The sequence below is a fragment of the Micromonospora sp. DT15 genome (assembly GCF_049841475.1).
In the GTDB taxonomy this organism is placed as follows: domain Bacteria; phylum Actinomycetota; class Actinomycetes; order Mycobacteriales; family Micromonosporaceae; genus Micromonospora.
Genome location: NZ_JBNCKJ010000001.1, coordinates 1 through 54,869 on the forward strand (window position 1 = coordinate 1; position 54,869 = coordinate 54,869).

Below are 54,869 nucleotides of genomic sequence, written 5' to 3' on the forward strand. Positions count from 1 at the left end.
TGCCGCTGCCGCTGCCGCTGCCGCTGCCGCTGCCGCTGCCGCTGCCGCTGCCGCTGCCGCTGCCGCTGCCGCTGCCGATGACGGTGATCAGAATCCACGTCGTCCACGGTAGGGCCGAGGAGGCGAAATTCGGCGTCAGGAGTGTTAGCAGAGCAGACTGCAGGCGCGTGACTCTGGACAGTCGTAACGCGGCCACTTCGACAGGTCTCGATCTTGACCAAAACGGTGGGTCGCTTGTACCTCTGAGTTGGGAGTTCTGTCGTCTCGTCTCTCGCGCGTCTGGGTGACATCGACTATCGTCCAGATATGACGACGCCTCGTGGACTGGAACTCGCGCCTGAAACCTTATGGCGTTTGGGTTATCGCAACTTCACGCGCCAGCAGGTGAAAGATGCGTTGCATGAAATATATGAGGCGCTGGAATTGGCGGTCGGTACTCGCCTCGCGAACCAGATGAACAAAAGGCAGCTCGATGAGTTTGAGCGCTTATCTATCTCCGACCAACGCGCTCTTGCCTGGCTGGAAAAAACCATTCCGAATTACAAGCAGGTAGTGCAGGACGAGTATGATCTTTTGTTAAGGCGGCTCGAAGGTGCGATTACGCTAGCTCGACGCCAGCATCGGGACCGGGGAGTGTCGGGAGAAGATCGATCGTGAGCAGTCGAGCGGATATGGTCTGGGCGGGCATTCTCACTACCCCATCCTCGCTCCGGCCGCAGGTGGCGCAGATAGAGCAACTAATCGGACGGGCAGGAACCTTCGAGCTAGACGAGATGAATACGCACTTCAGCGACGGCGCTGGGTCATTGATCGCGATAACTGGCGGTCGCGGATCGGGTAAGACTACGCTGCTTGCGGCGGCATGCGCTCACCTTAGGAATAGTAATCGAGCGGTGGTGCTGCCGCCGTTGCAGCCGCAGATCTTCGAGGCGACCGATTCACTCTTGCTTGGTTTGCTCATCCAGGTTGAAGACTGGATCTCAAGCCGACTCACCGGAGCGGGCAATGAGAACGGACTCGGTCACGATGTTATGGCAGCTATTGCTGATGCGACTCGAGGCATCAGCGTATCGACTGGCGGCGCCCTTGAAGCGCTGCACGCAAGCCGCGAAAGTACTGGGCAGTACGGCGTGGACGCCGCATCCATCGTCCGTCATCGTGTGAGAGCCGCTAGCCAGCTGGAGCGCGTGTTCGTAGAGATCGCTCGCGGTCTCGGGCTGCCCCCGAATACGCCGGTGATCGTACCGATCGACGATGCCGATCTAAGTCCCGTTCATGTTCGCGGAATACTGGATGCGATTCGGGCCCTGGCGCAGGTGAAGCAGGCAGTACCCATGATCTGCATCGACCGCCGACAGCTGCAACTCGGTGTGGCGGCGGACATAGTGGGCAGCTATAAGGGGCATCTGAATTACACTGATGCTTCGCAACTAAGCTCACAGGTAATCGCTAAAATGTTGCGTCCAGAACGGACCATCTCACCACCATGGCTATCAGTCCCCGAGAGGATCGCGTTTACCCCAATCGGGGAGACTGTTAGCCTGGGGCAGCTATTGGGTGAGCGCTCCGATTCGGCATCACTGTCGTCGTTGATATGGGGTTTGGCCGACCGGCACGCTGATAATGAGCTACGGGATGCCAACGCGTGGCTCCCTGAAACTCCACGCGAGCTTGAATATGTATGGGAGACTTTCTCCGCCATGCAGCGGGTGCCGTCGGGCGAAGTCCTTCCGATCCACCACGCGCGAAGACTGATCCAGCATCTCTTTGATTATGGGCGAGAATACGATGTTGCGGTGGAAACCGCTGTCAGTCGAGCGAGTAAGGCGAGTAACAAGGGCCTGGTCCTAAAGTGGCCCGCTGCAAATCTTGGTGTGGCTGCGTCAGGTCGGTTCGCAACCGCGGTAAGCACTGGTCGCCTTCGCCTGCGAGTACGAAAATTGGCTCGAATCACTGCTATCGTTGCGGCGGAATCTTCGGACGCAGGTTCAGGGACGAACGAAGCCCGCTCGCTATCACCAGGCACCGTCGCGGGTATCCAAGCCCTTGAGGAATTGGCAATCTGCGGGAGGTTGGGAAACGCTGCCAAAGTGATGCCATTTTACATCGGTCTACGTGAGTTCGAATTCCTGCAGTCGGTCCCGATCAACGGTGAGAACACTGACGATCAGTTCTTCTTCATGCCCGACTCTTCGGGAGTGCAGGCAATAAATCGTGCGGGTACCGCTTGGAACGACTTGGTCTCGTACGCTAGGCGCAGCAGTCGCGAGCGACAACGAAGTGGTGCAACCGAGATGGTGCGGAAGCTTATCCACTTGGTCACGACCTACTGGTTGAACGGAGCGGAGACCGCGCTAGCCGCCAGGCGAATCCCGGCACTCCAGAGATCCATGCAATCGGCAAGCCTCGAGTACCTTAAGCGCGTCCAGAACGATGATGTTTCGCATCACGAAATGTATTCTTTGAGCCGGGCCTACTGTCATTGGTTCGAGCAGCGTTTGCCATATCTCTTCCATCAAAACTTGCTTGAGCGTGAAACGACATCTGTCATCGAACAGTGGTTAGACGCAATTTCTGCGGGCCCCCGTGCAGTGGAGGCGACTACCGAACTGCGCGCTGCTCTGGAGGGTCGATTTAGCAAAAAATTCGACGAAGAGCGCCGTCGAAAATTGGGAGAGAACAGCTGGATATATGGCTACGAGGGGCTAGCCAGCAGCATTGGTACGGAATTGCATGCAGACATCCTCGTGTTCCGTGAGCCGTACAACGAACGGCGCAGGTCCAGGCCGGCCGGTTCCAAGGTTCTCGTAGGTGCGGTCGGTCTTTCTGAAGCTAAGGGGACATACGAGTATTCCACTCATAACACGGTCGAGGGGGATGACGACATGAAGGTGCTTCTGGAAGTACTAGAGCAATACCGGTCGCGGTAGCGCGGTGTTACTCATACCCTTGGCTTCGGCCTTGCTCACAGACGTGTCGCTCTTGGGCGTGAGCTCAGCCGAACTGAACCGGCAGGCGTTCGAGCTTGATCATCCCCATCGGACGGCTTCACTCGTGCGTGATCGTATACAATTGGCGCAATTGGGCCAAGAGATCTCTGGACAGTACGATGACGACCTTATCAGTGCATGCGCCGCCTGCGGATATGACGTCGGCATTCTCGTGTCGCAGCTGGCTGTTATACCGGCCGCGACTTGGGGGAGTTCTCGAAATTGGATACCGTGGGATGTTCTTCTCGGACCCGATAGTATTGCTTCCGCCCGTGAGGATCGCTCGGCTGGTGACGGTCTGATTGCGGACCCCCACCTCCATTCTGGTGCAGCGCTCAGCCTGCGGCGGTTCTGCTCATTGCTTGTGAGCGGCTCTGGCAGTCTGAAGCCAACTGATGAGGGAATCTATTCCGCCGACGCTCGCGGAAGACGGTTTGAGGTTGGCACGCTTGTTCACGCTATTCGCCATCAACTGCAATTCTTGGCTGTGCGGCCCAGTGCTCGCTATCGTCAAACATTCTTTAAAGAATTGAATGATGGCTCTTTTTGGAAGCTTGCCCGTACCGCAGCACTGAGTGATGAGCCTGACGAGTTCGTCCGACGGCTGTACATCAACGACGGTCCAGTCGACCCGGAGATTGCATTCGCGTGGCTTGCCCGCGAAATCCCCCTCTGCAATCCCGCTGTGATCCCGATCATTTCCGCCTTGTGCTTAGTAAACCACGAGCTTCGCAGCATGCCGAACGATAACTTATCCAGATTTGTCGATAGGTTCGACCAGATGGGGTTCCTTCGCGACAGCACGCTGGCGAACGGCCGAGCTGAGATCGTGGCCCGTGCCTGCGAGGTCGTGATGCCGAGCAATGCAGTGGTCGCTGCGGAGTTCCGAAAGACAGTGGCGGTTGACCGAAATGGCGGTTCGCCCGAGAATAAGCTGCGCCTATCCCTCCTGGACCACCTTGACGGATTCGTTCGGTACTCGACCACCACCGGCCGATCGCCGCGGCTTTCAATGCCTGTAACCTTTCTCCGTCAGCGAGCAAATGACGGCGTTCCCAACAGCGATGAACTCCTGTCCCATTATAGGCTTCGGGCGATCTGGGCCGTATACGCCGGCATCGTGAACTTCTCTGATACCTACCCGTCGATGGCGTCGTACATTACTGCGATAGATGTGGTCGGCAACGAGATTTCGACGAGTAACTGGCCATTTGTCACGCTATATAATGATGCGCTCGCGCGTCCATCGTTGCAGCATATGGCGCTGACCGCTCACGCGGGGGAGTTCTTTCGTTGGAGGATGGAGGGCCTTCGTTCAATCGGGCAACTACTCCTCCCGAATGCGGTCGTTTCTCGGATCGGCCACGCGTTAGCATTGGACGACGAGTTGCCAGTACCCGTCTTCCGAGGTTCGTTGACAGCGCGGGATCTAGTCGAAGATCTTTGTTGGCTGTTTCACGCGGGTGTTCATGTAAGTACAGTTGAAGCGCAGCTCAGCCACGTGCTCAAGCTTACGAACCTCGAATCCTATGGCGTGGCCACGTCACACATATTGGACGCATGGCTGGCGCGGCGGTCCCTAACTGGACTCGCTGCACAGGCGCTGGTCGGTTCGGACGTTCGATCATCGAATGACTGGCCGGAAGAGGGGCTTCCTTTGTCGGCGTTCTCAACGCGGCCGGATCGGCGCGCCCTCCTTTCGTTGATCTACAAAGGTCCCGGACCATTGGGGCGATTGGATGCCCAGATAGACAGTGTCTCCAACAAGGTCGTTCGCGGTTACCTCGACTGGTCCGACGAAATTGGCAATGAGGTTTCACAACTCCTCGCAGAACGCCTGCGGCAGCGCTCGATCGTCGTGGAGAGTTGCCCGACTTCGAACGTCACCCTTTCAGAAATTGCCAGTTTCGACCAGCATCCCATCAGTAGATTCGTCGCCCGAGATCTCGCGGTTTCTATCAGCTCGGACGACCCTATGATATTTGGTACCGATGTACTGGAGGAGGCGAACCTGGTTGGGATCCATTTCGGAGATGCCGTGCGACGGTCTGTCTCGGAGACGTCCTTACGTTCGTGCTGCCCGCAGTCTCGTCCCCTGGATACCGAGCACCGTGGCCAGATCCGAACATGGTTACGTGGGATGGATCCTGTGCGCTTCTCTGGGTAAGTTCGTAGCGGTGAAAATCCGGCGCCGGCCCAGCGCCCACACAGTGAGCGAGAAGCAGCAGAGCGCCGTTCCCGCGATGGTGACCGCTGCCCAGCCGCCCGCGGTCCAGAGCGCGGTCACGGCGGCGGAGCTGATGGCGGCGCCGACGAAGTTGGTGGTGGCCAGCGCGGGTGTTGAGCCGGCTCCGGGCCTCGTGGGAGAGGGCGAACAGGCGCGCCCGGTTGAGCAGGGCCTGCGTCTGTAGAGCGACGTCGAGCATGACGATCACGATGACCACGAGGACGACGGACCGTACGGCGATGGTCGCGACGACGAATGCTGTGAGGGCCAGTACCCAGGCCGCGCCGGTGGCTGGGACCGACCAACCGCGATCGTAGCCGTCCACCGCGTAGGCCGGAGAGGACGCCAGCGAGGCCGGCCAACCCGAACAACCCGATCACCGCCACCGGGTTGCGGAACGGCGGGCCGCTGAGGAGGAAGGGCAACGCCGTCCAGAACAGCGAGAACGAAGCGAATCCGGTGGCGGCCAGGACCAGCGTCCATCGGACCGCCCGCTTGCGTGCGACCGCCCCGCCGGCCGAGGTCAGCAGCATGATCGGGACGAATCGGCGGCGGTCCAGGACGTCACCGAGCGGTACGAGCAGGAGCACGCCGACGGCGTAGCCGAGTTGGGTCGCGGTGATCAGCCAGCCGGCCGTCGCTGTCGTGACGCGTAGATCGCCTGCGATGAAGCCGAGCAGTGGCTGGGCCCAGTACAGGTTGCCGACGGCCACTCCCGCCGCCAACGCGAAGAGGAACGTCAGCCGGCGGCGCATTCCTGACGGCGGTGCCATGCGGGGTGGTGCCACCCCTGCCACGCTACGGCGCGGGGCCAAGCGCGCGCCTCGACGAGACGAGGGCCCTGAGCGCGCAGGATCGGCTCCGTGGTGATCAGGGATCCGTACGCGTCGAGGGCGATGACTCCGGCGGTGACCGGCCTGACGGCCGGCCGGCTGACGAACGCCGACCGGCCGACTTCAGTCACGCCACAATGTCCCAGGTCGTTCGGCACTTCTCGTCGGCGCCGTTCGCGCCTTTGCGTTCGCATGCTTCGACATAGACTCTCGTGCCCGCCAGCAGTCTGACGTAGTACGGCTCGGAGCAGGTGCCGCTGCCGTTCGCCGCGTGGAGCGTGACCTTGGCGTACACGGGCTCCCACCAGATCCGGCCGATGGTACGGCGACCGTCCGCTGCGCCCTCGTCGCAGGCTCGGAACGCCGAATCAATCCCGGAGTTGGTGTAGATGGCGAAGCCGTTGCCGGCCGAGTACGGGTCGGCCGAATACACGAGGATGGGGTACCCCGCCGAGGCGGTGTTCGGGATGGCCACGAGCCCGGTGGCCGTGAGCACCAACGCCATCAGCGTGGCACCGAACCAGCGTGAACTCTTGTGGACCATCGGCAACCTCCTACCGTCGAGAAACGACCGGTGTGGTCGTCACGATCGATGGTGGGCGCGATCCGTCTGTGAATGACAGACGCGCGGACAGTTCCGAACAGGTCCGAACACTCCGAACGCCTCCGGTGCGCCGCTTCTCAGGTCGAAAGTGTCATGCAACCTCAGGTCACCGGCTTGGTGGCGATCAGGAGCCGCCTGCCGAACGCGGCGCGTACATGATCAGGGCGACGCCAATCAGGCAGATGCCGGCGCCGATGATGTCCCACCGGTCGGGCCGGAACTTGTCGACGATCACGCCCCAGGCGAGGGATCCGGCGACGAACACGCCGCCGTAGGCGGCGAGGATGCGTCCGAAGTTCGGGTCGGGTTGGAAGGTGGCGACGAATCCGTACGCGCCGAGGGCGATGACGCCGGCGGCGATCCACCACAGGCCGCGGTGCTCGCGCCAGCCCTGCCAGACCAGCCACGCCCCGCCGATCTCGAACAGGGCGGCGACGACGAACAACAGGATCGAGCGGACGACGGTCATCCGTGGACCGTACCGATGGTGGTGAAGGGGATGGGGCAGCACGGCTGCCCGGCGCACTCGACGAGGTCGTCGCAGCCGGCTTTCACCGCGGCGCGCAGCGTGTCGGCGATGACCTGCAAATCGGCGATCTTCGCCTCGACCTCGGTGAGCTTTGCCTGGGCACGGGCCCGCAGGCCGGCGTCGGCGTGGCGACCGTGACGGTGCTCGCCCGCGTCGAGAAGCTCGGCGACCTCGTCGAGGGTGAACCCGAGCCGCTGCGCCGCTTTGATCACCTTCAGCAGGGTGACCGTTTCGGTCGGATAGAGGCGGTGCCCGCCCAGGCTTCGGTCTGGTTCGGCGAGCAGCCCGCGGCGTTCGTAATAGCGCAGCGTCTGCGGGTTCACCCCGGCCGCAGCGGCGACCTGGCCGCTGCGCAATCCGCTCACGCCGTCATCCCGGCGGCGGCGCGCTGCGCGAGCGCGTCGAGGACATCGGCCTGCGCGGCCGGCACCCGTACGTCGAGGCGCAGCGTGTGAGTGTCGGCGGCGAGGGTGAACGAGAAGAACGAGCAGCAGGAGCTTTCCCGGCCGATGAGGTCCCGGGCGGTCGCCTCGGCGGCCGGGTCGAGACGCCACAGCAGTTCGGTGGGGGACAGCCGCTCCTGCGCCAGCAGGAAGGTGGCGAACAGGTTGTCGAATTCGGCCAGCCGCAGCGGCAGTTGCCCGCTCGGCAGGGTGCACGACTCGGGCACCCACGCCGGGGAGTCAGTGGTCATACCAACGACGGTAAGCGTGTACCTGGGTACCGGATGCAAGCCCGACGGTCACGACAGACGGCGTTGCCGGCGCCCGAAGACGCCGGCAACCCCCTGGCTCAGTTGGCGTGGGTCAGGCGTGTGGTGATGCGCAGGCCCAGAAGGGTGTCGTTCATCCACGGCACCCGCTCCCGGTGCAGGCCGGCGGTCATCTGGTCCGCCCACACCTCATACCGCTGCAGGAGCGTGTTGGCGCGGGACCGCGCGCTGGTGATCAGGCAGTCGCCCAGTGGGTCACCGGGCAGGTTCGACGAGTCGACAGCGGGCTCGCAGGGCACCTTGAGGCTGACCTGGTCGCGCAGCGGGCGGCTGGGGTCGAGCGAACACGGCGACGATCCACAGGTCGCGTAGTTCCCGCTCGCCTTGGCATAGGCATTGCCGATCTTGGCGTCCGTCGGCATGTTCACCGGGATCTGGTACTGCCCGAACAGGTTCGCGGACAGCACGTCGTCCGAGTCGAGGGCGTTGGGCAGACCCAACCGGGTGTACGCCTGGAGCAGCCGCGCCGCCGTGTTCACCTTCTTCAGGGCGGTGGGCACCGGCCCGCTGACCTGGGTGCTCTGCTCCTGTACCCGGTCGTACATGGACTTTTGCCGGGCCTGGAGGAAACCGCGCAGGGTCGGCGTCAGCGTGGTGTCCAGTGCCGCGTTGGTGGTGACCGTCGCGGCGCTCGCGAAGGCGTACCGGCCGGACGGCCACTTCTGGGTCAGGCCCTGCTCGGGCGTGGTCTCGCTGCTACAGCTGAAGAACTCGCAGTAGACCTGGTAGACCTGCTCGTCCGGCCAGGTGTAGTCGGCGGTGCGCGAGTTCTGCCAAACCGCCGACGAGTTCAGCCGGAACCGGCTGTGGATCTGCAACCGCAGCTTGCCGTAGGAGCGGACCACTCCGCTCCCGCTGCCGGTCGTCCGGGTGTGGACCCAACTCGGCGTGTAGCAGTAGCCGACCTCGGGCAACTCCCGTACGCCGGCCGGCGGCTCGTCGTGGCGCGGCGAGTACGTGTACTGGAGTGCCCGCACCATGGTCGACATCAGGTCGTAGCGGACGTTGCTGGGCCGGTCGATCTGCCTGCTGCCCTCACACGCGGGCACCGTCGCCTCGTCGGCCTTGGCCGGAGCCGGGGCGAGCGGCTTGTCGGTGTCCCAGAACAGGTCATAGTTCTTGGGAATCTTCACCTGTATGCCGTTGGGGTCCGGCTCGTAGCGGACCTGGACCTCGCTGGTCCGGAAGGCGGCCAGCGCTGTCGACAGCTCACCGGTGGCGGTGACGTAATCGTTGACCAGCCCGGTGATCAGGCTGTTGGCGTTGCCGTTGGCCGGTCGACCGAAGCTGGCCGCGAGGTCGGCGATGCGGGTGCCCTCGGCCTCGATCTGTGCGGCGCGGCCGGCGTTGACCTGGGCGGCGTACGTCGGGTTCTGGAGCATCAACATGGCGTACGCCTGCGCGCCGAGATTCCACACCGCCGGGTTGCCGACCGGTGTCGACGGCTCGGCCATCGACGGGTCACGCCCGTTGGCGACCCGGGCCAGGTAGTTGATCGACCGGGCTTCGCCGAAGCTGTTCAGGACGGTGGTCGGGTCGACCGCCGGGTTGTCGGCGTCGGTCTTCGGCACGACGAAGGCGGCGCCGCCGGCCAGCTGCGTCGCGGTCAGGTGGAACTCGTTTTCCGGGTCGACGAACTCGTTGTACGACGGGATCGGTTGACCGAAGTTCTCCCGGTAACCGATGTACTTGTTGATGTCGGCGCGGGCGTCGTGCAGGGTGGCGTCGCCGATCGCGGCCAGCACGGTGGCGGCGATGTCCTCCAGGCGCAGGCCGAGCTGAGCGACCTGCTGCTGCACCAGGGTGATCTGCGCGGTGTTGCCGGCGATCGCCGCGTTCAGTTTGTCGAACTGGGCCATCATGTTCGCGTACACCGTGTTGATCTGGGCCTCGATCCGCGCGAAGCTGGCGCGCATCTCGTCGCCGAGGGCTCGTACCTCGTCGCGCAACGCTTTGACCTGGGCAAGGATCTGCGCGTCCAGCGATGGTCCGCTGCTCCCGAAGAGCCCGACGACGGACATCACCGCACCGAAGATGTTGCCGGTCATCGCCAACGTCGCGGTGCTGAAGATCGAGCCCGCGAGGCCGCGGCCGGTGATCGCCGCCGCGTACTTGGAGATCGCGCTGATGGTGGTGAGGACCGCCTCCCCGATCACCTTGGATTTCTTGCCGGCGTCGGGGTCGGCGAACCCGATGATGGTGGAGACCATGCCCAATCCGGCCTTGACGTCGGAGATCGTCTGCTGCCGAGCCTTGTCCCGGTCCTCGGCGGCCTTCTTGGCCGCCGCTGTGCACGCGGCGCTCGGCGGCCCTTCCGGCGGACACTTGCTGTTGTTCTCGCCGATCTCGAGACGGATCTCCAGGCTCAGGCCGAGCAGCTCCGCGTGCAGGGAAGCCAGCTGTTGCTTGGCGGCCGCGATGTACGCCACCGAGTCGTCCCGCAGTGCCAGGATCGCGTCGAGGTCCACGTGCGAGAGCCCGGGATCCTGCCGGAGTTCCTCGTAGGTGCTGGTGATGTCCACCCCGATCGGCGCACCGAGGACGGCGTTCCAGGCGGTGGCGGCCGGAGGGCTGGCTGCCCCTGCCTGTCGGGTCGCGGACCACACAGCGGCGAGAGCGTCGTCACGGCCGCGCAGCCACTGGGCGGTCCGCAGCGCGCCGGAGGCGAGTTCCTCGCGGGTGTCCCACGGCTCGACCGTTTTGCCGATCACGGCCCCGACCAGGCCGGTGATCTCGGGCGAGGTCCGGGTGTCGCCGCCGGGCGCGTCGAGCAGGATGTCGACGGACTTGAGCAGCAGGTCCTGTTCGGGCAGCAGGAGATCGAACGTGGTCAGCGCATCGTCGAGCAGCTGCTGGCGTGCGGTGAGCTGGGTCTGTGCATGTTCGGCGGTGGCGTTCGGGTGCAGCCGGTGCCACTGAACGAACTCGGCCGACAGCACGGCGGTCTTGATCCGAGTGGCGCCCTGGAGATGGATCTCGGCGACCTGGCCGAAGGCCCGGTCGGTGAGCGCTGCCTGAGGGATGGGGACGGGGACGGGATCGGCCGACGCGGGCTCACCGAAGAGCACGCCTGCCGCGGTGACCGTGATCATCGCCAGCACGGCAGTCCCGCGCCTGGTGTGCGTGGAACGTGTGAGTGTCATGCCGCGAACGTATTGAGCTGCCTGAAAGGGCGCTGAAACCGCGCTGACTCGCGTCACGTTCCGCGTTGCCAGATCGTCCAGGGGGCGAGCAGACACAACGGAGGAAAGAATGTTCGCTGCCTACGTCACGGTCACCATCATCGCGTCGATCTTCACCGGCTTCGCCGCCGTCACCTACCTGATCGGTCACGACTATCCGAAGGCCCAGGCGGACATGAAGCGCGTGCCACGGTCATGGGTGCCGCGGTTGGGCATGGCGCTGGCGGCAGGCTCGTTGGGGTTGCTGGCGGGCTTCGCCGTACCGCTGCTGGGCACCCTCGCCGCCGCTGGGCTGGTGCTGTATTTCATCGGCGCGTTCATCGCGCATCTGCGCGTCGGCTCCCGTCAGCTGGTGGGCTGGGCCGTCTTCTTCGTCACCGAGGTGGCCGCGCTGACAGTGAACGTCCTCTATCACTGGTGAATCGGTTGGTACGCCTCCCACGACGTCCCGGGTTGGCTCGACGAACTCGTCCCGCCGGAGCGGCTATTGCCCAGCAATCGAGAGACATCTATAGTTGCGCGGATCACAACAATCATGGCCGTGGTGACGCGGCCGGGTCGTCGAAGCGCTTCGACGATTCGTCGTTCAGGCCCGTCAGCCGGGTGTCGAGCCTGGTCACGCCGGCCTCGGCGCCCGCTGGGCGTCTGTCGTACGACATGAGGAGAACCGCATGCGGAACTGGCGCCTTCGGCGCGGAATCACCGCGCTCGCGCTCGCCCTGCTAGCCCTACCGGCCGTTCCCGGCACCGCGCTCGCCGAACCCACCTACCCGTTCCGAGATCCCAGCCTGCCCGTGAACGTCAGGGTCGACGACCTGCTCGGCCGGCTCACGCAGGACGAGAAGATCTCCTGGCTGCACCAGTACCAGCCGGCCATTCCCCGGCTGGGCATCGGCCTGTTCAAGACCGGCACCGAGGCGCTGCACGGGGTGGCCTGGTCCACCGACATCGACAACAACGGCGCGGTGGTCAAGGCTCGCGGCACGGCCTTCCCACAGCCGGTGGGCATGGCGAGCACCTGGAACACCGACCTGATCCAGCAGGTCGGTTCGGCCGTCGGGGACGAGGCGCGCGGCTACCACGCGCAGAATCCGCGGGTCTGGGGGCTCAACCTCTGGGCGCCGGTGGTCAACCTGCTGCGCGACCCCCGGTGGGGCCGCAACGAGGAGGGCTACTCCGAGGACCCGCTGCTCACCGCGAAGATCTCCACCGCGTACGGGTCGGGAATGACCGGCGGTGACCCGAACCACCTGAAGAGCGCACCGACCCTCAAGCACTACCTGGCCTACAACAACGAGGTCCGACGCGACGTGACCTCCTCGAACGTGCCGCCTCGGGTGCTCAACGAGTACGACCGCGCCGCCTTCAAGCCGGCCATCACGGCCGGTGCGGCGACCGGGGTGATGGCGTCGTACAACCTGGTCAACGGTCGTCCGGCGACGGTGGACCCGGACCCGATGACGCTGTTCCGGGACTGGACCGACAGGCCGCTGATGAACGTCACCGACGCCTGGGCGCCCAACAACCTCGTCAACACCCAGAAGTACTACGCCACCCAGGCCGAGGGCAACGCGGCGATCATCAAGGCCGGCCTGAGCAGCTTCATCACCGACGACACGAACGCGCAGCCGACCATCACCGCGATCAAGCAGGCCCTCGCCACCGGTCTGCTGACCGAGGCCGACATCGACGCCCGGATCCGCGAGATCCTCAACATCCGATTCCGGCTGGGCGAGTTCGACCCGGGCGGCGGCCGGTACGGCGGCATCACCCCGGACGTCATCAACAGCCCCGAACACCAGCGGTTGGCTCGGCAGGCCGCCGGCGAGGCGATGGTGCTGCTGAAGAACGAGCGGCAGGCGCTACCGCTGGACCCGGCCCGGACCCGCAAGGTGGCGGTGCTCGGCCCGTTGGCCGACACCCTCTACTCGGACTGGTACGGCGGCGACCTCCCCTACCAGGTGACGGCGCTCGACGGCATCCGCGAACGGCTGGGCGGCTCGGCCAGTGTGCGCGGGCTCGACGGGGCGGACCGGATCGCGCTGAAGGACGTGTCGACCGGCCGGTACGTCTCGGCCACCGGCACCACCGACGCCGACAGGGTCCTTGGGACCGGTGCCGTCCCGGCGCTCGTCGCCCAGTTCGACGTGGTCGACTGGGGACAGGACGTGGTGACGCTGCGCAACGCCGCCAGCGGCCGCTACCTCGGCTACAACTGGGGGCCGTTCATCACCCGCGACGAACAGCCGAACGGTTGGTACGTCCAGCAGCAGTTCAAGCTTGAGCCGCAGGCCGACGGAACCGTGGTGCTGCGCTATGCCGGCTACGAGACCAAGGAGAGCTGGTTCGGCGCTGACACGTACGTGACGGTCGGCGACGACGGCGCCCTCAAGCTCGGCGCATCGACAGCGGACGCCGCGACCCACTTCAGTCGCGAGGTGATCAGCAGCGGAATCGACCGGGCCGTGGCGGCAGCCAAGGCGGCCGACACCGCAGTGCTGGTGGTCGGCAGCAACCCGTTCATCAACGGTCGCGAGGCGCACGACCGGACCTCGACGGCGCTGAGCGCCGGCCAGGAGGCACTGGTCAAGGCGGTGGTCAGCGCCAACCCGCGGACCGTGCTCGTGCTCCAGACCAGCTACCCGGTCACCATCCGATGGGAGCAGGAGCACGTACCGGCCATCGTCTGGACCACTCACGCGGGCGCGGAGACCGGTCACGCCATCGCCGACGTCCTCTTCGGCGACCGTAACCCGTCCGGCCGGCTCACCCAGACCTGGTACCGCTCGGACTCGCAACTACCGCCGGACCTGCTGGAGTACGACATCATCTCGTCCGGGCAGACCTACCTCTACAACCGCGCGAAACCGCTCTACCCGTTCGGCCACGGGCTGTCGTACACCCGCTTCCGGTACGGCCAGCTGCGGGCCGGTGCCCAGTCGGTGGCGGCCGACGGCACCATCACGGCCAGTGTCGACGTGACGAACGTCGGCAGCCGGACCGGGACCGAGGTCGTCCAGCTCTACACCCACCAGCGCACCTCGCGGGACACCACCCCGATCCGCCAGCTCAAGGCGTTCCAGCAGGTGAAACTCGCGCCTGGGCAGACCCGTACGGTGACCCTGCGCCTGCCCGCCGCGGATCTGGCGCACTGGGACGTCACCCGCAGCAGGTGGGTGGTCGAGTCGTCAGTCCACGACCTGATGGTCGGGGCGTCCGTCGAGGACATCCGCGCCCGCGCCGCGGTCCGGGTCCGCGGCGAGACCATCCCGGCCCGCGACCTGTCCCGGCCCACCCGGGCGGAGAACTTCGACAGGTACGCGGGGGTCCGGCTCGTCGACGAGACGAAACCCAGTGGTACGGCGGTCGGTGCCACCGCCGCCGGTCAGTGGATATCCTTCGACGGTTCCGCGCTGCGTGCCGGCGAGCGCACCTTCACCGCGAAGGTCGCCAAGGCCGGTGCGGGTGCCGGCACGATCCAGATCCGGATGGGGTCGCCCACCGGCCGGCTGCTCGGCACGGCCACAGTGCCCAGCACCGGCGACGACTACCGGTACGTCAGCGCCAGCACCGAGTTGGCCCGGGTCGTCGGCACTTACGACGTGTACCTGGTGTTCGACTCCCCGCTGCGGCTGGCGGAGTTCTCCATCAGCTGACCGGAGATCGGGGCCGGGTCGATCGTCGACCCGGCCCCGACCCGGCTCGGGCCGCGTGCCGGCTCGGTGCTGAGCGGCGACGTCGTCGCAGCACTGTGGATTCGTCGGACGACGTGATCACGGGTGTCCGGGCGACATGGCTGATCTGCCCGGTCCGTGGGTATTTATGCATAGACGCTCCCCGATTGACTGTTGCATTGGTCAGACGTGTGACCTACGCTCCCAGTAAGAATTTCGGGGCGGTTAACAAAGAGTGCGGTCGGGGCGACGGAAATCCCCGCCGGCCCTTCGTGGCGTCGCTGTTCCGTACTCGTCGCTCGATACGCACTTTGGGCACCACATCGACGACCAGTGAGAGGAACAGACGTGAAGTCAGCCTTATCCACCGCTCGAATGTCAGTGTTGGCGGTGGCGGCGCTTGTCGCCGCCACACTGCCGGCTGTGCTGACAAACCAACTCCCGGCCTCGGCCGCGGTCCAGGCGACCTACTATGTCGCCCCGGACGGTAACGACGCCAATCCGGGAACGTTGCAGTCACCGTTCAAGACGGTCCAACGTGCACGGGACGTCGTTCGAACGATAAGCGGGAACCTGACCGGCGACGTCAACGTCCTCCTCCGGGGCGGCACCTATCCGGTGACCAGCACCATCGAATTCGGGTCGAGTGACTCCGGCACCAACGGATACCGGATCAGCTACGGTGCCTACGCCAACGAGAAGCCGGTCCTTGACGGTGGCGTCCAGGTGACCGGGTGGACCCAGCACAGCGGCAACATCTGGAAGGCGCCGCTGGACCGCGCCAACAAGCTGCGGGCGCTCTACGTCAACGACAAGCGCGCCGTCATGGCGACGAAGACGATCAGCTCGGGCGGGTGCTTCGGGACGTACAACATCACGGCCAACCAGGCCGCGTGGGCCTGGGAGTCGGGGTCGCAGTGTGACGGCGCCAGGTACAACCAGAGCGACTTCCCCGCCATCGCGCGCAACCAGGACGACATCGAGATCGAGACGGGCACGACCTGGACCACTGCCATCGTCGGCGTCCGACAGGTGACCACCGACGGCGGGAGCCGGGTCGCCCTGTTCCAGCAGCCGGGTGCGGCCATCGCGCAGGGCGCGTTCAACGGCAACGCCCAGGTCGGCGGCACCCACAAACTCATGAACGCGTACGAGTTCCTGGACGCGCCGGGTGAGTTCTACTTCGACAAGGGCACCAAGACGGTCTACTACTACAAGGCCAGTGCCGAGAACATGTCGACAGCCACGGTCTACGCGCCGAACAACGTCACCACAGTGCTGCGCGTGGCCGGCACCTCGACGTCGAGCCATGCCCGCAACATCACATTCTCCGGTCTGACGGTGCGGCACTCGGACTGGAACCTGTTCAACGTGGCCGGCTCGTCCTTCAAGCAGGCGCAGCAGGGCAACCTCGGAGCGCAGGTGTACGCGAAGGGCAACTTCCACGTCTACCACTACCGCAACGTGGATGTCACCCCCGGCATCATCCAGATCCAGAACGCCGACGGCCTCCTGTTGCAACGCAACCGGATCGAGCACACCGGCGCGGACGGCATCAGCATGGTCAACGACGTGCAGGGCACGCAGTTGATCGGGAACGCCACCAACGACATCGCGGGGTCGGCCATCAATGTCGGTCATCCGCAGCACGTCTACATCGGCGACGGCACGTCGACCAACCGGGAGAAGTACTCCGCGTCGGTCGAGGGGCTGCCGAAGAACATCGACATCAAGAACAACTACCTGTACGACAGCGCCGTCCTGTTCAACGGGCACAGCCCCATCTCGGCGTACTTCGCCGACACCCTCACCATCCAGCGCAACCGGATCGAGAAGGCCCCGTGGTCGGGCATCACGCTCGGCTGGGGCTGGTGGAACTTCGACGGGTCGTCGGGTTCGATCCAGCCCAACCGACCCACCACGACGGCGAGAAACAACACCATCAGCTACAACCACATCATCGACACGGTGCAGCGCCTGAGTGACACCGCGCCGATCTACACGCTCGGCAGCCAGCCCGGGACCACCATCACCAACAACTATCTCCAGGGCGTGCCCTCGGGCCACAAGTACGGACTGCACCCGGACGAGGGATCGGCCTTCATTACCTTCCGGGACAACGTGCTGAGCATCGACAAGAACGTCACCTGGATGATTAATTCAGACGACTTCGGGCGCAAGCACGACCTGAGCATCACCCAGATCTACGGCCCGATCAACAAGGTCTCCAACAAGAACCTGCCGAACAGCACGGTCGCCGACATCCTCGTCTCCTCCGACTACGTGTGGCCGGCTGCGGCGTACAGCATCGCGGCGAACTCCGGCCTTGAGGACGCGTACCGGGACATCATCCCTGCGAGCAACTTCTCCGCGCCGAACTACGTGCTGCCGGCCAGCACGTTCGTCGCCAGTGCCACAGCGTCGATCCCGATCCGGAGCACCGGCGACGCCACCAAGTCGGTCTGGTTGGCGCCGTACGGCACGACCACCTTCACCGCCGGGGCGACGATGACCAGGGCGGCCGGCAACGCGACGTCCATCGCCGTGCCCACCACCCAGGGTGAATACCGGCTCTACGTCGTCGACGCACAGGGCAACCGGTCGGCCGAGTCGACTTCGATCGTCCGGCAGCAGCAGGGCGGCGGCAGCGGTACGGGGCAGGGGCAGCTCGTGGGTGGCCAGTCCGGCCGCTGTGTCGAGGTGCCGAACTCGTCGACCACGAACGGCACCCAGGTGCAGCTCTACGACTGCGGGAGCGGCACGAACCAGCGGTGGACCGCCACCAGCAGCAAGCAACTGACCGTCTACGGCAACAAGTGCCTGGACGCGTCCGGGAACGGCACTGCCAACGGCACCCAGGTCATCATCTGGGACTGCCACGGCGGCACGAACCAGCAGTGGAACGTCAACAGCAACGGCACCATCACGAACGCCCAGTCGGGGCTCTGCCTCGACGCGAACGGCGCGGCCACCGCCAACGGCACAAAGATGATCCTGTGGTCCTGCAACGGTGGTGCGAACCAGCAGTGGACGCTGCGTAGCTGACCTACCCAGAACCCCGGGGCCAGGCCGACACGGGCCTGGCCCCGGCTATTTCTGGTAACCGTAGTTGTCGCAGGTCCGGCGTCCCTGGACACAGTTCTTGGTGCGCTTGTTCATGGTGTCGACGTCCCACATCACGAAGGCGTCGCCGTGCATGGACGAGGCGCTCTTGCCTTCCTTGTCGGAGGACAGGTAGTGGCCCGCCGGGGTGCCCTTCGCCGGGTACTTGATGTCGAAGGTGATCGCCGGGATCCGGACCGGGTGGCTGGTCGGGCAGCCGTTGCCGCCGCCGTACGCCACGTGGTCCTTGTGGTTGGGGCTGTCCAGGTGCTCGCCGTCCCAGCAGTCGGGGAACTGCATCATGAAGTGCAGCGTCGCGTCGCCCCCGCAGATGGGCCAGTTGCCGTTGGTGCTGCGGGCGATGCCGTCGAGGTCACCGGGGCCGTAGAAGGCGCAGTAGAACTGGCCGGTCGCGCCCCGCGGGGTCGGCTTCTTCTTCTTGGCGTCGCCGGAGATCATGCGCAGGCCGTTGGGCATCGGCATCTGGCCTGTCGAGTTCTTGGCCAGCGAGCGGTAGTAGACCCGGAACCCGGTGGTCTCGACCGGCTTTCCCGTCGCGTTGTCGTAGAGCGTGGGCACCCAGTAGGCGGAGTGGTCCTGGACGGGCTTGCAGGAGGTGGCAGTGAACTTCGTCAGGTCGCCGGCGACGGTGCTCGCGTCGACAGCCTTGTTGCCGACGAACGAGTGCATGTGCGACGCGCCCGGTAGGCCGGGGGCGACGATCGGGTCGTCCGGTAGCCGGTGGCTGTACTGGCAGTCGGCCCGGAACTCCGGGAGGTTGCCCACCCCGGACGGAACGGGGTCGATCTTCAACGCCCGGTACGCGTCGGCCTGCGCTTTCCAGGTCGCCCGGTCGACCGGAATCCAGCCGGTTGCCGGGGCCTTCGGCGCGGCAGCGGTCGACGGTGTCGCGCCGGCCGACGGGGTCGTGGCGGTCGACGGCGTCGCAGCGGTCGATGCCGCCACCCCGGGCGACGCCGGCTGCCCGGCCGGTGGCGAGGGGTAGTCGAGGGCGTTGGCCGCGTTAGACGGCTCGGGCGTCACGTCGCCACTGGCCAGGTACACGCCTCCGGCGGCGATGACGAGCGCGACTGCGGCTCCCGCGGCCGCGCCCAGCCTGTTGCGGGTCAACCAGCTCGGCGGGCGGTGACGGGGCGGCGGTTGGCCCGCGTCCGGTTCAAGCAACGAGGCGTACGACACGGGTCACTCCCAACGAGCAGACGACGGCGCTGACCCGGACGGCCACGGCCGCCGTATGGTAGGCGCTTCCCGATCACGACCGACAGCTTCCTAAAGCTTCCTTAAAGAAGGTTGTGGATATCCATGCCGGCCATGCTCGTCAGCAGGGGAAATGTCGGCGAGCGAGGTGCTACCGGACAGTTGGCGGGTACTGGTGGGGGATGACATCGACCTGGAAACCCCACGAGAAACATGGTGGCCTGTCGGACAAGGACAAGCGCGAGTTGCCGGAGAGCGTTTTCGCGTTCCCCGACAAACGCAAGGAGCCGATGACCGACGCGGGCCACGTCCGCAACGCCATCGCCCGGTTCGACCAGGTGCAGGGCGTTACCGACAAGGAGCGTGACCTGGCATTTCAGAACATTCTCGCCGCCGCCGCCCACTACGATGTCGAGGTCGCGGAGACGAACTGGCGTCAACTCGGCAAACTTCCGCACACGCCGAATCCGGCCCACTGACCGGTTCTGGCCGCGTACCTGCCGGATAGGGTCTCTTACGGTGGGTAAGCGGCGCGGATGTCCGCGCAGCAGCAGCCAGCAACCGGCGGCGACCCGTCCCCGCGTGAGGGGTCCTGGGCCGGCCGCAGGTGGGACGGCCTGCGCGAGCGGGTGCGCCACGGGCTGCGCACCCGCGCCTGGCGACTCCGCCTCTACGGGTTGCTTTCCGTGCAGGCTGGCATCGCGGCAGCGCTGGCCTGGTTCGTGGTGTTCCAGTTCCTGGGCAATCCCACCCCGGTCCTCGCGCCCACCACGGCGGTCGGCATCGTGGCCGCCTCGATGGGCTCACGCCTGCGCCGCACCATCGAACTGCTGGTCGGGGTGGTCCTCGGGCTCGCCGTCGGTGACACGCTCATGCCGTTCTTCGGCATCGGGGCCTGGCAGACCGGTGTGGTCGTCGTGCTGGCGATCATCGTCGCGGTGCTGCTCAAGGGCGGCGGTTCGCTGCTCACCCAGGCCGGCGGCACCGCGGTGCTCATCGCCACCCTGGAACCCCCGGTACGGGACCTGTCCGTGCCGCGTTTCGTCGACGCCGCTGTCGGCGGGGTGATCGGCCTGGCGGTCGGTCTGCTGGTGGTGCCCATCCACCCGCAGCGGACGGTGCAGCGGCTGGCCGAACCTGTCCTCGACCCGGCCGTCGCCGCCCTGCACGACCTGGCCGCAGCGCTCCGCCGTCGCGATCTCGGCGCGGCCCAGCGGGGTCTGGGCGCGCTGCGGACGCTCAGCCCTCGACTGACCGCGCTGGACGAAGGGCTCGACGCTGCACAGGAGGTGGTCCGACTGGCACCACTGCGCTGGCGTGAACGCCCATCCCTGGCGTTCTACACCGAAGCCGTCCGCCACATGGAGCGCAGCCTGCACAGCTGCCGGTCCATCGCGAGGCGGCTCACCAAAGCCCTTCGAGACGACGAGCCGATATCTGAAGAGTTTCCCGCGGCGATCGACCTGCTGGCAACGAGCGTGCAGACCCTCAGATGCTCGATCCGCGCACGGGAGGAACCACGGGAGGCCCGCCAACAGATCCTGGCGGCCGTCGAGCTGATCGGGAAGGCGCAGGGGGCAGCCGCCACGGATCCGACCCGCCCGCACACCCACCGGTTGGGCTACTCCGGCATGATCGCCGCCGGTGAGTTCCGTACGGCGGCACAGGACCTGCTCATCGCCAGCGGGTTGGATGCCGACCGTTCGGCGAAGCTGGTGCGGCGGACGGCGGATCCGGACGGGTGGGGCTGAGCCGAGCCGTTACGTCGCCTTGAGCGAGGCGAGGATGTCGAGGTAGTGCGGGTTCTTCATGACGCCCAGCACGTTGCCGAACGGGTCGACGACCGCCGCCGTGACGAACCCCTCGTCCCCGTGCGGGGTGATCGGCTGGTACTCCGTGGCACCCATCGCCAACAGCCGCTCGACTGTCGCCTCAAGGTCGTCGACGCACCAGTGCATGACCGCGCCGCCGGGCCCGGTCGCCGCGCCGGCCGGCGCGTACCTACTGTCGATGATGCCCAGCTCGGCCTGGTAGTCCCCGATGCGGAACTCGGTGTAGGCCGGGCGGCCGTCGGGGCCGGGGCGCATGAAGTACGCCTCGATCCCGAGGAAGTCCGCGTACCAGGCCGTGGCCGCTGCCACGTCGTCCGCCCAGATGTTCAGTGTGGCGAATCCTCGCAGGCTCATCGGGTGTCCTCTCGTCTCGTCGATGTGGTTGGTGATGACGCTATCGACGATTGCGGAAGCTCTGCTTCCTCAATGACCGGTGGGTCTCGACCGTGTCGGGCGGCGGGCCGCATCTTTCGGCGGTCCCCGGGTAGTCGCTGCCATTGCCAGCACGGATGGCGGGGGACAACGTGCAGAGCTACCCGGCAGTCGAGAACCACGGTCTGATCGGTGACCTACAGACCGCTGCGTTGATCAGCACGGACGGCACCGTCGACTGGTTCTGCGCGCCGCGCTTTGACTCGCCGAGCGTCTTCGGCGCGCTGCTCGACCGCCGCAACGGTGGCCACTTCCAGCTCTCGCCCGACGGCGTCGACTACTCCAGCAAGCAGCTCTACCTGCCCGGTACGCCGATCCTGATCACCCGCTTCCACAGCGCTGACGGTGTCGGGGAGCTCTTGGACTTCATGCCCGTCACCGGTGCGGAGGCCACCGACCGGCATCGGTTGATCCGCCTGGTCCGGATGGTCCGGGGGAGCATGCGGTTCCGCTTCCACTGCCGCCCGCGGTTCAACTACGGGCGTGATCCGTACGAGTTGGAGGTGCACCCAGAGGGCGACGTCTTCCGGAGCCCGACGCTGACTCTCACCCTCACTCCCTTCAAGGGCTCGTTACGGCAGTTCGAGGCGAGGGACATCCGCCGCGACGCGGAGGGCGTGTCCGCGTCGTTCAGCCTGCACGCGGGCGACATCGGCGGGGTGGTCCTGGAGACGGCCTGCCCGGACGCGCCCAGCGCACTCACCACCGACGAGGCGTGCGAACTGCTCGCCGAGACCCGCGACCACTGGCGGCGGTGGGTGGGCCGCTCCCGCTACAAGGGCCGGTGGAGGGAGGTGGTCGAGCGGTCGGCGATGACCATCAAGCTGATGACGTACGCACCGACCGGCGCACTTGTCGCCGCGCCCACCGCGGGGCTGCCCGAGCAGATCGGCGGGCAGCGGAACTGGGACTACCGCTACACCTGGATCCGGGACGCGTCCTTCTCGGTGCACGCGCTGCTGCGCCTGGGCTTCACCGACGAGGCCCAGAAGTATCTGCTCTGGCTCGACGCGCGCATCCGTGAGGCACGGGACGACCACATGCCCCTGCAAATCATGTACCGCATCGACGGCTCACCTGACATTCCCGAGGAGGTGCTGGGTCACCTGGAGGGCTACCGCGGATCGGCACCGGTGCGGATCGGCAACGGCGCGGCGGACCAACTGCAACTCGACATCTACGGCGAGGCGCTCATCTCGTTGGAACTCGCGGACCGCAATGGGCTCATCCCGCCGTACGAGGGGTGGCGCAAGACGGCAGGGTTGATGGACTGGCTCTGCGACCACTGGGACCAGCCCGAGGACGGGATCTGGGAGACCCGGTCCGGCCGGCAGGACTTCACCTACGGCCGGGTGCTCTCCTGGGTCGCGTTGGACCGGGCCATCCGGATCGCGCGACGCCGGGGCCGCCCCGGCGACATCGCCCGCTGGTCCGCCGAACGCGACGCCATCTACCAGCAGGTGATGACCCGCGGGTTCAACCAGGAACGTGGTGCGTTCGTGCAGCACTACGGTTCCGACATCCTGGACGCCTCGCTGCTGGCGATGCCCGGGCTGAACGTCATCTCGCCGACCGACCCGATGTGGGAGTCCACGCTGCGGGCCATGGACACCGACCTCGTCTCCGACAGCCTGGTCTACCGCTACGACCCGAGGGCCTCGCCGGACGGTCTCGCCGGCACCGAGGGCACCTTCAACATGTGCACCTTCTGGTACGTGCAGGCGCTCGCCCTGGCGGGCCGGCTCGACGACGCCCGGTTGACCTTCGAGAAGATGCTGACCTACAGCAACCCGCTCGGCCTCTACTCCGAGGAGATCGCGCCGACCGGCGAGCAGATCGGCAACTTCCCGCAGGCGTTCAGCCACCTCTCGCTGATCAGTACGGCGGCCCACCTCGACGACCTGCTCGAGCAGGGCTGACGGTCCGGTCAGAACAGCGTCAACGGCTCGACCGGGATCGGCTCGGGCAACGCCTCAAGCCCGGGAACCCGTGCCCGTACCTCGTCGTGGAACCGGCGGGCGAGCGTCGGCGCTTCGGCGTTGTCCGGGGTGTGGATGAACATCGTCGGCGAGCGCCCCTCGCGTAGCCAGGTCACTGTCATGTCGATCCAGCGCTGCCACCCCTCGACCGTGCGCGTCGGGTCGTCGCGGCCGAGGTAGCGGACGATCGGCCGGTCGGTCAGCGCGAGGGACCGGAGCGGCACGCGGGGCTTCTTGGTCCAGGCGTCCCGCTCCGCGTCACTGGTAGGCGGGCTCGCGAAAAAGGCAGTCGTGTCGAAGGGGATCCACTCGGCGTGGGCGGCGGCGAGGGTCGCCCCGAGCAGTCGGGCCGCCCGCTCCTCGGTGAAGAACGCCTGATGGCGCACCTCCACCGCGTACCTGTGGGACTGCGGAAGCTGTTGCAGGAAACGGCCCAGGGCCGGGACGTCGGCGGGCGCGAACGAGCCGGGCAGTTGGATCCAGAGTGCGTGGGCGCGCGGGCCGAGCGGTTCGATGGCGTCCAGAAAGGCGCTCAGTGGTTCGTCGACGTTGGTGAGCCGGCGTTCGTGCGTGATGACCTTGGGAAGTTTGAGGACGAACCGGAAGTCGGGGCCCGTCTGGGCGGCCCACGAGGCCACGGTTTCCCGGGCCGGGGTCGCGTAGAACGTGGTGTTGCCCTCCACGGCGTCACACCAACTGGCGTAGTGCGCCAGGCGCTCGGTGGGCGGCAGCCGGTGCCCCGGCCACGACCGGTGACTCCACATCGCGCACCCCACGTGCAGACGCATGACCGCCCTCCCGACTTGACCGGAGCCCACCGTATCCGGGCCGGCGGAACCGGCGGGGTCCACGGTCCGCCAGGTAGGGTCCGTCGCCATGCGTGTGCTGTTCGCCAGTCTTGCGTCCGTCGGTCACACCTACCCGCTGATCCCGCTGGCGATCGCCGCCCGGGACGCCGGGCACGAGGTCCACTTCGCCGCCGGTACGGAGGTGCACGCGCCACTCGCCGCGAACGGCCTGCGGCCGTTCCGTCCCGGCGACGCCTTCTACGAGGTGTACGCCGAGGATCTCGCACCGGAGCTGGCGCGGCTGCGGCCCGACCTCGTGGTGCACGAGTGGGGGTTGCCGGGGGCGGCCGTGGCGGCTCACCGGGCCGGGATCCCGGGCCTGTGGCACGGGTTCGGCCGGCTGTTTCCCGAGGGCATCGGCCTGGAACTCCCGACCAGCAACGCCGAGGTCGTCGGTCGGCCGCACCTGGACATCTGGCCACCTTCGCTGCAGGACAAGGGCTTCCTCGCCACCGAACGCCGGATCGAGCTGCGACCTGTCGCGTTCTCGACGCCGGCCCCACTGCCCGCTCGCTTGGGCCGGCCGTTGATCTATCTGACCCTCGGCACCGCTTTCGGTACGCCGGAGCTGCTCCGCACGGCCATCGCCGGTCTGGCGACGCTTGGCGCGCAGGTGGTGGTCGCGGCGGGCCGGGTGTCAGTGGAACAGCTGGGCGACATCCCCGACCAGGTCAGCGTGCATCAGTGGGTGTCGCAGGCGGAGTTGCTGCCGCTCGTTGACGTGGTGGTGCACCACGGGGGTAGTGGCACCACCCTCGGCGCGCTCGCGGCCGGCGTACCCCAGTTGTTGCTGCCGCAGGGCGCGGACCAGTTCGCCAACGCGGAGGCCCTCACCGCGGCCGGGGTCGGTCTTCGGCTTCTCCCCGGGGAGGTGGACGCGGGTGCCATCGCCGAGCAGGTCCACCGGCTGCTGCCGCAGCACGGCAACGCCGAGCAGCGCGACGCGGCTCGCGCGGTCGCCGACGAGATCGCCGGCATGCCCTCGCCGGCGGCGGTCGCCCGGATCCTGCCGGAGTACTCGGCCTGACTGGAGGCGAGATCGTCAACTCGGGGTTGACGAGGCGCATGCGTCAACCTATGGTTGACGCATGACAGATCCTCTTCAGATTGGTAGCACCGTCAAGCTCGACGACCTGATCCAGGCGATCAAGACGGCGCACACCGACGCGCTCGACCAGCTCACCGACGCGGTCATCGCCGCCGACCACCTCGGCGAGGTCGCCGACCACCTGATCGGGCACTTCGTCGACCAGGCCCGGCGCTCGGGCGCCTCCTGGACCGACATCGGCCGCAGCATGGGTGTCACCAAGCAGGCCGCCCAGAAGCGCTTCGTGCCGAAGGCGACCGACGCGGCCGCGCTCGACCCCAACGCCGGCTTCGGCCGGTTCACCCCGCGCGCCCGCAACGTGGTGATGGCCTCGCAGGAGGAGGCCCGCGCCAGCGGCAACGCCGAGATCGGCCCCGAGCACCTGGTGCTGGGCCTGCTGGCCGAGCCGGAAGGGCTGGCCGCCAGGGTGATGGCTGGTCGCGGCGCCACCCCCGAGGCGGTACGGGAGGCGGTCGCCGCCGTCCTGCCATCGCGCGCCGAGCAGGTGCCGGACCTCATTCCGTACGACGCGCGCGGCAAGAAGGCGCTGGAGCTGACCTTCCGGGAGGCGCTGCGCCTCGGGCACAACTACATCGGCACCGAGCACATCCTGCTCGCCCTGCTGGAGCAGGAGGACGGCGCCGGCGTGCTCACCAACCTGGGCCTGGACAAGGCGACGGTCGAAGGCGACCTGGCTGCCGCCCTCGCCGCCGCCGTCGGAAAGAAGTGAGAACCCGGGGTCAGGACGCCTCAGGGAAGCCGTAACGCAGGGCGTGCTCCGGATCGGTCGGGTCGATCTGGCGTACGCCCGCGTCGGCGAGTCGCTTGTTGACCTCGTCGAGCTGCTCGCGCACCAGGCGTGCCTCCTCCTCGGTGACCCGGCCCCGGTGTGGCTTGCCGGCGTGCTCCAGCGTGCCGTAGTCGATCTTCTCGGTGGTCTTGCGGGCCTTGGGTGGGCGGACCCGCTCGGCCGTCTTCAACAGTTGCGCCATCGGCACGTCGGTGGCCATCGCGTCGAACTCGCTGGCGGTCAACACCACCCGGCGGGGCTCACCGTGGCCGTGCCGATCGTGGATCTCCACCACCGCCACGTCCAACGCGGCGTCGTCGATGTTCTCCACCTCGCCCGGGGTGGCGTCCAACTGCACGGGCCCGGCGACCAGGTCCGGGTGCTCCAGTACGACGACGCGGACCACCTCGTCGTCCTGCTGCAGAACCGTGCCGGTGAAGTCGGAGACGTGGATCGTCTTCTTGCCCATGCGCGGAGCTTCTCCTGTCGTAGGCCGGGATGGCGGACCACAAGAAATTACCCGACAGGTGTGCGAAAGCCGCCGCTGGACCTCCTCCGGTGTGTCGGCCCCGGAGCGAACGTCAGAGGCCACCCGCTCGCTGGTGCGTCAGTGGTTGTTCAGGCGGTGCCGACTGGAGCTGCCGACGGACAGCTTGTTCAGGCCGGCCCACGACAGGGCGCTGCCGCCGACCGTCCGAGGGTTCCGGTAGCGCGGCTGGGGCGGATTGCCCCCGACGGCCTCCGCCGCCCGCCAGAGTCGCTCGGGGTCCTGCTGGTAGTGGTCGCTCGGCTGAATCGGCATGCGTTCACCGTCCCAAACAAAGGTGTCCAGATATGGAAATACATATGACGGTCAATCCCAGTGCTCGGTTCCCGGACCCTTTTCCGCTCGGCCCTGACGTATCCTGCGCCCGGCCCTGCCGTCCGGCGTACGGTGATCGACGACGGGTCGGGTGACGCGGGGAGGTGCGCATGCTCGACCGGCGACTTCACCTGCACCTGGCCACCTGGCTCGGCCAGTGGCCGGCCGGGCCGGGGTTGCACGTGGTCGCCTCGCAGCGGCGTGCCGAACCGGCCTGGGACGGCCGGCTGCGCCCCGCGCTCGCCGTGGACACCGGGCAGAGCGCCGTGCTCTCCGTGGCGCCGGACCGGGTGGCGGCGATCCGCGCGTTGGTTCGCCGTACGCCGGCTCGGTTGCTCGCCGCGTTGCCGGAGGCCGTCGGCCGGCCCGAATTCTGCGTACACGACGGTCCGTTCCGGTGGAGCCGGACACCCGCTCCGCTGCCCGACGTGGGGGAGTGGACCGATCCGACCGCCACCGGGCTGCCGCCGTGGCTGCGACTCTTCGACCGGCCGGTGCTGGTGGTCCGTGACCCGGACGGCGCCTATCTGGCCGGTGCGGCAATCAAACGGCACGACGCGTACGGGCACGAGTTGGCAGTCGGCACGGCGCCGGCCGCCCAGGGGCGCGGCCTCGCCCGTCGGCTGGTGGCCCAGGCTGCGCGGCGGGTGCTAGACGAGGGAGCGATCCCTACCTACCTGCACGAGCGGGACAATCACGCCTCGGCCCGGGTCGCCGAAGCGGCTGGCTTCCCGGACCGGGGCTGGCGCGCGTACGGGGTCTATCCGCGCTGACCGGCCCGAAGCCGCAGCTGTCCGCGATCTTGCACTTTCTGTCGCGACACACCCGGGCATTCCACGCATCTCGCCCACCGAAACTTCAAGATCGGCGGGGTGGGGGTGGGGGCGGGGGCGGGGTGATGGGCGCGGACCGTGGATCCCGGGCCGGATCCACGGTCCGCAACCTCCCCCCAGGCCCCGGTTCCGGGTGTAGCGGCGGGCCGCTACGTGTCGATCACGCTACGTATCGAACAGGCTCGGGGCAAGGTTGAAGCTGTCGGTTCGGAGTGTCGAAAAGCGGACTTGACCTGCTGCTTCGCCAGCCGAAGGAGGTCGGCCGGATCAGTGACGGAGCGTACGAATCAGGTCGAGCACCTGTCGGGTCACCGGCCGAAGGACCCGGAGTCGGGACAGCGCCACGAGCCGATCGACGAGTGGCACGGCCCCGTCGATCAGTTGGCGGGTCTTGGTCTGCCCCGGCGATCGGTCGTGCACCCAGTAGAGGATCACGCCCATGTACGCGAGCCAGAGCAGTTCGGGCAGCTGTGGACGCAGCTCGGCGTCGACCTTGGCCGTCGAGCCGGTCAACACCTCGCCGAAGAGGTCGATGGCTGCCTGTCGGGGGCCGGAGGACTCAGCGGAGAAGGGGCTCAGCGGCGAGGTGGGTTCCGCCGCCGTCTTGAAGAAGGTCGCCGCGAATCCGTGTGAGGGCGTCAACACGTCGATCCCCGCGTGCAGCACTCCGGCGAGCCGGGGACCGAACGCCTCCTCCCGATCGAGCACGGGCTGCGCGGCGGCCCGGTGCTCGACCTGGGACTGGGCGTAGAACTCCTGAATCAGGTGGTCCTTGGAGCCGAAGTAGTAGTAGGCGTTGCCGACCGCCACGCCGGCCTCCTGCGCGATCGCCCGCATGGTGGTCTGGGCGTATCCGCGTTCGCGGAACAGCCGCATCGCGGTGTCCCGGATCAGTTGCCGGGTCTGCTCGCCCCGGGCGGTGGCTGGGTCACCCGCAGTGGTCGTCTGCGCAGGCTGTTCGGTCATCGAGGTCACCGTATCCCGCCGGTTCGTCGGTCGGCTCGGCCCACGGGTCGCGGGTCCGCTCGCGGATCGCCGAGGCGGCGGCCACCGTCTGGCGGGCGAGGGGCAGCAGGTGCGGTCGGGCCAGCCGCTCGGCCGTGGACCGGTGGTCGGTCAGCGCCCAGAGGCAGGCGAACCAGGCGCCGTCGCCCGCGTACACCTCGCCGGTGTCGGCGATTACGGTGAGGTCGCGCAGCGTCGCGTCGTGGTTCAGGCCGGGGAAGCGCCGCCGGGCCTCGGTGGACCCGGCCGGCACGAACTCCAGGGGTACGAGCTGGGCGCGGGACGACAACCAGCGGCGGGCGGCGCGGCAGATCGGGCAGGCGGCGTCGAACAGGACGGTGAACCCCCGGATCTCACCGCCGGAGTGAGCGGTGGGATCCGGGAGCCGACCGCCGCCACCGGTCGGGGGCGCGGTCATCGGGTTTGTGGGCTGTTCGTCGGGCCGACGCCCGGTTGCGGGCCAGCCGGCGGGGGTCCTGCCGGGTGTGCACCGGTCGGCTGCGGTCCGCCCGGGTACGCGCCGACCAACTGCGATCCGGGAGGCGCGGACGGCATGGGGAGTCGGCCGATCGGGGCGAGCGGGGGGTGGGTGGCGAGCTGGCGGAGCCGGTTCCGGCGGTAGCGGCCGAGCGCGAAGACGTTGAAGAAGTGCAGCGCGCCGAGCACCAGCAGCACCAAGCCGATCTTGAGAGACAGTTCCTCCATGGCCTGGCTGGTCGAATCGACCGGGTCGGGGTGCTTCATCGCCACCGTGACGTAGCCGAGGTTGAGCAGGTAGAAGCCGACCACCAGGAGGCTGTTGACGGCCCGGGCGAGTCGTTCCTCGGCGAACACCTCCTCCAGGAAGACCTGCCCGTTGCGGGACAGTGCTCGAGCCACCCAGATGGTCAGGCCGACGCTGACCGCGAGGTAGATCACGTACATCCAGACCTTGATGTCCATGTGGACGCCCTTCTTGAACGTGTTCAACTACCGACGTCATCAGACTAGGGCCGATGTTGAACATGTTCAAGAAGTGGCGACCAGTGACTGTGGACACTTCGGTGCGGTACTGGAGCGCGCCATCCGGCCGAGCGGTTCGGCCCGGCCGGAGAACGCCGTGGCTCAGCCGGCCAGGCCGAGCACCTCGGCCGCCGCGCGACCGTTGGCGTGGCTCGCGCCGTAGGTGGTGACGAAGGCGCGGACGCCAACGGGCCGCCACTGTGCCGGCCAGCCCATCTCCACCACTGTCACGGGGTGCTGGGCCGCCAGGTCGGCGATCAGGTCCGGGCCGCCGGGCAGCCGGTGCAGGTGTCGTCCGACCAGGACGATGGGACGGTCGCCCGCCAGTCCGCGCAGCGTGGCCGGGTCGGTCTCGGCGGCGATCACCCGGATCTCCGACACCCCGTCCAGGTGCGGACCGAGGCCCCACGGAACCCGCCCCTCGGCGATCGTCGACTCGGTGTGCAACTGCACCACCAGGGGCTGGTCCAGGCCGGTGAGCAGGCCGTCCACCCGGACCGCTCGGCGCGCTGCGGCGTACCCCAGCTCGGTGTCGCCGGTGGCCGGTGACCCGCTGGCGGCCCGGGTCCAGGCGGCGAGATCGGCGGCGCGGCCGGCCGCCTCCTCGACCCGCGGCCTCGCCAGCCGGCCGTCGGCGAGCGCGTCGACGATCTCGGCGGCCACCCGCTCGACCAGGTCGGCGTCGACCTTCGCGCCGATGCAGAGCAGGTCGGCGCCCGCGCTCAGGGCCCGGACCGCAGCCGGCCCGACCCCACCGGCGGCCACCGCGGCACCCTTCATCTCCAGCGCGTCGGTGATGACGGTGCCGGTGAAGCCGTACTCGGTGCGCAACAGGTCGACCAGGACGGCTCGGCTGAAGGTGGCCGGGTCGGCGCCGGTGAGCGCCGGAACCCGGATGTGGGCGGTCATCACGGCGCGCGCCCCGGCGGCGACGATGGCCGCGAACGGCGGCAGGTCCCGCTGGCGGAGCAAGCTCAGCGGAGCATCCACTGTGGGCAGTTCGTGGTGGGAGTCGGTGACAGTGGCACCGTGCCCGGGGAAGTGCTTGGCGCAGGCGGCCACGCCGGCGGCCTGCAACCCGGCCACGGCGGCGGCCGAGTGGGCGGCCACCCGCACCGGATCCGCGCCGAAGGACCGGGTGCCGATCACCGGGTTGTCGTCGGCGGTGTTGACGTCGACAGTGGGGGCGAGGTTGACGGTGATGCCGAGCGCTGCCAGTTCGGCGCCGATCGACTGGTAGACCCGTCGGGTGAGGGCCACGTCGCCGATCGCACCCAGGGCGGCGTTGCCGGGGTACGGGCTGCCGGTGGCGTGCGCCAGCCGGGTCACGTCGCCACCCTCCTCGTCGATCGCGATCAGCGCGTCGGGTCGACCGGTGCGCAGTGCGGCGGTGCTCGCCGCCACCTGCGCGGGGTCGTGCACGTTGGTGCCGAACAGGGTGTGCCCGGCCAGCCCGTCGGCCAGCAGGTCGACCGCCCAGTCCGGCGGAACCGGTCCCGGGTACGCGGCCAGCAGCGTGCCCAGCGCCAGCCGGCGCAGTCCTGGATCCAACCCCACGTGTTTCCCCCTTCGGTGCCCCCGCGGGTACGAAACGTCGTACCGGTGGTGGTCGTGGCCCTGCCGACTCGGCCGAGCGTCCCACCGTCGGGTGACCGTTACGCTACGGCTACCCGTTCGCAGGTCGGTTTACAGTTAGCAAAGTTTACTAAAACTAGAGGACGTGTCATGAGTGCGACCCGGCTGCCCGGCACCCCCCGTCTGTTGCGGGCGCTCAACGACCGTGCCGCGCTGGAACTGCTCCTCGAACGCGGCCCGCTGACCCGGGCTCGACTCGGCGAGCTGACCGGTCTGTCGAAGGTCACCGCGTCGCAACTTGTCGAGCGGCTGGAGGAGCGCGGCCTCGTCGCGCGGGTCGGCGAGCAGGCCGGCGGGCGGGGGCCGAACGCCCAGCTCTACGCCGTCCGCCCGAGCAGCGCGCACGTCGTCGGCGTGGACGTCGGGCCGGACCGGGTGGTGGCCGCGTGCGCCGACATCACCGGCGCGGTCATCGGCCGGGTGGAGCAGTCGACCCGGGACACCGACGACCCGGTGGGCGTGGTGCACAACGCCGTCGTGCAGGCGGCGAGCAGCGCCCAGGCGCAGCTGAGCAGCGTACGACGGATCGTGCTCGGCACGCCGGGCCTGGTCGACCCCGGCACCGGCGACATCACCTTCGCCTTCAACCTGCCGCGCTGGCACAGCGGTCTGCTCGCCGCGTTGCGGGACGACCTGCACACACCTGTGGTCTTCGAGAATGACGTCAACCTGGCCGCCGTGGCCGAGGCGCAGTCCGGCGCGGCGCGGGGGCTGTCGGACTTCGTGCTGGTCTGGGTGGGCGCCGGCGTCGGCCTGGCGATCATGCTGGGCGGGCGGTTGCACCACGGCAGCAGCGGTGCCGCTGGCGAGATCGGCTACCTTCCGGTGCCCGGCGCGCCCATCCCGCGCGACGTCTCGCGTCGCGCCAAGCCGGCCTTCCAGCAGCTGATCGGTGCGGACTCGGTGCGCGCGGTGGCCCGCGAGCACGGCTACCCGGACGCCGACGCCGCCGAGGCGGTCCGCGCGGCCGTCGCGGCCGGCGCTGACGGCGGCCCGATGCTCGACGAACTGGCCCGTCGGCTCGCGCTCGGCGTGGCCAGCACCTGCGTGGTGCTGGACCCGCCGCTGGTCGTGCTCGCCGGCGAGGTGGGCCAGGCCGGTGGCGCGGCGCTCGCCGACCGGGTGCAGCAGGAGGTCGCCGCGATCACCCTGGTCCAGCCGCGAGTGGTGCCGACCGGGTTGACCGAGGAGCCGATCCTGCACGGCGCGCTGCGCACCGCCCTGAACGCCGTACGCGACGAGGTGTTCGGCTCCACCGTCGGCTGAGCCCGCTGCGGCGGTCATGTGAAGGAATATTTCACCGCACGCCCGCAGCTTGCAAGCTCCTGCCAGGCGTCGGCTCGGCCGTTCCGTCGGGCCGCCCGGACCGGGGCGACCCGACGGCCTCGACTCAGATCAGGTCGCGGCGACGGAACACGGCGAACGCCGCCGCGGTCAGACCGCCGGTGATCGCCAGCAGCACCAACAGCGCCGGCAGCCAGGTCACCGTGTAGAAACCGTCGCAGTAGGGGAGTTGGCCGCTGCCCCGGCAGACCTGTTCGTCATAGAACCGCGCCTCGCCGTTGAGCCACGCCCCGATGTGACTGGACAGCATGAACAGGTCCGACTTCCGCGCGTCGATGATCTCCAGGACCACTCGGCCACCCAACTCCCAGACCACCGCGTACGCGGCGAGCGCGCCGAGCGCCGCGGACGTGTGCCGACCCAGCGTGGCGATCGCGAAGCCCAGCGCGGAGGCCAGCAGCACCAGCACCAGGCCACGGCCGTGCACCGCGCCGAGTGAGCGCCAGAAGTCGCCGTCCAGCCGGCCCGGCAAGCCGAAAGCCTGCCCGATCACCCAGAACGTGGCGAGATAGACCACCGACGCCAGCAGGGCCAGGACCAGCACCGCGCCGAGCAGGGTGCCCAGCTTGGTCGCGAGCACCGTCAACCGGCGCGGTCGCCAGAGCAGCAGGTTCACCACCCCGCCCGAGGTCAGGTCCGCGCCGATGTAGGAGGCGCCGACCAGGAACCCGAACAGCACCAGGAACGCGATGAGGAAGTACAGCAGCGGTTGGGCCTGCTCGGCGAAGCTGAAAACACCCGGCAGGAAGTCGGCGGTGATCGGCAGCCGGTCCTGCCGGATCGGGTCGATCTCGGAGCAGTCGCTGGGGAAGTACCTGTCCGAGTCGGAGGTCGAGGTGCCGTCCTGGCGGGCCAGGCACTCCTGGTGGGTGGCTTCCAGGGCACGCCGCGCCTCGGCGGCCTGCGTCCGCGCCGAGTTCAACTCACTGACGCTCGGTTTGTGGGAGCCGGCAAGGGTGGTCGCCGCCGTGACGGCGAACGCCAACGCCAACAGGACGACCATGAGCTGCACGAAGCGACGCGCGGACAGTCGCTCCAACTCGGCACGCACCAGGTTCACGCGTCCACTCCCCGATCGAGGTCGATCACAGCTTCGTCCTGCGGCAGCGCCGGGTCGCCGACCTGCCGGGGCACCGACGGATGCTCGTACGCGCCGGTCAGCTCCAGGAAGACGCTCTCCAGATCCGGCCGCAGCGGCGTCAGCTCGCCCACCCACAGACCCTGCTCACCGAGCACCCGGCTGATCGCCGTCGGGTCGCTCACCCCGCTCACCACCAACGCTCCGCCGTCCACCACCGCCGTCAGCTCGGCCGCGTGCAGCAGCTCGACGGCCCGCTCCGGTTCGGCCACCCGGACCAGGAACTCGTGCCGGTCGTGGCCCGCCAGCACCTCGTCCACCCGACCGGTTGCGACCCGCCGCCCCCGGGAGATGATCGTGACGTGGTCGCAGATCAGCTGGATCTCGCCCAGGATGTGACTGGACACCAGCACTGTCACCCCGTTGGCCGCCAGCGACCGCATCAGGTCCCGCATCTCCCGGATGCCCGCCGGGTCCAGCCCGTTCGCCGGCTCGTCCAGGATGAGCAGACGCGGGTCCTTCAACAGCGCGGACGCCACCGCCAGACGCTGCTTCATGCCCAGCGAGTAGCCCTTCACCCGCTCGTCGCCCCGGTCGTGCAGGCCCACCAGATCCAGCACCTCGTCCACCCGCGAGACCGGCACACCACCGGCGCGGGCCAACAGCCGCAGCGTGCGGTAGCCGGTGAAGTTGCCGAAGAACTGCGGGCTCTCCACGATGGCGCCGACCTGACCCGCCACCCGGGGCAGCAACTCCGGCGACGGTTCGCCGAGCACCATCATCCGGCCGCTGTCGGCGCGTACCAGCCCGAGCAGGGCCCGCAGGGTGGTGGTCTTGCCCGAGCCGTTGGGGCCCAGGAAGCCGTGGACCTGGCCCGCCTCGACCAGCAGGTCGAACCCGTCCACCGCCACCCGTCGGCCGCTGCGCAGGCTGCGGAAGCTCTTGCGTAGACCCTCGATCTCGATGACCGCGCTCATCTGCGCAGCTCCGTACGTCGGCTGGGCATGGGCCGTCCTTCGGGCTTGGTGATCAATGACACGGCGCTTCACCCTATGGCTGAGGTGCCGCCCATGGGGGGCACCCCGGCGCTGCGTGGTTGGATGGTGCGGTGAACCCGGATCTGGTGGTCAGCCTCGACGGCGTCGGCGTGCGCCGCTCCGGCACCGCCCTCCTCGAGGACCTGACCTGGCGTGTCGAGTTGGACGAGCGGTGGGTCGTGCTCGGCTCCAACGGCGCCGGCAAGACCACACTGCTCAACCTCGCCGCCGGCCGGCTGCACCCCACCACTGGTGTCGCGCACGTGCTCGGCGAGCGGATCGGCCGCACCGACGTCAACGAGCTGCGTACCCGGATCGGGCTCACCACCGCCGCGATCGCCGAGCGGCTGCCCGCCGACGAGCGGGTCAGCGACGTGGTGGTGACCGCCGCCTGGTCGGTGGTCGGCCGTTGGCGGGAGAACTACGACCGTGGCGACGAGGCGCGGGCGCGGGCACTACTGAGTCAACTCGGCGTCGGTGGTCTCGCCGAACGCCGCTACGGCACCCTCTCCGAGGGTGAGCGCAAGCGGGTGCAGATCGCCCGTGCCCTGATGACCGACCCGGAGCTGCTGCTGCTCGACGAGCCCGCCGCCGGGCTCGACCTGGGCGGTCGGGAAGACCTGGTCGCCCGACTGGCCGAGCTGGCGTACGACCCGGACGCCCCGGCGATGGTGCTGGTCACCCACCACGTCGAGGAGATCCCTCCCGGTTTCACCCACGCGATACTCCTGCGCGAGGGCGGGGTGGTCGCCCAGGGCCTGCTCGCCGAGACGCTGACCGGTGACAACCTCTCCAAGACCTTCGGGCTGCCACTCGTCGTCGAGCGGTCGGGCGACCGCTTCACCGCCCGCGCCGCCTGATCGCCGGACAGGCGGAGACGGCCGTGCCGCAGACCCGGGTCGCCGTGGTGGGCAGCGCCAACATGGACCTGGTAGCGATGGCACCCGCGCTGCCTCGACAGGGCGAGACCATGCTCGGCACCGACTTCGTGATGGTGCCCGGCGGCAAGGGTGCCAACCAGGCCGTGGCCGCGGTCCGTGCCGGTGCCTCCTGTGCCTTCCTCGGCGCGATCGGCTCGGACGCCTTCGGCGTCACCCTCAAGGCCCGCATCACAGCGGCCGGTGTGGACACCAGTCAGCTTCGCGTGGTCTACGGCACCTCGGGAGTGGCGCTGGTCATGGTCAACGCTCAGGGGGACAACGCCATCGTGGTCACTCCCGGCGCGAACGACGCCCTGGTCGGCCTCAGCGAGGAGGAGCTGACCACCGTCCGTACGGCGGACGTCCTGGTCGCGCAACTGGAGATCCCGGTGCAGACCGTGACTGCCGCCGCGGTGGCCGCCCGCGAGGCCGGCACCAGGGTCATCCTGAACGCCGCCCCGGCGCGGGACCTCCCACCCGAGCTGCTCGCCGCCGTGGACCTGCTGGTCGTCAACGAGGGCGAGGCGCAGGCGCTCGCCGGCCGGGGTCGGGAGGAGCCGCGCGCGCTGCTCGACCTGACTCCCCGGGCCGTGCTCACTCTCGGCGGGGAGGGCGCCTGGTACGTCGACCGGGACGGCACCGAGGTGCACGTGCCGGCGGTACGGGTCGACGTGGTCGACTCCACCGCCGCCGGTGACGCGTTCACCGCCGCGCTGGCCGTCGGCTGGGGCGAAGGGCGCGACCTGGTCGACGCGGTGCGCTGGGCGTCGGCGGCCGGCGCTGCCTGCGTCCGCAAGCTCGGCGCCTCGGTGGCGCTGCCGCAACGCGCCGAGATCGACGAGCTGTACGCGCCGGCCTGACCCCGTTGTTCGCGCACCGAGCCGGCCCGACGGTCGCGGCGTGTCACGCCCGCTCGCCGACGCCGGTGCGAAAGGCCCGACGGTACGCCGACGGTGAGGTCAGCATGACCCGGCCGAAGTGGTGGCGGTAGGTCACCGGGGTGTCGAAGCCCACCGCGCGGGCGACCTGCTCGACAGCGACGTCGGTCTCCTCCAGCAGTGCCAGGCTGGCGCGGACCCGCTGCTCGACCAGCCAACGGATCGGGCTGGTGCCGGTGGCTCGGGCGAAATGCCGCAGGTACGTGCGGGACGACATGTGCGACCGGTCGGCGAGCTGGGCGACGCTCAGCGGCTCGGTGAGGTGGGCGAGTGCCCAGTCGAGGCTGACCGCGATCCGGTCGTCGGCCGGGTCGGCGGGCACCGGCGCCTCGACGAACTGGGCCTGCCCGCCGTCGCGGTGCGGCGGGATCACCAGTCGTCGGGCGACCGCGTTGGCGATCGCCGCGCCGTGATCACGCCGGATCACGTGTACGCAGAGGTCCAGCCCGGCCGCGCTGCCGGCACTGGTGAGCAGGTCGCCGTCATCGAGGTAGAGCACGTCCGGGTCCACCTCGACCAGTGGGTAGCGCCGCGCCAGCAGCTCCGCGTACCGCCAGTGGGTAGTGGCCCGGCGGCCGTCCAGGAGGCCCGCCCCCGCCAGCGCGAACGCGCCCGAGCAGATCGACATGATCCGGGCCCCGCGCCGGTGCGCCTCACCCAGCGCGGTCACCAGCTCGGGCGACGGGTCAGCGGTCACGTCCGGTACGCCGGGCACGATCACCGTCCGCGCCGCCGCCAGCTCGGCCAGACCGTACGGGGTGTGCAGGCTCGCTCCGCCGACCACCGGCACCGGCCCCGGCCGCTCGGCGCAGACCACGAGGTCGTACCAGTCGACGTCGAATTCGGGCCGGGCCAGTCCGAACACCTCGGTCACGATCCCGGTCTCGAATACCGACATCCCCGGGTACGCGAGCACGGCGACCCGGTGCGCGGCCGCCGGTCGTCGAGGCGCGGGGAGCGGTCGCGGACCGGTCGTGGTGGCCGTCGGGATCGGCATGGCGGGATGTTAGCGCAGGATGTCGTTCGCGCCACTCGTTCCGTGGTCAGGCCCCGGCGAGGATCGGTGCATGACTTTCACCTTCGCCGTTCCGCAGGCCGATCCGGCCACCGCCGCCGCCTGGTTCCGCAATCGGCTCAGCGTCGAGACCGACGTCAGTGATGTGCACGCCGACCTGTCGGCACGTACCCCGGGGCTGGTGGTCGTCGACTCCCGAGGCGCGGCCGCCTGGGCGCAGGGGCACCTCCCCGGCGCGGTGCACCTGCCCACCGCTGAGATCGCGACCCGGGCGGCGGATCTGATCCCCCCGGGGTCGGCGGTCGTGACCTACTGCTGGGGTCCCGGCTGCAACGGCGCGACCCGGGCGGCGCTGGAGTTCGCCCAGCTGGGCCATCCCGTGAAGGAGATGCTCGGCGGGTTCGAATACTGGGTCAGGGAGGGGCTGCCGGTGGTGACGGAGGCCGGGCTGACCCGACGACCGGTCGATGACCTCACCGCGCCCGCCACGGCGATCACCTGCGACTGCTGATCCACGGCACGGGCGGGCCGACGTTCACCCCACCGGCTCGTCGGCGAGCTTCTCGCCGCGGCGGCGCAGCATGCCCAGCCCGGGGATGCCGGCCACGGCGAGCTTGAGGTCACGGGTGACGTCGAGCAGGTCGTGCAGGTCGGGGCCGACCCGGTCCAGCGTGGCCAGGATCGGCAGGATGTCCGCCGTCAGATGCTCCCGGAGCTTCGGCAGCTCGTCGATCAAATGGATCGCAGCGGTGATCTCCTCATGGCTCAGCTCCCCGACGAACCGCTCGGCCATCGGTGCGGCCCGGCGCAGCGCCGGCTCGTACGCCGACAGCAACTCGGCCGCGGTGGCCGCGGCCTCGGTCGCGGTGCCCACGGTGACTGAGGCGCGCTTCGCGACCCGGTCGGCCTCGGCGACCACGGTGCCTGCCACCCGGGAGACCCGGTCGGCCTCGGCGACCACCGCGGCGGCGGCCGTTGCCACCTCGGTGGCCGTGTCGATGGCGGTGGTCGCTGCGGCGCTGATGACGGCCACCTCGCGAACCGCGCCCTCGGCGTCGGTGAGCACCTGGTCGGTCCGATCCAGGGTCGTTTCGATCCGGTCGACCACGCCGTTGATCCGGGCCAGCAGATGCTCCACCCCGGCGAGCACGGCGAACGCGCGGGCGGGCACGGCGGCCATCGACGCGGCCGAGCCGAGCGCCTGGTCGAGGGCGTAGCGGGTCAGACCGACCACCGCAGTCGGGGTGGGGAGGGGAATCGCCATGGGGTCAAGTGTGCGTCGGCCGTGCCACAACCGCCCGTCGGAGCAGGTCAGCGTGACTGTCGACCGGCGGTGTCGGCGCGGGCCACCCGCAGCGCCCACCAGATCAGCGGCACCTGCAACGGCACCCGGCCGTACGCGATGGCCCGCTGTGCCGGGCGTCGGCGCCGCCAGTCCACGGCCATCTTGACGTTCGCCGGTAGGACGGCAACGAAGAGGGCGGCGGCTGCCCGGCCGCCGGCCCGCCGGGTGGCCGGGTTCGCGACAGCCGCAGCCACCACCAGTTCGGCGACCCCGCTGGCGTACGTCCAGAAACGGGGCGGGCCGGGCAGCGCACGCGGCACGATCGGGTCGTAGACGCCGGGGCGTACCAGATGGGTGACGCCGGCCGTCGCGAGCAGGCCGGCCAGGGCGACGGCCTCGCGGCGGCGGGTGGTCATCGGTGGTCCCCCTGTTGTTCGACGGCGCGTTGCACGGCCCGGTAGATCTGCCCGAACCGTAGCGCGTCCGGGGTGCGCACCAGCAGGTCCTCCCGGCCGTGGTGCTGCACCCACAACTCGTGCACGTGGCTGCCGCGCTCGTAGGAGCGGTCCAGCCAGCCGAGGGGAATCTCCAGGAACGGTGCCAGCGCGAGCGCCCCCGCCGCGCAGGCGGCCAGGATGATCAGCGCCAGCTGCCAGTTGCCTCGATCCTGAGCCGACCAGGCCAACGACAGCACGCAGACCACGGCGACCAGCGGCGGCAGCGAGAGCAGCAGGACCAGGACACCGCGCCCCAGCACACGGCCGCGTACGGCGAGGGTTTTCTGCCCCCGTGCGTGCCAGACGAACGTCACGTCGGACAGGGCGATCACGTGACCACCAGCCCGGATCGACTCGGAGGTCACCTGCACCGCGTCGTCCCGGTAATAGAGGGTCATCACTAAGCCTAACCACCGCGGTGCAAACCTCGCCCGGTTCGGCCCCGGCATCCGGCCTTCCCCGACGCGTCCTCGGCAGGGGTCTGCCGCCCATGACACACCGCGACGGCGGCGAGGGTGCACGCCGTCCGCCGGGTAGAGGTGATGGTGCGATGGTCCTTTGGAGCTGAATCGTTTGCGACATCACGGGTCGGCGCTTCGCCTTCGCCCGCAGCCGCAGCCGCAGCCGCAGCCGCAGCCGCAGTCGCAGCCGTCGCCGTGGCCGGGTCGCATCGCGGCAGGCCCTGTGCGTCGCGGGCCCCGGTCTGATTCGTTTGCGACATCAGCTCCAAAGGGGCTGCACGAAGGCTGGGCCGGGCGCGCTGGTGCCCGTTGGGCCTGCCGTGCCCGTGCCCGTTGGGCCCGCTACGCCCGTTGCGCCCACTGGCCCGGCTGACGAGCGCGGTCTGTCAGAGGTTCCACCGCTGGCGGCCTACCGCTCCTGTCGGGACGTCAGACGGAACAGGCCGGCTAGCGGCGCCTGACGGGGTGGGCCGGCTGGCTGTGCTCCACCGCGCGTTGCACCGCCCGGTAGATCTGCCCGAAGCGCAGCGCGTCACCGGTGTGCAGCAGACGCACCGGCTGGCCCCGCCAACGGGCCCAGATCTCCAGTTGGCGGCTGCCCCGGGCGTACGAGCGGTCCAGGTGTTCGAAGAGGAAGTCGGCGACCGGCCCGACGGCCAGGCCGACCAGCACCGACGCGCCGACGATCGCGATCGTCACGGTGGGGGAGCGGTGCAGCCAGACGGCCACGCCGATGCCGAGCACCGCCGCGACCAGCGGGCCGGCGAGCGCAGCGCCGAGCGCGCCCCGTCCCACCAGCACACGCCAGGAACGGGTACCCCGGCGGTGCCAGATCATGGTGATGTCGGCCAGCTTGTAGCTGCGACCGTCCACGCGAAGGGTGGTGGAGGTGACCTGCACCGACCTGTCGTCGTAATACGTGATCATGGCTGGACTCCCGCCCACGGGGCTGACACCACACTACTTACCCAAACGAGCCGGGTCGTAAGGTTGGCACGCGACTTCGACGAGGAAGTGAGGGCAGCGTGGGCGAGTTCGTTCGGCTGGAGACCACTGACGGCATCGGCACGATCCGGCTGGAGCGGCCGCCGATGAACGCGCTCAACACCCAGGTGCAGGAGGAGTTGCGCGCCGCTGCGACGTCGGCCACCGCCGATCCCGAGGTCCGCGCGGTCATCGTGTACGGCGGGGAGAAGGTCTTCGCCGCCGGCGCCGACATCAAGCAGATGGCTGACATGTCCTACGTGGACATGGCCGACCGGGCGGCGAACCTGTCCAGCGCGCTCGGCGCGATCGCCCGGATCCCCAAGCCGGTGGTCGCCGCGATCACCGGGTACGCCCTCGGTGGCGGCTGTGAGCTGGCGTTGGCCTGTGACTGGCGGATCGTCGCCGAGGACGCCAAGCTCGGCCAGCCGGAGATCAAGCTCGGCATCATCCCGGGTGCCGGCGGCACCCAGCGGCTGGCCCGCCTGGTCGGCCCGGCCCGCGCCAAGGATCTGATCATGACGGGCCGGATGGTCGACGCCGAGGAGGCCCTGCGGATCGGCCTGGCCGACCGAGTGGTCCCGGCCGCCGAGGTCTACGAGGCCGCTGTCGCCTACGTGAAGCCGTACCTGACGGGCCCGGTGCAGGCGCTGCGCGCGGCGAAGCTGGCGGTCGACGGCGGCCTGGACATGGACCTGAACTCGGGCCTGGCCTGGGAGAGTCAGCTCTTCGCGGCGCTGTTCGCCACCGACGACCGGCGCGAGGGCATGGCGGCCTTCGTCGAAAAGCGCAAGCCGGGCTTCACCGGCCGCTGACTATTAGCCGAGAACAGTTCACATTGTTCCTACCGGCCAGTAGCGTGGGGCGTCGGTCACAAGGAACGAAGGGGAGCGGCGGATGACGGAGCGGATCGAGGGTCACGGCGGCGAGTTGGCGCTCGCGGCACTACGCGCGCACGGCGTACGGGAGATGTTCACGCTGTCCGGCGGGCACGTCTTCCCGCTCTACGACGCCGCGTACAAGACCGACTTCCCGATCTACGACGTCCGGCACGAGCAGTCCGCGGTCTTCGCCGCCGAGGCCGTGGCCAAGCTCCAGCGCCGCCCCGGCCTCGCCGTGCTCACCGCGGGGCCCGGTGTCACCAACGGCATCTCCGGCATGACCAGCGCGTTCTTCAACGCCTCGCCGGTGCTGGTGCTCGGCGGGCGCGCGCCCGCGTTCCGCTGGGGCTCGGGCAGCCTCCAGGAGATGGACCACCTGCCGTTGGTCGCCCCGGTCACCAAGCACGCCGAGACGGTGTTCAGCACCGACGACATCCCGCGCGCGGTGGGTGCGGCGCTGAACGCCGCGCTCACCCCGCACCGGGGCCCGGCCTTCCTCGACTTCCCGCTGGAGACGGTCTTCTCGGTCGCGGAGGCCGAGCTGCCCACCGTGGCGGGTGTCGACCCGATCGCCCCGGACCCGGAGGAGGTCGGCCGCGCGGCGTTGCTCATCGCCGGGGCGCAGCGGCCGGTCATCATCGCCGGCTCCGACGTGTACGCGGGCGACGCGGTCGCCGCGCTGCGCGAGGCGGCCGAGGCGTTGCAGGTGCCGGTCTTCACCAACGGCATGGGTCGCGGCTCGCTCCCGCCGGAGCACCCGCTGGCGTTCGCCAAGGCCCGACGGGCCGCGCTCTCCGGCGCCGACGTGGTCGTGGTGGTGGGCACTCCGCTGGACTTCCGGCTCAGCTTCGGTGACTTCGGTGACGCCAAGGTGGTGCACATCGTCGACGCCCCCAGCCAGCGGGCGACGCACGTGCAGCCGGCCGCCGCACCCGCCGGTGACCTGCGCCTGATCCTCTCCGCGCTGGCCGATCACTCCGGTGACCGGGCCGACCACTCCGACTGGATCGCCGACCTGCGGGTGGCCGAGGACGCGGCGAAGGCTCGGGACGCCGCGGAGATGGCCGCCGAGACCGACCCGATCCGCCCGGCCCGGATCTACGGCGAGCTGCGTCGGGCGCTCGCCCCGGACGCGATCACCATCGGCGACGGCGGCGACTTCGTGTCGTACGCCGGGCGGTACCTGGAGCCGGCCCAGCCCGGCACGTGGCTGGACCCGGGCCCGTACGGCTGCCTGGGCACCGGCATGGGTTACGCGATGGGGGCCCGGGTCAGCCACCCGGACCGGCAGATCTGCGTGCTGATGGGCGACGGCGCGGCGGGCTTCTCGCTGATGGACGTCGAGTCGCTGGTCCGCCAGAAGCTGCCGGTGGTGATCGTCGTCGGCAACAACGGCATCTGGGGGCTGGAGAAGCACCCGATGCGTGCCATGTACGGCTACGACGTCGCCGCCGACCTCCAGCCGGAGCTGCGGTACGACACGGTGGTCAGCGCGCTCGGCGGTGCGGGGGAGACGGTCGCCAAGGCGGCCGACCTGGGCCCGGCGCTCCAGCGGGCGTTCGACTCCGGAGTGCCGTACCTGGTGAACGTGCTCACCGACCCGACCGACGCGTACCCCCGGTCGTCGAACCTGGCCTGAGTCGCACCCGCCGCCGCCGTCGCTCCCGCGCCGGCGGCGGCGGTGCGCTCACACCTCCGGTCGGTCGCCCTCGCGCGGCGGCTCACCGTCGCGGCGGCGCAGGTCGTCCTCGCGTCGCCGCAGGTCTTCCTCCCAGCGTTGGAACAGCTCCTGGTCCTGCTGCTGGGCGCGTTCCTCGACGGAGCGCAGGAACTCCGGGTCGTCGTCGGGGGCCACCTGCCGAGGACGCTGCCGCTCGCCGCCGCCCGGCCAACCCTTGCCGGCGCCGGGGCTGGGCTCCCGGCCGACGATGAACCAGGCGATCGAGCCGACCAGCGGGAAGAACAAGATGATCAGCACCCAGGCGATCCGGGGAAGGGCGCGGATCTTGCCCTCCTCGGCGGAGAGACAGCTGATCAGCGCGCAGACGGCGAGGACAATCTGCACCAGGAAGAGGAGTACGCCAAGCCGGGCCATGCACCCATGATGACTCACCGGCGCGCGTCACCCCAGTCCGCGCAGGACCAGCAGCACCCCCAGTAACGCCAGCACCACGGTGCCCACGGTGACCAGGGGCAGTGTCCGGCCGCCGGTGCGGGCCGGACCGGTGCCGGTGCCCCGGGGCCAGCAGAGCACCAGCAGGGTGCCCCACACCAGAACGGTGCCGCCGGCGATCAGCGCACCGGTCGGGCCGCCCGTCGCCGCCAGCCGGACGGCGAGCACGCTCACCACGGTCACCGTGAGCAGGGTGCGCCGCCAGGCCAGCCGGGTCCGCTCCGGTTGCAGCCCGGGATCGCGTCCGGCGCTCACCGCCCGCCGACCGCGCGGAGCAGGACGGCGACCACCAGCAGTAAGGCGCCGACGCCGACGGCGAGCGCCAGGATGGCGGGAAACCGGGACGCGGGCAGCTCCTGACCGAGCCGGATGGCCCGCTCGGTACGCGCCCAGTGGTCCACCGCGCGGATCGCGACCGCCGCGCCGAGCAGCAGCAACGACACCGCGATCACCTCCCGCAGGTGGCTCATCGGCAGGGGTGGCAGGAACTGCGCGGTGGCCAGCCCGCCTCCGACGAGTGCCAACCCGGTGCGTAGCCAGGCGAGGAAGGTCCGTTCGTTGGCCAGGGAGAACCGGTAGTCCGGTGTCTCACCGACAGCGCGTGCCTCCGCCGGGTCGAACCACCGCCTGATCGCCTCCCACACAGTGGGAGAATATCCGTTTCCCTTCCCGCTTAGCCTGGTCCGGTGACTGATCTCGACGTACAGACGCTGCGCGACGCCTACGACAACCAACTCCGCCCGGAGATCCCCGACCCGGTTCCGGCCGGGGTTTCCGTCGAGCGGGACGGGCCGTTGGTCCGCATCATCGGGCTCGACGCCGGCGGGTTCCTCACCTACCGCACCCTGGGCGGGTTGACAGGTGACGCGCTGGACGAGCTGATCGCCCGGCAGGTGCAGCTGTTCCGTGAGCGCGGCCAGTCTGTCGAGTGGAAGCTCAACGAGCACGACGAGCCGGCCGATCTGGCGGACCGGCTGCGCGCTGCCGGCTTCGTGCCGGAGGACCGCGAGACCGTCGTGGTCGGGCCGGTCGCCCCGCTGGCCGCCGCGCTGCCTGTCGTTCCCGAGGGGGTACGCCTGCGTGAGGTGACCGCCCGGGAGGACCTGGAGCGGATCGCCGCCATGGAGGAGGAGGTCTGGCAGGAGGATCGCTCGCACCTCGTGACGGGACTGGCCAAGGAGATCGACGCCGACCCGAATTCGATCACCGTGGTGGTGGCCGAGGCGGGTGGGACGGTGGTGAGCGCGGGCTGGGTGCGGTTCCCGGCGAACACCGGCTTCGCCACGATGTGGGGTGGCTCGACCCTGCCGCAGTGGCGGCGCAAGGGCATCTACCGGGCGTTGGTCAACTACCGGGCGCGGCTCGCCGAGCAGCGGGGTCGGACGCTCATGCAGGTCGACTGTTCCGAGGACAGCCGGCCCATCCTCCAACGGCTCGGCCTCGTCGCGGTCACGACCACCACCCCGTACGTCTACACTCCGTGATCATGGAACAGCGGTTGACGGACGAGGAGCGCCTGACCCTCAAGACCGGTGCCTTCGGTGCCGTCTTCCTGGTTTCCAACGCCGATCCCGGTGTGCTGGGGGTGATCCGGGAGAGCATCGCCGCTTCCGGCGCGCTGGCCGACGCCAGTGGCACTGTCAAGGAGGCGCTGACCACCGGCCCGCTGCCGCGACTTCCCCGGGACTCGCAGCTGGAGATCGAGTCGGTGGTGCTGCCGGCGCTGGGTGAGGCGGTGCGGATCCTGCGCGAGAAGTCCCCAGGCGACGTGGACGCGTACCGCGATCTGGTGTTGGCCGCGGCGGACCAGGTGGCCCGCGCGCACGACGGGGTGGTGCCTGCCGAGGCGGCGGCCATCGATCAGATCCGGGTCGCGTTGGCCGAGCCGGCCTGACCGGCCGCGCATCGGTGAGCTGTGTCACTCTGAGTGCTGCGGGAGTGCAACCTACTGGCAGGTAACATTGCGCCGTGGGCAACTGCACAACCGCCCGCGGTTGACCTGGCGTCGACCGACGCGCGACGCTGCGCCCCATACCGGGCGAGCGAATCGCAACACCACACAGGAGGGTCGTCGAAGCGCGATGAACATCGTCGTACTCGTCAAGCAGGTGCCTGATTCGGGCGCGGACCGCAACCTGCGCAATGACGACAACACCGTCGACCGCGGTTCGGCGAACAACGTGATCAACGAGATGGACGAGTACGCCATCGAGGAGGCGCTGAAGATCAAGGAGGCGCACGGCGGCGAGGTCACCATCCTGACCATGGGTCCGGACCGGGCTACCGAGTCGATCCGCAAGGCGCTCTCCATGGGCCCGGACAAGGCCGTGCACGTGCTGGACGACGCCCTGCACGGCTCGTGCGCCGTCGCCACCTCGAAGGTGCTCGCCGCCGCGCTCGGTCAGCTCAACGCCGACCTGGTCATCTGCGGTGCCGAGTCCACCGACGGCCGGGTCCAGGTCATGCCGCACATGATCGCCGAGCGGCTGGGCGTCGCGGCGCTCACCGGTGCCCGCAAGCTCACCGTCGACGGCACGACGCTGACCGTCGAGCGGCAGACCGAGGAGGGCTACGAGGTGGTCACCGCCGCCACCCCGGCCGTCGTCTCCGTCTGGGACACCATCAACGAGCCGCGCTACCCCTCCTTCAAGGGCATCATGGCCGCCAAGAAGAAGCCGGTGCAGACGCTCTCGCTGGCCGACCTCGGAGTCGCGGCCGACGAGGTGGGCTTCGACGGTGCCACCAGCGCCGTCGTCGAACACACCAAGCGCCCCCCGCGCTCCGGCGGCGCCAAGATCACTGACGAGGGCGAGGGCGGCGTCAAGCTGGTCGAGTTCCTCGCCACCGAAAAGTTCGTGTGAGAGGGGGGTCTGACATGTCCGAGGTTCTCGTCGTCGTCGAAGCCACAAAGGAATTCGGCGTCAAGAAGGTCACCCTGGAAATGCTCACCCTCGCGCGTGAGCTGGGCACCCCGAGCGCTGTGGTGCTCGGCGGCGCCGGCGCCGCCGAGGCGCTGAGCGGCAAGCTGGGCGAGTACGGCGCGGAGAAGATCTACGCTGCCGAGGGTGACGAGATCGACGGCTACCTGGTGGCCCCCAAGGCGACGGTGCTGGCCGAGTTGGTCAAGCGCGTGCAGCCGGCCGCCGTGCTGCTGGCGTCGGCCCAGGAGGGCAAGGAGATCGCCGCCCGGCTCGCCGTCAAGCTCGACAACGGCATCCTGACCGACGTGGTCGGCCTGGACGCCGACGGCACCGCGACCCAGATCGCCTTCGCCGGCTCCACCATCGTCAAGTCCAAGGTCACCAAGGGCCTGCCGTTGGTCACCGTCCGGCCCAACTCGGTCACCCCCGCCCCAGCGGCGGCCACCCCGGCGATCGAGCAGCTCAGTGTGTCGGTCACCGACACCGACAAGCTGGCCACCGTCGTCGAGCGGGTCGCCGAGCAGAAGGGCTCCCGCCCCGAGCTGACCGAGGCCGGCGTGGTCGTCTCCGGCGGTCGGGGCGTCGGCAACGCCGACAACTTCAAGCTGGTCGAGGAGCTCGCCGACCTGCTCGGCGGCGCCGTCGGCGCGTCCCGCGCGGCCGTCGACTCCGGCTTCTACCCGCACCAGTTCCAGGTGGGCCAGACCGGTAAGACGGTCTCCCCGCAGCTCTACGTCGCCCTCGGCATCTCCGGTGCGATCCAGCACCGGGCCGGCATGCAGACCTCGAAGACCATCGTCGCGGTCAACAAGGACGGCGAGGCGCCGATCTTCGAGCTGGCCGACTTCGGGGTGGTGGGCGACCTGTTCAAGATCGTCCCGCAGGCTGCCGAGGAGATCCGCAAGCGCAAGTAAGCCAGCGATACGTCGGTGGCCGCCCGTTCGCACGGGCGGCCACTGCCGTATGGGAGCTGATCGGCGAGCCGGGGAGCTGAGCCGGCCCGCCGATCAGCCCGTCAGGGAGCCCCTCAGCAGACTGTCGCCGGAGTGGCGGGTGTTGTTGTCGTACTGCTCGGCGGAGACGTCGACCACCGAGTAGCTCTTGAGGTCGACATTCGGAGGCAGGGGCAGCAGGGCGTCCGCGCCGCCACCCAGGGTGCCGACCGAGAACATCTCCATGGTCGTCGGATTGATGAGCCAGACCTCGTAGTACCCCGGGACGGTCGGGAGATTCGCCACATGCAGATGTAGTTGGCCGTCCTGGAAAACCCGGGCGTCGCCCTTGGCCGTCGGCGGGGTCGCGCCGTACGCGGCCAGCGGAGCGCTCGCCACCACCACCGGCGTCGGGGTGGGCGTCTGATCGTCCGGTCGGAGCACCGAGACGGTGCCCACGACGGCGACCGCCGCGGCGGCGGCCGCGGTCACCGCTGTGGCCACCCAACCGGACCAGCCGCGACCCCGGCGGGATCGCCGCGCCGGGTCCAGTCGGGCCACCGTCGACCCGGCGGCCGCGCCGGAGGTCCGCTCGGTCGTCGTGGTGTCGGCCTGCCCGGCCGTCGTGGTGTCGGCCTGCCCGGGCACCCGGTGTCGGCGGGTCTCGGTCAGCAACGGCCCGGCCTCCGCCGCCCTGACCTGGGCCTCGATGCTCTGCCAGACGTGCTCCGGTGGGTCGGGCAGGTCGGCCAGGCCCTGCGTCTCGGTGCCGAGCCCCGCCACCTGCTGAAGGCTCGCGACCTCCGCGCGGCAGAGCGCGCAGGTGGCGAGGTGGGCGCTCTCCCCGTTGTCCGCCTCGCTCTCACCGAGTGCCAGAAATACCAGCCGGTCGTGGTCCAGGTGCTGCACCGTCCACCTCCCATCTGCGCTTCAAGCTCGCCATGCCGCGTCGGATGTGACTCTTCACGGTGCCCAACGGCACGCCGGTCACCGCGGCTATCTGCTGGTGTGTCAGGTCGTCGTAGAAGGCCAGCTCCAGCATCCGTCGCTGGTCGTCCGGGAGGCGAGCCAACTCGTCCGCGATCACCAACCGGTCCACCACGCGGTCCGGATCCGGCTCGGTCTGCGCCGGCTCGGGCAGTTGTCGGACCGTCTCCACCACCCGGGTCTCCCGGGCCGAGGCGCGCATCCGGTCGATCACCTTCCGCCGGCCGATGCCGAGCAACCAACCGATCAGCGACCCCTTGGACGGGTCGAACGTGTCGCGGCCCAACCAGGCGGCGACGAACGTCGCCTGGGTGACGTCCTCGGCGTCGCTGCGGTTCGCCAGCATGGACGTGGCCAGATGGAGCACGGCACGACCGTAGCGGTCGTACGCCTCGCGCAGCGCCACGTCGTCGCCGTCACGGAACCTGCGGTCGAGGTCGTCCACCGGAGGGTCCGGTTCCTGTCGTAGCGCCGTCATCGGGCGGCTCGCCTTCGATGGGGCATACCCGACTGTAGCTGCCACAGTCTCCGCCCCACTTCCCCGGTCGATGTCATCTCACCTGCTCTTCGTCTCCCGAGCCCGTTGCGGATGCGGTCGGGGCCAGAAAAGAAAAGTGCCTCCGGGGCGCATCCGCCCGTCCGGCAGCCGGCGTAACCCGTTCTGCAAGCCAGGCCTGACGAATCAGCAGTTATCACCAGGAGGCAGACATGCAGCTCTCGTACTTCCGTCGGGTCGCCGCGGGCGGCGCGGTAGCCGCGCTGACCTTCGCCGGCGTCGGTGGGCTCACCGCCGGCCCGGCGTACGCCGCCACGTCGAAGGTCTCCGTCGTGCACGGCATTCCGGACACCCCGGTCGACGTCTACGTCAACGGCAAGAAGACGCTGGACAACTTCAAGCCCGGTGACGTCGCCGGCCCGCTGAACCTGGAGGAGGGCGACTACGACATCGCGCTCACCAAGCCGGGCGAGCCGATCGGCAGCGCGATCCTCAAGGTCGACAACGCCGCGGTGCCGGGCGGTGCGAACATCAGCATCGCGGCCCACCTCGACGCCGCCGGCCAGCCGAAGATCACCCCGTTCGTGAACGACGTCTCGAAGGTCGACGCCGGCAAGGCGCGGCTGATCGTCCGGCACACCGCCGCCGCTCCGGCGGTCGACGTCCGCGCCGGTGGCAAGCCGGTCTTCGAGGACCTCACCAACCCGAACGAGGCCAAGGGCGACGTCGACGCGGGCGAGGTGAAGGCGGACGTGGTGCTGGCCGGCACCGACACCGTGGCCATCGGCCCGGCGGACCTCAACCTCAAGGAGGGCACCGCCACGATCGTCTACGCGATCGGCTCCGCCGAGGGTAAGACCCTCGACGTGGTGGCCCAGACCATCACCGGCCTGCACTCCGCCCCGGGTGGCGTGCCCAGCGGTGACGGCGGTCAGGCCGGCACGGGCGTGGACACCTGGTGGTACGTGCTCACCGGCGCCGGCGTACTCCTGCTCCTTGGTGGTGGGGTGCGGATGGCGACCGCGCGGACCGGCCGCAAGTGACGGTGCGCAATCGCGGCGCGCTGGCGGCCCTGGCCGCCGGCGTTGCCGCGCTCACCGTCGCCACGCTCGTGGCGTGCGGCTCCCAGCCGGCCGAGGACGTGGGCGGCGACGAGGCGGCCAACCTCGCGACCGCCACCCCGACCCCGTCGGCCAGCGCGGCCGATGGCCAGTCTGTCCCGGTGACCGTCGGCGAACTGCCGGCCGGGGCGGAGATCGTCCCGCCGGTGCGGCTGGTGATCCCGGCGATCGACGTCACCGCCACGATCAACGCGGTCGGCATCAACAAGCGGACAAACGATTTCGAGGTGCCGCCGAGCGTCGACAAGATCGGCTGGTACCGGTACGGGCCCGGCCTGGAGGCGAACGCCGGCTCGATCGTCATCGCTGGTCACGTGGACAGCGCCCAGCAGGGCAAGGGCGCGTTCTTCCGGCTGCGGGAGCTCGATCAGGGCGACACCCTGACCGCGACCGGCAGTGATGGCGAGGCCCGCAAGTACCGGGTCGTGGCCCGGGAGGAGTACGACAAGACCAAGATCCCGCTGGACCGGTACTTCGCCCGCGACGGCAAGCCGCGGCTGACCCTGATCACCTGTGGTGGGCCGTTCGACGCCAAGGCGCGCAAGTACCGCGACAACATCGTCGTCACCGCGGTGCCCGCCTGACCGGGCCCGCACGCGTCGGGCCGGGGTGGAGTTCCGCCCCGGCCCGTGCGCGCAGTCCCCTCCGGCATCCGGTCCCCAAGGTGTCGGCCGTACGCTGAACGGTGATGGCTTACCTGGATCACGCGGCGACGACTCCCATGCTCGATGAGGCACTGGAGGCGTACGTCGCTACCGCCCGCGAGGTCGGCAACGCGTCCTCCCTGCACGCGTCGGGCCGCCGTGCCCGCCGCCGGGTCGAAGAGTCACGCGAACAGGTGGCCGCTGTGCTGGGCGCGCGGCCCTCTGAAGTGATCTTCACCGGTGGTGGCACGGAGAGCGACAACCTCGCGGTCAAGGGCGTCTTCTGGGCCCGCCGCGCAGCCCGCTCCGACCGCCGCCGGGTGGTCTCCAGCGCCGTCGAGCACCACGCGGTGCTGGACGCTGTCGACTGGCTGGCCCAGCACGAGGGCGCCGAGGTCGGCTGGCTGCCGGTGGACGCCGTCGGTCGGCTCGACCCGCAGACCCTGCGCGCCGAGTTGGCCGCGCACGCCGACCAGGTGGCCGTGGTCACCGCGATGTGGGCGAACAACGAGGTGGGCACCGTCCAGCCGGTGGCCGAACTGGCCGCCGTCGCCGCCGAACACGGTGTGCCCTTCCACACCGACGCCATCCAGGCGGTTGGACAGGTGCCCGTCGACTTCGGCGCCAGCGGGGTGTCCGCGCTGACCGTCACCGGGCACAAGTTGGGCGGCCCGATGGGAGTGGGCGCGCTGCTGCTCGCCCGGGACGTGCCGGCCACGCCGCTGCTGCACGGCGGCGGCCAGGAACGCGACATCCGCTCCGGCACCCTGGACACCGCGGGCATCGTCGCCTTCGCGGTCGCCGTGGAGACCGCGGTGAAGGGTCAGCAGGAGTACGCGGCCCGGGTGGCAGCGCTCCGCGACGACCTGATCGAGCGGGTCCGCCAGGCGGTGCCCGAGGTGATCTACAACGGTGACCCGACCGATCGGCTGCCCGGCAACGCGCACTTCTCCTTCCCGGGCTGTGAGGGCGACGCGCTGCTGCTCCTGCTCGACGCGCAGGGAATCGCCTGCTCGACCGGCTCCGCCTGCTCGGCCGGCGTGGCCCAGCCCTCGCATGTGCTGCTGGCGATGGGTGCCGACGACGACCGTGCCCGCTCCTCGCTGCGCTTCACACTGGGCCACACCAGCACCCAGACCGACGTCGACGCCCTGATCGCGGCCCTCCCGGCAGCAGTCGACCGAGCCCGCCGAGCCGCAGCCCTCCGCACCCCCCGCTAAACCCCCTCGCCCCCGGGCCCCCACCCGTGGGCGTGGGCGTGGGCATTCGGGGTTGGGGTTGGGGGTTGGGTTTGTGGGGTGGCGGGGGGTTCGGGGCTGGTGGATAGGGTTGTTGTGGGGGAACGGGCGGGGACGGGAAGGGGAGTGGGTCAGTGAGGGTTCTGGCGGCGATGTCGGGTGGGGTTGACTCGGCCGTGGCGGCGGCACGGGCGGTGGCGGCCGGGCACGACGTGACCGGCGTACACCTTGCCCTCGCGCGCAACCCACAGACCTACCGGACCGGGGCGCGCGGCTGCTGCACCCTGGAGGATTCCCGGGACGCCCGGCGGGCGGCGGACGTGATCGGCATTCCGTTCTACGTGTGGGACATGGCCGACCGCTTCCACGAGGACGTGGTCGACGACTTCGTCGCCGAGTACGCCGCCGGTCGTACGCCGAACCCCTGCCTGCGCTGCAACGAGAAGATCAAGTTTGCGGCGGTGCTGGACCGGGCGGTGGCCCTGGGTTTCGACGCGGTGGTGACCGGGCACCACGCCCGCCTCGGCGCGGACGGGCTGCTGCGGCGCAGTGTCGACCTGGCCAAGGACCAGTCGTACGTGCTTGCCGTGCTCACCCGCGAGCAGCTCGACCGGTCGATCTTCCCGCTCGGTGACCTGACGAAGGCGCAGGTCCGCGCCGAGGCCGCCGAGCGTGGCCTGGCCGTGGCCGACAAGCCGGACTCACACGACATCTGCTTCATCGCCGACGGGGACACCCGCGGCTTCCTGGCTGGCCGGCTCGGTGAGGCACCCGGCGACGTGGTGGACGCCTCCACCGGCGCTGTCGTCGGCAGTCACAGCGGCGCGTACGCGTACACGGTGGGGCAGCGTCGCGGGTTGCACCTGGACCGGCCCGCGCCGGACGGTCGGCCACGCTACGTGCTGTCCATCACGCCGAAGACCAACACGGTGACTGTGGGCCCGGCCGAGGCCCTGGACGTCTCCGACGTGCACGCCGTACGTCCGGTCTGGACCGGCGGCGCCCGGCCGGACGCCCCGGTCGAGTGCGAGGTGCAGTTGCGCGCGCACGGCGACGTGGTGCCGGCGACCGTCGCCCTCGACGGTGACCGGCTGCACGCCGAACTGCGCCGACCGGTACGCGGCGTCGCCGCCGGTCAGGCAGTGGTGGCGTACCGACCGGATCCGGCCGGCGACGTGGTCCTCGGCTCCGCGACCATCACCGGCTGACCGCACGGCCCGGGTGTTCGCGGGATAGCCTTCGCCCGTGACAGATCAGGCGTGGCCCTGGCCGGCCGGCGCGGCAACCGGAATCGGCTCGCTGCCCGGCACCGACATCGGCGAGGCTCAGCGGGTGGTCCTCGGTGAGCTTCCCGAGCTGCCCCACCTGCCCGAGCTGCCGGCCCGTGGCCCCGGAGCGGACATCATCGGCCGGTCCGCCGGACTGCTCGTCGAGCTGCCGGTCGAGGTGTACGCGGGGCGGTGGCGGGTCGCCCCACGTCCGGGCCGCGACCTGCGCCGGGCCCGCGACCTGATGGAACGCGACCTGGACCAGCTCGCCGAGCAGGCCGAGGGGTACGCCGGGCCGATGAAGGTGCAGGCCGCCGGCCCGCTCACGCTGGCCGCCTCGCTGGAGTTGCCGATCGGTGGTCGACTGTTGCGCGATCCCGGCGCGGTCCGCGACCTGACCGGCTCCCTCGCCGAAGGGCTGCGCGCGCACGTCGCGGCGGTCGCCCGCCGGCTGCCCCAGGCGTCGGTCCTGCTGCAACTGGACGAGCCGTCACTGCCGACGGTGCTGGCCGGGCGGGTGCCGACCGAGAGCGGGTTCGGCGCGTACCGGGCGGTCGACTCGGTGGACGCCGCCGCCCTGCTGCGCACTGTCGTCGAGGCGGTCGGCGTGCCGACGCTGGTGCACTGCTGCGCCCCGGACGTACCACTGGAGCTGATCCGCTCCGCCGGCGCCGTCGCGGTAGCCCTCGACCTGGACCTGGTCACCAAGCTCGACCCGCTGGGCGAGGCGATCGACGCCGGCCTCGGGTTGCTGGCCGGGGCCGCACCGACCCGGCCGCCGTCGGCCGGTGGCGCGCCGAACTCCGCGCAGATCGCCGAGCGGGTACGCCAGGTCTGGGACCGCCTCGGCTTCCCTCGTCGCCAACTGGCCCAACAGGTGGTGGTCACCCCGGCCTGCGGCCTCGCCGGCGCCACCCCGGAGTACGCGCGGGCGGTGCTCGCCGCGTGCCGGGACGCCGGCCGGCGCCTCGCCGAGGACTGAGGTTTCCTGTCGTACCCGGTGGGCAGGATGACGGTCATGATTGGACAGCTGCGTTCAGTGGTGATCGACTGCCCGGATCCGCGGGCGTTGGCGGCGTTCTACGCCGAATTGCTCGGCGTACCGTTCGACGAGGGTGACTCCGATGACGACTGGGTGGTGCTGGGCGGCCCGCCCGGTCACCAGCCGCGCCTCGCCTTCCAACGGGCGCTCAACCTGCGCCCACCGGTCTGG

The 54,869-nt window shown here is 69.4% G+C and carries 56 protein-coding genes (1 of these 56 running past the window's edge); 29 read left to right on the top strand and 27 right to left on the bottom strand.

Going from position 1 to position 54,869, the window contains the following annotated elements:
- Positions 1–306: 306 nt before the first annotated feature.
- From ACLQ3F_RS00005 to ACLQ3F_RS00020, 4 genes are read left to right on the top strand one after another with little or no spacing between them, the layout of a single operon-like run.
- Positions 307–657, top strand: coding sequence for a DUF5663 domain-containing protein (locus ACLQ3F_RS00005; protein WP_425844890.1), 351 nt, complete (start codon positions 307–309; stop codon positions 655–657).
- A complete protein-coding gene (locus tag ACLQ3F_RS00010) occupies positions 654–2,930 on the top strand; it encodes a P-loop NTPase fold protein (protein WP_425844893.1) in 2,277 nt (758 codons plus the stop codon). The genes ACLQ3F_RS00005 and ACLQ3F_RS00010 overlap by 4 nt, the downstream gene beginning before the upstream one ends.
- A gap of 31 nt (positions 2,931–2,961) precedes the next feature.
- A complete protein-coding gene (locus ACLQ3F_RS00015; RefSeq protein ID WP_425844895.1) occupies positions 2,962–5,157 on the top strand; it encodes a hypothetical protein in 2,196 nt (731 codons plus the stop codon).
- Between the two features lie 43 nt (positions 5,158–5,200).
- Positions 5,201–5,401: a hypothetical protein gene (locus tag ACLQ3F_RS00020; protein WP_425844897.1), complete on the top strand. Its 201-nt coding sequence runs from the start codon at positions 5,201–5,203 to the stop codon at positions 5,399–5,401.
- A gap of 776 nt (positions 5,402–6,177) precedes the next feature.
- Here the strand turns inward: ACLQ3F_RS00020 and ACLQ3F_RS00025 are convergent.
- From ACLQ3F_RS00025 to ACLQ3F_RS00045, 5 genes are all read right to left on the bottom strand, one after another.
- Positions 6,178–6,594: a hypothetical protein gene (locus ACLQ3F_RS00025; RefSeq protein ID WP_425844900.1), complete on the bottom strand. Its 417-nt coding sequence runs from the start codon at positions 6,592–6,594 to the stop codon at positions 6,178–6,180.
- A 184-nt stretch (positions 6,595–6,778) separates the two neighbouring features.
- A complete protein-coding gene (locus tag ACLQ3F_RS00030) occupies positions 6,779–7,123 on the bottom strand; it encodes a YnfA family protein (protein ID WP_355005396.1) in 345 nt (114 codons plus the stop codon).
- A complete protein-coding gene (locus tag ACLQ3F_RS00035) occupies positions 7,120–7,548 on the bottom strand; it encodes a MerR family transcriptional regulator (protein WP_425844902.1) in 429 nt (142 codons plus the stop codon). The genes ACLQ3F_RS00030 and ACLQ3F_RS00035 overlap by 4 nt, the downstream gene beginning before the upstream one ends.
- Complete coding sequence (locus tag ACLQ3F_RS00040; protein WP_425844904.1) at positions 7,545–7,877, bottom strand: hypothetical protein; 333 nt, start codon at positions 7,875–7,877, stop codon at positions 7,545–7,547. Before ACLQ3F_RS00040 ends, ACLQ3F_RS00035 begins: the two co-directional genes overlap by 4 nt.
- A gap of 98 nt (positions 7,878–7,975) precedes the next feature.
- Positions 7,976–11,098: a hypothetical protein gene (locus ACLQ3F_RS00045; RefSeq protein WP_425844906.1), complete on the bottom strand. Its 3,123-nt coding sequence runs from the start codon at positions 11,096–11,098 to the stop codon at positions 7,976–7,978.
- A 109-nt stretch (positions 11,099–11,207) separates the two neighbouring features.
- On the opposite strand from ACLQ3F_RS00045, the gene ACLQ3F_RS00050 reads away from it, so the two are divergent.
- Positions 11,208–11,558, top strand: a complete 351-nt coding sequence (locus ACLQ3F_RS00050) for a DoxX family protein (protein ID WP_425844908.1) — start codon at positions 11,208–11,210, stop codon at positions 11,556–11,558.
- 112 nt (positions 11,559–11,670) lie between these two features.
- Here the strand turns inward: ACLQ3F_RS00050 and ACLQ3F_RS00055 are convergent, their stop codons facing one another.
- The gene (locus ACLQ3F_RS00055) at positions 11,671–11,796 is read right to left on the bottom strand and encodes a hypothetical protein (RefSeq protein WP_393223206.1); all 126 of its coding nucleotides are present in this window, start codon (positions 11,794–11,796) and stop codon (positions 11,671–11,673) included.
- 12 nt (positions 11,797–11,808) lie between these two features.
- Between ACLQ3F_RS00055 and ACLQ3F_RS00060 the strand changes: the two genes are divergently transcribed.
- The gene (locus ACLQ3F_RS00060; protein ID WP_425844910.1) at positions 11,809–14,793 is read left to right on the top strand and encodes a glycoside hydrolase family 3 C-terminal domain-containing protein; all 2,985 of its coding nucleotides are present in this window, start codon (positions 11,809–11,811) and stop codon (positions 14,791–14,793) included.
- 393 nt (positions 14,794–15,186) lie between these two features.
- On the top strand, positions 15,187–17,856 hold the full coding sequence (locus tag ACLQ3F_RS00065; protein ID WP_425844913.1) for an RICIN domain-containing protein: 2,670 nt from the start codon (positions 15,187–15,189) through the stop codon (positions 17,854–17,856).
- 45 nt (positions 17,857–17,901) lie between these two features.
- On the opposite strand, the gene ACLQ3F_RS00070 is transcribed toward ACLQ3F_RS00065, so the two are convergent.
- Positions 17,902–19,113, bottom strand: coding sequence for a DUF1996 domain-containing protein (locus tag ACLQ3F_RS00070; protein ID WP_425844915.1), 1,212 nt, complete (start codon positions 19,111–19,113; stop codon positions 17,902–17,904).
- Between the two features lie 200 nt (positions 19,114–19,313).
- On the opposite strand from ACLQ3F_RS00070, the gene ACLQ3F_RS00075 reads away from it, so the two are divergent.
- Together ACLQ3F_RS00075 and ACLQ3F_RS00080 are read left to right on the top strand one after the other, a co-directional pair.
- Positions 19,314–19,610, top strand: coding sequence for a DUF6582 domain-containing protein (locus ACLQ3F_RS00075; protein ID WP_355005386.1), 297 nt, complete (start codon positions 19,314–19,316; stop codon positions 19,608–19,610).
- Between the two features lie 57 nt (positions 19,611–19,667).
- Positions 19,668–20,882, top strand: coding sequence for an FUSC family protein (locus ACLQ3F_RS00080; protein ID WP_425844917.1), 1,215 nt, complete (start codon positions 19,668–19,670; stop codon positions 20,880–20,882).
- Positions 20,883–20,891: 9 nt separating this feature from the next.
- On the opposite strand, the gene ACLQ3F_RS00085 is transcribed toward ACLQ3F_RS00080, so the two are convergent.
- On the bottom strand, positions 20,892–21,317 hold the full coding sequence (locus ACLQ3F_RS00085) for a VOC family protein (protein WP_425844919.1): 426 nt from the start codon (positions 21,315–21,317) through the stop codon (positions 20,892–20,894).
- Positions 21,318–21,487: 170 nt separating this feature from the next.
- Here ACLQ3F_RS00085 and ACLQ3F_RS00090 point away from each other — a divergent pair, with 170 nt between their 5' ends.
- Positions 21,488–23,314, top strand: a complete 1,827-nt coding sequence (locus ACLQ3F_RS00090) for a glycoside hydrolase family 15 protein (RefSeq protein WP_425846131.1) — start codon at positions 21,488–21,490, stop codon at positions 23,312–23,314.
- Between the two features lie 8 nt (positions 23,315–23,322).
- Here the strand turns inward: ACLQ3F_RS00090 and ACLQ3F_RS00095 are convergent, their stop codons facing one another.
- Positions 23,323–24,138 (bottom strand): DUF72 domain-containing protein, encoded by an 816-nt coding sequence (locus tag ACLQ3F_RS00095; protein ID WP_425846133.1) that lies wholly within the window; start codon positions 24,136–24,138, stop codon positions 23,323–23,325.
- A gap of 112 nt (positions 24,139–24,250) precedes the next feature.
- Here ACLQ3F_RS00095 and ACLQ3F_RS00100 point away from each other — a divergent pair, with 112 nt between their 5' ends.
- Together ACLQ3F_RS00100 and ACLQ3F_RS00105 are read left to right on the top strand one after the other, a co-directional pair.
- Entirely contained in the window at positions 24,251–25,249 is a 999-nt protein-coding gene (locus tag ACLQ3F_RS00100; protein WP_425844921.1) for a glycosyltransferase, read from the top strand.
- A gap of 61 nt (positions 25,250–25,310) precedes the next feature.
- A complete protein-coding gene (locus ACLQ3F_RS00105) occupies positions 25,311–26,039 on the top strand; it encodes a Clp protease N-terminal domain-containing protein (RefSeq protein ID WP_357199422.1) in 729 nt (242 codons plus the stop codon).
- Between the two features lie 10 nt (positions 26,040–26,049).
- On the opposite strand, the gene ACLQ3F_RS00110 is transcribed toward ACLQ3F_RS00105, so the two are convergent.
- The gene (locus ACLQ3F_RS00110) at positions 26,050–26,568 is read right to left on the bottom strand and encodes a hypothetical protein (protein WP_425844923.1); all 519 of its coding nucleotides are present in this window, start codon (positions 26,566–26,568) and stop codon (positions 26,050–26,052) included.
- Between the two features lie 138 nt (positions 26,569–26,706).
- On the bottom strand, positions 26,707–26,901 hold the full coding sequence (locus ACLQ3F_RS00115) for a DNA repair protein (protein WP_357199428.1): 195 nt from the start codon (positions 26,899–26,901) through the stop codon (positions 26,707–26,709).
- Between the two features lie 170 nt (positions 26,902–27,071).
- Here ACLQ3F_RS00115 and ACLQ3F_RS00120 point away from each other — a divergent pair, with 170 nt between their 5' ends.
- Positions 27,072–27,734, top strand: a complete 663-nt coding sequence (locus ACLQ3F_RS00120) for a GNAT family N-acetyltransferase (RefSeq protein ID WP_425844925.1) — start codon at positions 27,072–27,074, stop codon at positions 27,732–27,734.
- Between the two features lie 327 nt (positions 27,735–28,061).
- Here the strand turns inward: ACLQ3F_RS00120 and ACLQ3F_RS00125 are convergent, their stop codons facing one another.
- From ACLQ3F_RS00125 to ACLQ3F_RS00140, 4 genes are all read right to left on the bottom strand, one after another.
- Positions 28,062–28,760 carry a TetR/AcrR family transcriptional regulator gene (locus ACLQ3F_RS00125; protein WP_357208605.1) on the bottom strand — a complete coding sequence of 233 codons (699 nt, stop codon included), beginning with the start codon at positions 28,758–28,760 and terminating at the stop codon, positions 28,062–28,064.
- Positions 28,723–29,217: a thiol-disulfide oxidoreductase DCC family protein gene (locus ACLQ3F_RS00130; RefSeq protein WP_425844927.1), complete on the bottom strand. Its 495-nt coding sequence runs from the start codon at positions 29,215–29,217 to the stop codon at positions 28,723–28,725. The genes ACLQ3F_RS00125 and ACLQ3F_RS00130 overlap by 38 nt, the downstream gene beginning before the upstream one ends.
- A complete protein-coding gene (locus tag ACLQ3F_RS00135; RefSeq protein WP_425844929.1) occupies positions 29,214–29,768 on the bottom strand; it encodes a hypothetical protein in 555 nt (184 codons plus the stop codon). Before ACLQ3F_RS00135 ends, ACLQ3F_RS00130 begins: the two co-directional genes overlap by 4 nt.
- A 135-nt stretch (positions 29,769–29,903) precedes the next feature.
- A complete protein-coding gene (locus tag ACLQ3F_RS00140; protein WP_425844931.1) occupies positions 29,904–31,358 on the bottom strand; it encodes a glycoside hydrolase family 3 N-terminal domain-containing protein in 1,455 nt (484 codons plus the stop codon).
- Positions 31,359–31,526: 168 nt separating this feature from the next.
- On the opposite strand from ACLQ3F_RS00140, the gene ACLQ3F_RS00145 reads away from it, so the two are divergent.
- On the top strand, positions 31,527–32,702 hold the full coding sequence (locus tag ACLQ3F_RS00145; protein ID WP_357206324.1) for an ROK family transcriptional regulator: 1,176 nt from the start codon (positions 31,527–31,529) through the stop codon (positions 32,700–32,702).
- Positions 32,703–32,826: 124 nt separating this feature from the next.
- On the opposite strand, the gene ACLQ3F_RS00150 is transcribed toward ACLQ3F_RS00145, so the two are convergent.
- Positions 32,827–33,840: an ABC transporter permease subunit gene (locus ACLQ3F_RS00150; RefSeq protein WP_425844933.1), complete on the bottom strand. Its 1,014-nt coding sequence runs from the start codon at positions 33,838–33,840 to the stop codon at positions 32,827–32,829.
- Positions 33,837–34,835 carry an ABC transporter ATP-binding protein gene (locus ACLQ3F_RS00155; RefSeq protein ID WP_425844935.1) on the bottom strand — a complete coding sequence of 333 codons (999 nt, stop codon included), beginning with the start codon at positions 34,833–34,835 and terminating at the stop codon, positions 33,837–33,839. The genes ACLQ3F_RS00150 and ACLQ3F_RS00155 overlap by 4 nt, the downstream gene beginning before the upstream one ends.
- A 119-nt stretch (positions 34,836–34,954) precedes the next feature.
- On the opposite strand from ACLQ3F_RS00155, the gene ACLQ3F_RS00160 reads away from it, so the two are divergent.
- Positions 34,955–35,755 carry an ABC transporter ATP-binding protein gene (locus ACLQ3F_RS00160; RefSeq protein ID WP_393223165.1) on the top strand — a complete coding sequence of 267 codons (801 nt, stop codon included), beginning with the start codon at positions 34,955–34,957 and terminating at the stop codon, positions 35,753–35,755.
- Between the two features lie 23 nt (positions 35,756–35,778).
- Positions 35,779–36,675 (top strand): ribokinase, encoded by an 897-nt coding sequence (locus tag ACLQ3F_RS00165; RefSeq protein ID WP_425844938.1) that lies wholly within the window; start codon positions 35,779–35,781, stop codon positions 36,673–36,675.
- Between the two features lie 43 nt (positions 36,676–36,718).
- Here ACLQ3F_RS00165 and ftrA read toward each other — a convergent pair whose 3' ends face one another.
- Positions 36,719–37,750 carry a transcriptional regulator FtrA gene (gene ftrA, locus ACLQ3F_RS00170; protein WP_425844940.1) on the bottom strand — a complete coding sequence of 344 codons (1,032 nt, stop codon included), beginning with the start codon at positions 37,748–37,750 and terminating at the stop codon, positions 36,719–36,721.
- Positions 37,751–37,820: 70 nt separating this feature from the next.
- On the opposite strand from ftrA, the gene ACLQ3F_RS00175 reads away from it, so the two are divergent.
- Positions 37,821–38,279 carry a rhodanese-like domain-containing protein gene (locus ACLQ3F_RS00175; RefSeq protein WP_425844943.1) on the top strand — a complete coding sequence of 153 codons (459 nt, stop codon included), beginning with the start codon at positions 37,821–37,823 and terminating at the stop codon, positions 38,277–38,279.
- 24 nt (positions 38,280–38,303) lie between these two features.
- Here the strand turns inward: ACLQ3F_RS00175 and ACLQ3F_RS00180 are convergent, their stop codons facing one another.
- From ACLQ3F_RS00180 to ACLQ3F_RS00195, 4 genes are all read right to left on the bottom strand, one after another.
- Entirely contained in the window at positions 38,304–39,032 is a 729-nt protein-coding gene (locus ACLQ3F_RS00180; protein ID WP_425844946.1) for a hypothetical protein, read from the bottom strand.
- A 47-nt stretch (positions 39,033–39,079) separates the two neighbouring features.
- Positions 39,080–39,469: a DoxX family protein gene (locus ACLQ3F_RS00185; RefSeq protein ID WP_357206339.1), complete on the bottom strand. Its 390-nt coding sequence runs from the start codon at positions 39,467–39,469 to the stop codon at positions 39,080–39,082.
- Complete coding sequence (locus tag ACLQ3F_RS00190) at positions 39,466–39,948, bottom strand: DUF6232 family protein (protein WP_355005366.1); 483 nt, start codon at positions 39,946–39,948, stop codon at positions 39,466–39,468. Before ACLQ3F_RS00190 ends, ACLQ3F_RS00185 begins: the two co-directional genes overlap by 4 nt.
- A 510-nt stretch (positions 39,949–40,458) precedes the next feature.
- A complete protein-coding gene (locus ACLQ3F_RS00195) occupies positions 40,459–40,938 on the bottom strand; it encodes a DUF6232 family protein (protein ID WP_425844950.1) in 480 nt (159 codons plus the stop codon).
- Between the two features lie 98 nt (positions 40,939–41,036).
- On the opposite strand from ACLQ3F_RS00195, the gene ACLQ3F_RS00200 reads away from it, so the two are divergent.
- Positions 41,037–41,810 carry an enoyl-CoA hydratase-related protein gene (locus ACLQ3F_RS00200; RefSeq protein WP_425844953.1) on the top strand — a complete coding sequence of 258 codons (774 nt, stop codon included), beginning with the start codon at positions 41,037–41,039 and terminating at the stop codon, positions 41,808–41,810.
- A gap of 82 nt (positions 41,811–41,892) precedes the next feature.
- Complete coding sequence (locus ACLQ3F_RS00205) at positions 41,893–43,515, top strand: acetolactate synthase (RefSeq protein ID WP_425844955.1); 1,623 nt, start codon at positions 41,893–41,895, stop codon at positions 43,513–43,515.
- 48 nt (positions 43,516–43,563) lie between these two features.
- On the opposite strand, the gene ACLQ3F_RS00210 is transcribed toward ACLQ3F_RS00205, so the two are convergent.
- From ACLQ3F_RS00210 to ACLQ3F_RS00220, 3 genes are read right to left on the bottom strand one after another with little or no spacing between them, the layout of a single operon-like run.
- Positions 43,564–43,971, bottom strand: a complete 408-nt coding sequence (locus tag ACLQ3F_RS00210; protein WP_355005362.1) for a PLD nuclease N-terminal domain-containing protein — start codon at positions 43,969–43,971, stop codon at positions 43,564–43,566.
- 27 nt (positions 43,972–43,998) lie between these two features.
- A complete protein-coding gene (locus tag ACLQ3F_RS00215) occupies positions 43,999–44,304 on the bottom strand; it encodes a DUF202 domain-containing protein (protein ID WP_425844958.1) in 306 nt (101 codons plus the stop codon).
- The gene (locus ACLQ3F_RS00220) at positions 44,301–44,693 is read right to left on the bottom strand and encodes a YidH family protein (RefSeq protein ID WP_355005360.1); all 393 of its coding nucleotides are present in this window, start codon (positions 44,691–44,693) and stop codon (positions 44,301–44,303) included. The genes ACLQ3F_RS00215 and ACLQ3F_RS00220 overlap by 4 nt, the downstream gene beginning before the upstream one ends.
- Before the next feature lie 42 nt (positions 44,694–44,735).
- On the opposite strand from ACLQ3F_RS00220, the gene ACLQ3F_RS00225 reads away from it, so the two are divergent.
- The 4 genes from ACLQ3F_RS00225 to ACLQ3F_RS00240 all read left to right on the top strand — a co-directional run bounded on the left by ACLQ3F_RS00225 (position 44,736) and on the right by ACLQ3F_RS00240 (position 47,884).
- Positions 44,736–45,533, top strand: coding sequence for a GNAT family N-acetyltransferase (locus tag ACLQ3F_RS00225; RefSeq protein WP_357199522.1), 798 nt, complete (start codon positions 44,736–44,738; stop codon positions 45,531–45,533).
- A gap of 2 nt (positions 45,534–45,535) precedes the next feature.
- A complete protein-coding gene (locus ACLQ3F_RS00230) occupies positions 45,536–45,943 on the top strand; it encodes a hypothetical protein (protein WP_425844961.1) in 408 nt (135 codons plus the stop codon).
- 187 nt (positions 45,944–46,130) lie between these two features.
- On the top strand, positions 46,131–46,910 hold the full coding sequence (locus tag ACLQ3F_RS00235) for an electron transfer flavoprotein subunit beta/FixA family protein (protein ID WP_357199528.1): 780 nt from the start codon (positions 46,131–46,133) through the stop codon (positions 46,908–46,910).
- 14 nt (positions 46,911–46,924) lie between these two features.
- The gene (locus ACLQ3F_RS00240; protein WP_354943294.1) at positions 46,925–47,884 is read left to right on the top strand and encodes an electron transfer flavoprotein subunit alpha/FixB family protein; all 960 of its coding nucleotides are present in this window, start codon (positions 46,925–46,927) and stop codon (positions 47,882–47,884) included.
- 93 nt (positions 47,885–47,977) lie between these two features.
- On the opposite strand, the gene ACLQ3F_RS00245 is transcribed toward ACLQ3F_RS00240, so the two are convergent.
- Together ACLQ3F_RS00245 and ACLQ3F_RS00250 are read right to left on the bottom strand one after the other, a co-directional pair.
- Positions 47,978–48,811, bottom strand: a complete 834-nt coding sequence (locus ACLQ3F_RS00245; RefSeq protein ID WP_425844964.1) for an anti-sigma factor — start codon at positions 48,809–48,811, stop codon at positions 47,978–47,980.
- Entirely contained in the window at positions 48,765–49,367 is a 603-nt protein-coding gene (locus ACLQ3F_RS00250; protein ID WP_357199535.1) for an RNA polymerase sigma factor, read from the bottom strand. The genes ACLQ3F_RS00245 and ACLQ3F_RS00250 overlap by 47 nt, the downstream gene beginning before the upstream one ends.
- Before the next feature lie 230 nt (positions 49,368–49,597).
- On the opposite strand from ACLQ3F_RS00250, the gene ACLQ3F_RS00255 reads away from it, so the two are divergent.
- From ACLQ3F_RS00255 to ACLQ3F_RS00280, 6 genes are all read left to right on the top strand, one after another.
- On the top strand, positions 49,598–50,428 hold the full coding sequence (locus tag ACLQ3F_RS00255; protein ID WP_357199538.1) for a DUF4397 domain-containing protein: 831 nt from the start codon (positions 49,598–49,600) through the stop codon (positions 50,426–50,428).
- The gene (locus ACLQ3F_RS00260; RefSeq protein WP_357199541.1) at positions 50,425–51,090 is read left to right on the top strand and encodes a class F sortase; all 666 of its coding nucleotides are present in this window, start codon (positions 50,425–50,427) and stop codon (positions 51,088–51,090) included. The genes ACLQ3F_RS00255 and ACLQ3F_RS00260 overlap by 4 nt, the downstream gene beginning before the upstream one ends.
- 104 nt (positions 51,091–51,194) lie before the next feature.
- Positions 51,195–52,370, top strand: a complete 1,176-nt coding sequence (locus tag ACLQ3F_RS00265; protein WP_357199544.1) for a cysteine desulfurase family protein — start codon at positions 51,195–51,197, stop codon at positions 52,368–52,370.
- Between the two features lie 152 nt (positions 52,371–52,522).
- Positions 52,523–53,596, top strand: coding sequence for a tRNA 2-thiouridine(34) synthase MnmA (mnmA, locus tag ACLQ3F_RS00270; protein ID WP_425844968.1), 1,074 nt, complete (start codon positions 52,523–52,525; stop codon positions 53,594–53,596).
- Between the two features lie 37 nt (positions 53,597–53,633).
- Positions 53,634–54,638, top strand: coding sequence for a methionine synthase (locus ACLQ3F_RS00275; protein WP_357199550.1), 1,005 nt, complete (start codon positions 53,634–53,636; stop codon positions 54,636–54,638).
- Between the two features lie 36 nt (positions 54,639–54,674).
- Positions 54,675–54,869 carry the 5' portion of a VOC family protein gene (locus tag ACLQ3F_RS00280; protein WP_357199553.1) on the top strand. It continues 171 nt past the right edge of the window, so 195 of the gene's 366 nt are visible here — the first part of the coding sequence; it begins with the start codon at positions 54,675–54,677; the stop codon falls past the right edge of the window.

What these genes read in the sequence shown, in the direction of transcription:
- ACLQ3F_RS00005 (WP_425844890.1), top strand. Translation starts at nt 307, where the DNA reads ATGACGACGCCTCGTGGACTGGAACTCGCGCCTGAAACCTTATGGCGT.
- ACLQ3F_RS00025 (WP_425844900.1), bottom strand. Translation starts at nt 6,594, where the DNA reads ATGGTCCACAAGAGTTCACGCTGGTTCGGTGCCACGCTGATGGCGTTG.
- ACLQ3F_RS00030 (WP_355005396.1), bottom strand. Translation starts at nt 7,123, where the DNA reads ATGACCGTCGTCCGCTCGATCCTGTTGTTCGTCGTCGCCGCCCTGTTC.
- ACLQ3F_RS00040 (WP_425844904.1), bottom strand. Translation starts at nt 7,877, where the DNA reads ATGACCACTGACTCCCCGGCGTGGGTGCCCGAGTCGTGCACCCTGCCG.
- ACLQ3F_RS00045 (WP_425844906.1), bottom strand. Translation starts at nt 11,098, where the DNA reads ATGACACTCACACGTTCCACGCACACCAGGCGCGGGACTGCCGTGCTG.
- ACLQ3F_RS00050 (WP_425844908.1), top strand. Translation starts at nt 11,208, where the DNA reads ATGTTCGCTGCCTACGTCACGGTCACCATCATCGCGTCGATCTTCACC.
- ACLQ3F_RS00055 (WP_393223206.1), bottom strand. Translation starts at nt 11,796, where the DNA reads ATGTCGTACGACAGACGCCCAGCGGGCGCCGAGGCCGGCGTGACCAGG.
- ACLQ3F_RS00060 (WP_425844910.1), top strand. Translation starts at nt 11,809, where the DNA reads ATGCGGAACTGGCGCCTTCGGCGCGGAATCACCGCGCTCGCGCTCGCC.
- ACLQ3F_RS00065 (WP_425844913.1), top strand. Translation starts at nt 15,187, where the DNA reads ATGTCAGTGTTGGCGGTGGCGGCGCTTGTCGCCGCCACACTGCCGGCT.
- ACLQ3F_RS00075 (WP_355005386.1), top strand. Translation starts at nt 19,314, where the DNA reads ATGACATCGACCTGGAAACCCCACGAGAAACATGGTGGCCTGTCGGAC.
- ACLQ3F_RS00080 (WP_425844917.1), top strand. Translation starts at nt 19,668, where the DNA reads ATGTCCGCGCAGCAGCAGCCAGCAACCGGCGGCGACCCGTCCCCGCGT.
- ACLQ3F_RS00085 (WP_425844919.1), bottom strand. Translation starts at nt 21,317, where the DNA reads ATGAGCCTGCGAGGATTCGCCACACTGAACATCTGGGCGGACGACGTG.
- ACLQ3F_RS00095 (WP_425846133.1), bottom strand. Translation starts at nt 24,138, where the DNA reads ATGTGGAGTCACCGGTCGTGGCCGGGGCACCGGCTGCCGCCCACCGAG.
- ACLQ3F_RS00100 (WP_425844921.1), top strand. Translation starts at nt 24,251, where the DNA reads ATGCGTGTGCTGTTCGCCAGTCTTGCGTCCGTCGGTCACACCTACCCG.
- ACLQ3F_RS00105 (WP_357199422.1), top strand. Translation starts at nt 25,311, where the DNA reads ATGACAGATCCTCTTCAGATTGGTAGCACCGTCAAGCTCGACGACCTG.
- ACLQ3F_RS00110 (WP_425844923.1), bottom strand. Translation starts at nt 26,568, where the DNA reads ATGGGCAAGAAGACGATCCACGTCTCCGACTTCACCGGCACGGTTCTG.
- ACLQ3F_RS00115 (WP_357199428.1), bottom strand. Translation starts at nt 26,901, where the DNA reads ATGCCGATTCAGCCGAGCGACCACTACCAGCAGGACCCCGAGCGACTC.
- ACLQ3F_RS00120 (WP_425844925.1), top strand. Translation starts at nt 27,072, where the DNA reads ATGCTCGACCGGCGACTTCACCTGCACCTGGCCACCTGGCTCGGCCAG.
- ACLQ3F_RS00125 (WP_357208605.1), bottom strand. Translation starts at nt 28,760, where the DNA reads ATGACCGAACAGCCTGCGCAGACGACCACTGCGGGTGACCCAGCCACC.
- ACLQ3F_RS00130 (WP_425844927.1), bottom strand. Translation starts at nt 29,217, where the DNA reads ATGACCGCGCCCCCGACCGGTGGCGGCGGTCGGCTCCCGGATCCCACC.
- ACLQ3F_RS00145 (WP_357206324.1), top strand. Translation starts at nt 31,527, where the DNA reads ATGAGTGCGACCCGGCTGCCCGGCACCCCCCGTCTGTTGCGGGCGCTC.
- ACLQ3F_RS00155 (WP_425844935.1), bottom strand. Translation starts at nt 34,835, where the DNA reads ATGAGCGCGGTCATCGAGATCGAGGGTCTACGCAAGAGCTTCCGCAGC.
- ftrA (WP_425844940.1), bottom strand. Translation starts at nt 37,750, where the DNA reads ATGCCGATCCCGACGGCCACCACGACCGGTCCGCGACCGCTCCCCGCG.
- ACLQ3F_RS00175 (WP_425844943.1), top strand. Translation starts at nt 37,821, where the DNA reads ATGACTTTCACCTTCGCCGTTCCGCAGGCCGATCCGGCCACCGCCGCC.
- ACLQ3F_RS00180 (WP_425844946.1), bottom strand. Translation starts at nt 39,032, where the DNA reads ATGGCGATTCCCCTCCCCACCCCGACTGCGGTGGTCGGTCTGACCCGC.
- ACLQ3F_RS00185 (WP_357206339.1), bottom strand. Translation starts at nt 39,469, where the DNA reads ATGACCACCCGCCGCCGCGAGGCCGTCGCCCTGGCCGGCCTGCTCGCG.
- ACLQ3F_RS00190 (WP_355005366.1), bottom strand. Translation starts at nt 39,948, where the DNA reads ATGACCCTCTATTACCGGGACGACGCGGTGCAGGTGACCTCCGAGTCG.
- ACLQ3F_RS00195 (WP_425844950.1), bottom strand. Translation starts at nt 40,938, where the DNA reads ATGATCACGTATTACGACGACAGGTCGGTGCAGGTCACCTCCACCACC.
- ACLQ3F_RS00205 (WP_425844955.1), top strand. Translation starts at nt 41,893, where the DNA reads ATGACGGAGCGGATCGAGGGTCACGGCGGCGAGTTGGCGCTCGCGGCA.
- ACLQ3F_RS00210 (WP_355005362.1), bottom strand. Translation starts at nt 43,971, where the DNA reads ATGGCCCGGCTTGGCGTACTCCTCTTCCTGGTGCAGATTGTCCTCGCC.
- ACLQ3F_RS00230 (WP_425844961.1), top strand. Translation starts at nt 45,536, where the DNA reads ATGGAACAGCGGTTGACGGACGAGGAGCGCCTGACCCTCAAGACCGGT.
- ACLQ3F_RS00235 (WP_357199528.1), top strand. Translation starts at nt 46,131, where the DNA reads ATGAACATCGTCGTACTCGTCAAGCAGGTGCCTGATTCGGGCGCGGAC.
- ACLQ3F_RS00240 (WP_354943294.1), top strand. Translation starts at nt 46,925, where the DNA reads ATGTCCGAGGTTCTCGTCGTCGTCGAAGCCACAAAGGAATTCGGCGTC.
- ACLQ3F_RS00250 (WP_357199535.1), bottom strand. Translation starts at nt 49,367, where the DNA reads ATGACGGCGCTACGACAGGAACCGGACCCTCCGGTGGACGACCTCGAC.
- ACLQ3F_RS00255 (WP_357199538.1), top strand. Translation starts at nt 49,598, where the DNA reads ATGCAGCTCTCGTACTTCCGTCGGGTCGCCGCGGGCGGCGCGGTAGCC.
- ACLQ3F_RS00265 (WP_357199544.1), top strand. Translation starts at nt 51,195, where the DNA reads ATGGCTTACCTGGATCACGCGGCGACGACTCCCATGCTCGATGAGGCA.